Genomic DNA, 56,424 nt, shown 5'->3' on the forward strand with positions numbered 1-56,424 from the left:
GCGGAACAAATCGCGCAGACGCAGGAAGGGAACGAGGCTGTCGCGCAGTGAAATGAAGCTGCGGCCACGCGAGCGCAGATCCTCCTCCAGCGACAGTTCCAGGCATTCCTCGACCGCCGAGAGCGGTATCACGTAGCGGCCGGAGCCGACGCGCACGAGCAAACCGTCGATGATGGCAAGCGTCAGCGGAATGCGCAGAGAGACTTCCGACCCCTCCCCCGGAATGCTCTCGATATCGATGGCGCCGCGCAGTGCCTCCACCGTCTTCTTCACAACGTCCATGCCGACACCGCGGCCGGAGAGGTTGGTGATGGCCGCGGCCGTCGAGAAGCCCGGCGCGAAAATCAACTGCAGCAGCTCGGAGTCCGTCAGCAGCTGGCCGGGGGCAATGAGGCCGGAGGATTCCGCCTTCGCCCTGACCCGCTCGCGGTTGATGCCGCGGCCGTCATCCCTGATGGAGATGATAACCTCGCCGCCGGCCTGACGTGCCGAGAGCGTCACCGTCCCGGCTGCGGCCTTGCCTGCGGACAGGCGATCTTCCGGCGTTTCCAGGCCGTGGTCGATCGAATTGCGCACCAGGTGCACCAGAGGGTCGGCGAGCCGTTCGATAACTGTCTTGTCGACCTCGGTACTTTCGCCTTCCGTCACCAGCTCTATGACCTTGCCTGTCTCGCGGGCGAGATCGTGGACAAGGCGACGGAAACGGGAGAATAGGGTCGCGACGGGCACCATGCGCAGCACCATCATCGTGTCGCGCAGCTCGCCGGATAAGCGCTCGATCTCTTCGGAAACCGACCGAAGCGCGATATCGGTGCTGGCGCTCGCAAGCTGGCTGAGGCGCGATTGCGCGATGACCAGCTCGCCGACGCGATCCATGAGCTCGTCCAGACGTTCGGCCGGGACGCGGACGTTCTCGGCGGCCTTGGCCTGACGCTCGGGCTGAGCGACCGTGGTTTCGCGCTTGACCGGAACAGCTTCCACCGGCCTGAATTCGGAAGAGACGATAGGCTGCGGAGCGGCAACGGCCGGCAACACGGCAACAGTCGCGGAAGCAATATCCTCCGACGTCGGGCTGATCGGGCCCACCGGCGCCGGAATTTCCTGCACATCCAGCTCCATGTCGTCCATGACGAAAATGAAGACATCGTCGATTGCCGAGCGATCCTGATCGCTGGTCAGCACGACCTCCCAGCTGACATAGAGTTCTGTTGGAATGAATTCGCCGAGTGGCGGAATGGCGGCTGTGTTTGCCCTTACGGTGCATTCGCCGAGGTCGCGCAACTCGTCGAGGAGACCGAGCGGATTGGTGCCGTTCGCCATCGCGTTGGACGGGAGGCTGAAGCGGATGCGCCAGGTCGTCGTCTGCCGTGCCGGAGCACCCAGCGGACCTGATGCGGCGATAGCCGGGATCGCCTGATTGGTGGAAGCCTTCTCGCCAACGGCCGCCTGCAGCTGCGCCAGCAGCTTCTGCCCAGTATCGCCATGGTCGGCGTCGGGCTGGTCGACGAGTGCCCGCATGTGGTCCTGTGCGGCGAGAACCGCCGCAACCAGCTCCGCCGTCGCCGGCACCTCGCCTTTTCGGACGCGATCGAAGGCTGTCTCGCAATGGTGAGTAAACGCGGCCAGCGCGTCGAAACCGAACATCGAGCCGGAGCCCTTCAGCGTATGCAGGCCACGGAAGACGGCATCGACCAGGTTCTTGTCATCAAGCCGGTGGGTCAGGTCGAGCAGGCCGGCTTCGATGGCTTCAAGGCACTCCGCGGCCTCCATGCGAAAGACCGCAACAGGGTCCAGCGTGTTCATTTGCCGAGCACCTTCCTGATGATCTTGACCAGATTTTCCGGGTCGAATGGCTTGGTCAGCCAGCCGGTAGCGCCGGCGGCCTTTGCGCGCGCCTTGAGATCGGCATCAGATTCGGTGGTGAGGAAGATGATGGGTACGCCTGTATGCGTCGGAAGCTTGCGCAGTTCCTCGATCATCGTGAGCCCATCCATGACAGGCATGTTGAGATCGGTGACGATGAGATCGAAATGCGCCGCCTTGGCTGCCGCGAGACCCTCGGCGCCATTAACGGCTTCGGTAACAGAGTAGCCCGCGTTGGTCAGCGTGACCTTCGTCGTCAGGCGAATACTCGCGGAATCATCGACAGTCAGAATGCTTGCGCTCACAGTGTCACCTCTTTATGCAACCAGAATTTTGCGTCGTCAGGATTGAACGCCGCGAGAAAGCCCGCACGATCGAGTACCTTCAGCAGATGCCCGCTTGCGGCGGACGCAAGCGCAATCGGCTTGCCGTGCTTTTTGGCCTGGCGACGCGCAGCCTCGATGAGCTGAATGAAGCTCAGATCCGCTTCGGCGCGCTCCGAGATCTCAATGACAAGCCCGTCTTTGTTTTGAATAGCGTCAGAAATACTGGAGTATATATCCAATATATTCCTAATAATCATAACATCAGGAAGAAATATAGAATAGCTATATTGGCCAACCGCACTCAACTCGGTCTCCTTACGCATAGAAATACTTTCAATTTGGCAAGGATTCTCACAGCAGGCTTAACAGCGAGTAAAGCTTGGTTGTACCGACATGCAATTACCGCGAGTCTGGACTCCCTGAATTCTTACCCGACAGAAGTTATAGACTACGTCGCCATTACGCAAAAAAACTGTTATATAACAATAGTTTATCCATAGCACTCAAAGAATAGCGCAGCTGACGCGCGTTATTTTCACGCTCCATTAATCACAACGCAGACGAGTCTGCGGCGTTTACCCAGCATTTCCATACCACCCGTAAAGATAGCGCCGAAATTGCCAATGTTATAAGTAAGGAAGTAACGTGACAAACGGGGCGACATCGGCACTAACCGCATTTCGGGCTTCCGGCTCGGCCATCAGCCAGACATTGGAGTCGGCCAGAATCCAAGTCGAGGAACGCTTCCTCGAGGGCGGCACGGTGCTGCTCTCGGTCATGGATGTGCTCAACCGCCTGTTGAACTCCCTGGACAGCATCACCAAGGCGCTGGACTCCAACGAGGCGAGCGACACAGGTGCCGACCTGCGTTCGACGGTCAACAGCCTCACTGGGCTGCCGAGTGCGGAAAAGGAGCGCCAGGAAGCTCTGACCTCTCTTGCCGCGACCGGCCACTCGCTGCGCAAACATGTCTCCGACATGCAGGAGACGATGCGCTATCTGCGCACATTTGCAGTCACTGTGAAGATCACCGGAGCCGGATTACCGGAGTTCGCCGGCTTTGCCCAGGAGATTCTCGAGCGCATCTATTCCGGCACTGGCGACGTCAACGGGTTTGCCGCCCACCTCGACAGGCTGGAAAAAGAGGTGAAGACGGCACTGGCTTTCGGCGCAACCGTTTCGAAAAGCTACTCCGAGACGGTACCCGAAGTGACGAAAGCCCTGCAGGAGGACGCCGGCAAGATTGCCGCCCACCGCCAGCACCTCGCCGTTGTTGCCCGTGATGTGTCCGCCACCGCCCGCGGCATTCAGAGCAAGGTTGCCTCGACTCTTTCGGCTCTGCAGATCGGTGATATCACCCGCCAGCGCATCGAACACGTGCAGGCCACCTTTGCGCTGCTGGAGGAATTCCTGTCCGGAGAGGAAGGGCGCAAACTGGACACCGATGCGCGCAACCGGCTGGAGAACATCATCCATCATCTGACCGCTGCGCAGATGAACGACATCTGCAGGGATTTTCAGCGCGACTCGCAGAATGTCGTCAAGACGATCGCCAGCTTTGGCAATGACACCCGGGAGATCATGCGGCTTCGTGACCAGATGGGCAGCGGTGGCGAAGGGAACTTCATGCGTGCACTGGAATCAAGTGTTTCCGCCGCCCACGAGATCGTCAAGCAGGTGGACACCGCAACTCAGCAGGCAGACCAGGTCGGCCGCTCCACCCTTGGCACCGCCGCCACTCTTCTGGAAGCGATCGGCAATATCCGCGCCGTCAAGACCGACATTCACTACATGGCACTGAATACCAACCTGCGCTGCAGCCGCCTGGGAGAAGCAGGCAGATCGATCAATGTCGTCACGGCGGAATTGCGCATCTTCGCCGGCAAACTGGACGAATCCGCCGATGCGATCGTCGACGGCCTGCCGGCGCTGGAAGCCGCAGCCGCCAACGTTGCCCCTACAGCCGAAGGAGGCGCCAGCGGTCTCGCCGAAAACCTCACCTCGGCGGTCGGCAACATCCGTTCCGCCGCCGACACGATGGAGGGGGAACTCAAGGTGCTGTCCGAGCACGGCCGCGAAATCGCCGGCAAGATCGACTTGCTGACCGGGAAGCTCGATTTTCAGCGCGATCTAGGGGATGTACTTGCGCGCTGCGCCGACGTGCTTGAAGATATCGCCGGTGCCGAAATCGCCGACATATCGAACCTTGCCGAGATTGTTGCGCCGCTTGATCACAGGATCTTCAAGCTCTACACCATGGTGCAGGAGCGCAATGTCCACCGGGATATCATTCCCTCAACTGGCGAACCCGCTGCACCGGCAGCCGCGGCCACTGCTGCCGCCGAAGAGGAAGATCTCTTCGCAGACGCGCTTTTTTGACTACGGCAGACGACGGAACTTGTTGGCGGCAACGATTGCCGCCCGTTGCTGATCGTCCTCGATACCAAGATAGAAATCCTCCAGCGCCGGGTCCGGCAGGCCGGCGCGACGCGAGAGGACGTACCATTTGGCCGCCTCGATCGGATCGGGCTTCGTCCCGAGCGCATTTATGTAGAGATGCGCCAGCTTGTTCTGGGCGACAACGTTGCCCCGGTTGGCGGCAAGCCTCAGCCACTCGAAGCCTTTGACGAAATCACGCGGGCCATTGGTGCCGTTGACCAGCCAGACGCCCAGATCGACCTGCGCCGTATCGTAGCCGGCGTGCGCGGCGCGGGCCATCCATTCGCGGGCCAGCAGTTTCTTTTCCTGCGGCAGGTCGGCGGCGACGGAATAAATCTCGGCGACGGCGTACTGCGCGTCGGCAATGCCTTGTTCGGCGGATTTTTCATAATAAGGCAAGGCGAGCATCAAACCCTTTTCGCCTGGGTTATCGGCCGTCAGGATCTGCCCCCAGTTGAATTGGGCCGATGAGTTTCCGCCGTCGGCCGCCTTGTGCATATATGCGTCGGCCTTGGCTTTGTCGCGTTTGACAAACCTTCCCTCGATCAGCATCAGCGAATATTTGAACATGGCGGCCGCATCGCCGCCTTCCGCTGCCTTGCCGTACCAGAAGGCAGCGGTTTTCATGTCGCGTTTGACGCCGAGACCATCGGCAAGGAGTTCCGCAACGAGGGTCTGGGCAGCGGGATCGCCAAGCTGCGCGCGTGGCAATGCCTTGTCCATCGCCGTCAGGTAGTAGCCGCGCTGATAAGCGCCGTAGGCCTCGTCGACGGGTCCCTTGTATTCCTTTTCCGGCGGCAGATCAGGCAGCTTCGCACCCATTCTGTCAAAGACGCCGACGCCGGTAGACGGGGTCGTGCCCTCAGCCTGCGGGCGCGCGGTCTTCAATTGCTCCGGTGCGCCCGCAAGCGGGCGCGTCACCACATTGTCTACCGCCTGCGCCAACACGACAGGGGCCATCGCCACCACGGAAGCGGCGGCAAAAATGGCAAAAAGCGGAAAATGGCGGGTCACGATCGGCATGGCCGGGATATCAACCCTCAAACCGTGGCGCTTTTTCGTCCAAAAGTGCGTTGACCTGCGCGACAATCGACGCCGCCTGAGCGGGCTCCGCGAAAACCGCGAGATGCAGCGCGACGAACTCGGCGCCGGTCTCGGCAACCGCTAGAGCCGAAAAAGGATCGGTGCCGCCCATGACGATGCATGGGATCTCGATCATCGACGCCCACCATTCTGCGAGCGCCAGGTTCTTCGGATGTGCGTCCGGCTTGATGTCTCCGCCAAGTTTGCCGAAGAAAATATAGTCCGGCCGCTCTTCGCCGATTTCCAGGGCATGGTGCCTGTCGGCAGCATTGCCGCCGCCGACGATCAGCTTGTCGGCGTATTTATCGATCGCTTCGGAGATTTCCGTTGCCGGCCCGGTCAGATGCAGGCCATCGGCTTTCGTGCGACCGACCACCCGGCTGTCGCCCGCAAGAAGCGCCGCAGCGCCGGCATCCTGAATAATCGGAACCAGCCTCTCGGCATGCTTCTGGAACTCACCGTCGTTCAGCGCGTATTGCGGGACGATCACCGATGCCACGTCGCCGCCTTTCAAGGCGTCGCCGACGATCCTTGCCTGCTCGTCGGCATCGGCAATATCGGGAACGATCAAAACTAGGCGGCAGCGATTTTCGGGTTCGGTCATGAACACTTTCCATTTGCAGCGGTTTTCGCCGTTTCCGGCACCATCCGCACTCGTCTTGAGTGAGTAATTCCGTTAGACGGGGCTGGCAAGGGGAGGACTTCCAAAAGCATGCCAATGGACCCGTCATTTTACTACGCCGCCATTCCTGCAGTTATTCTGGTCGGATTGGCGAAAGGCGGGATGGGCGACGCATTGTCCTTGATGGGGCTGCCTTTCCTTGCCCTGGTCGTCTCGCCAGTCCAGGCGGCTGCCATCCTGCTACCGATCCTCGTCTTCATGGATATGATCTCGCTCCTCATCTGGCGCCGACACGGAAACTGGACGACGCTGAAAATCATGCTGCCGGGCGCTCTCTTCGGCATCGCTGTCGGCTGGGCGACCTCGGCACTCGTACCCGGCAACGTCCTTCGCGTCGTCATCGGTGTCGTCACGGTTCTCTTCTGTCTGCGCTATTTCTGGAGCAATTTCGGCCCGGGCGCGGGAACGGCAACGCCACCGCGCGGCCAGCGGCCGCTTCGAGCCACAATGTGGGGAAGCCTTTCCGGCTACGGCAGCTTTGTTGCCCACGCCGGCGGCGCCCCCTTCCAGATCTATGCGTTGCCGCTGCAGATGCAGCCGCGGGAATACACCGGAACGAGCGTACGCTTCTTCGCCGTCCTCAACGCCGTCAAGCTGGTCCCCTATTTCGCGCTCGGACAACTCGACACGCAGAACCTCGCCACCTCTGCGACGCTCCTGCCATTTGCGCCGCTCGCGACACTTGCAGGTGCATGGTGCGTGCGCCGCATGAAGCCCGTGATCTTCTATCCGTTCATGTACGCGATGGCGCTTGTTGCCGCCGTTCTTATCGCCCGTGAAGGCTTTGGCTTCTAAGTCGTTTGCGGCTTCGTTGCGCTGCACAATTTTCTTGCCGGAATGCTTCGTTTGACGTAGCTTTTCCGCATGTCGAACGTGGACCCCTTCACCGCCATAGCCGACCCGCACCGGCGCTTCCTGCTGGAAGAATTGCGACGCGCGCCGAAGACCGTAAATCAGCTCGCCGAAGGCCTTCCGATCAGCCGTCCCGCCGTTTCGCAACATCTCAAGGCCCTGCTTGATTGCAATCTGGTCTCGGTGACCGCAGATGGCACGAGGCGGATCTACGCGGTCAACAATCGCGGTTTTGACGGCTTGAATATCTGGCTCGACCAGTTCTGGGCCTAACCCATCTCACGATTAAAACGCACCGGCCGGGACTTTTTCGTCACGGCCGGCGCACAATTCCATCAACAAGCACTGGTCTTGTTAAACTATTGTTTATCTTGGATTTTTATTCCTTTTGTCGCCCAAGCCTCGCTTGGCGATCGGTTCATCCTGTCAATGGACAGATGACCTGAGACGCTCAATCTCGTCTTTGATGCGCAGTTTCCTGCGTTTGCATTCGGCCACTTCGTTATCGTCTCTGGAGGGGGATACCATCAGCGAGTGCAACTCCTCCTCTAGAGCAACATGCTTTTTCTGGAGTGACTCAAGATGAGCTTGAACAGTCATTTGACCCTTCCTTCCGCTTGCCTCTCTCCGGCCAACACCGCCGGAGATCCAAGGCGTCAACCCTCCAACTGTGACATATTTTTGAAGGCTTGTCGAAGGCGAAAACAAGGAGACTACGTGGCAAATTCATGGTCGACGGCAACTAGCAGTTACCGCTATTTGGTGATAGGAGCTTGCAAAAATTATCGGCAGACCGGACTGGGTCCGAAGACGATCGTGGGGAATGCATATGCCGGATCAGGAACAGGCTGAAGTCAGGCTCATCGCGGCGCGCCTGCGTCAGGAGCATGAGGACTACGACGTGGCAATCAACGCGATGATTGCCAACGGGTGCGATGCACTCCGCATCCAACGCATGAAAAAGAAGAAGCTGGTTATCAAGGATAAGCTGACAAAGCTCGAGGACCAGATCATCCCCGATATCATCGCCTGAGGAACTTGTCGTGACGATGACAGACCGACCGCCCGTTGCCATCATCATGGGAAGCCAGTCCGACTGGGAGACCATGAAGAACGCCGCCGATACCCTCGAGGCGCTGGAAATTCCCTACGACGCGCGCATCATTTCGGCGCACCGCACGCCCGATCGCCTAGTGAATTTCGCCAAGACTGCACGCGATGAAGGCTTCAAGGTCATCATTGCCGGCGCTGGCGGCGCGGCCCATCTGCCGGGTATGGCGGCAGCTATGACGCCACTTCCCGTCTTCGGCGTTCCGGTCCAATCGAAGGCGTTGTCCGGCCAGGACAGCCTTCTGTCCATCGTTCAGATGCCGGGTGGTATTCCGGTCGGCACATTGGCGATCGGCAAGGCCGGTGCCATCAACGCTGCGCTGCTAGCCGCCGCCGTTCTCGCCTTGTCGGATGAAGAGATCGCCGACCGTCTTGACGAGTGGCGCGAGCGGCAAACCATCTCAGTCGCCGAGTATCCGATGGACGACCTATGACCGTAGCAACGATCGGCATTATCGGCGGAGGTCAACTGGGCCGCATGCTGGCCATGGCTGCCGCGCGGCTGAACTTCCGGACCATCGTCCTGGAGCCACAGCCCGACTGTCCGGCAGCCCAGGTCGCCAGCGTTCAGATTACCGCCGGCTATGATGACCCGGCGGCTCTTGCCGAACTCGCGGCGTCTTGCGATGTCGTCACTTACGAATTCGAGAACGTACCCGTATCCGCAGCCGCAGGCTTGACCAGGAACGTCGCGGTTTATCCCCCGCCGGAAGCACTTGAAGCAGCGCAGGATCGGCTGGTCGAAAAACGCTTCATCAATGATTGCGGAATCCCGACCGCCAGATTCCATGCAGTCGACAGTCAGGCCGATCTCGAAGCCGCGCTGGATGATTTCGGCGGTCAGGGCGTTTTGAAGACGCGCCGTCTCGGCTATGACGGAAAGGGGCAGAAGGTCTTCCGGTCGACCGCCGACAACCGGGCTGGCGTCTATACCGAGCTCGGAGGCGTGCCGATGATCCTAGAGAGCTTCGTCGCCTTCGACAGGGAGATATCGATCATTGCCGCGCGCGGCACCGATGGCGCCATCGCCTGCTACGATCCGGCCGAAAATGTGCATCGCAACGGCATTCTCCACACCTCGACGGTACCGGCCTCGATTACCAGTGCAACGGCTGCTGACGCCCGCAAGTCGGCCGAGAAAATCCTCGCGACGCTCGGCTATGTCGGCGTCGTCGGTATCGAATTCTTCGTGCTGCCCGACGGCAGCCTGATCGCCAATGAAATGGCGCCGCGCGTCCATAATTCCGGTCACTGGACGGAGGCCGCCTGCGTCATTTCCCAGTTCGAGCAGCACATACGCGCCGTCTCCGGCCTACCGCTGGGCAATGTCGATCGCCACTCAGACTGCGTGATGCAGAACCTTATCGGCGACGATATCCTGGTGCTGCCGGAATGGCTGAAGCGCCGCGATACACTCGTTCACCTCTATGGAAAGACGGAATCCCGGCCCGGGAGAAAGATGGGGCACGTTACGACGCTGACAGCAAAATCGCCCGTTTTCCCCTGACAAAACCCGGCTCTGCCACGGGAAAAACACCTTCATGTGGTTGACACAGGAAAGTGGCCGGGTTATCTGCACGCCCAACCTAAGAGCGCGCCCTGAGCGCGCTTTTGAATGTAAAAAGATACGGGCGAATGTGAATTCCCCCAAACATCGCGGATCAAAACAATGAAGATCAAGAATTCGCTCAAGTCGCTCAAGGCTCGTCACCGTGACAACCGCCTGGTTCGCCGCAAGGGCCGCATCTACATCATCAACAAGCTGAACCCACGCTTCAAGGCTCGTCAGGGCTGATATCGCGAGGCCGGATGTCTCGGCAGCGTTTTCGCGCCTGAGATGCTCGGGGGATTGCTGAACTGATTCCGTTAAATTGCTTTGATCTTCTGCGTTGGCGGGCTACTATGCCCGCCATGCGTTTTTTAGCTACGACCTACGCGGCGCTGCCGCTGTCCATTCTTCTCCTCGCTCCCGCCCTGACTGCCGTCGCTCAGGAAAAGGATGTGATTGTCGAGCAGCCAGACGCAAGCCTTTCTCCCAAGCAGCAGCTCGACCGGCTCTATGCGGATCTGAAGCGCGAGCGCGATCCCGACACTGCGAGCACCATCGCCAGCCAAATCCGCTCGGCATGGAACGATTCGGGTAGTGCTACCGTCAATCTGCTGATGCAATGGGCAAACAAGGCGATCGAAGAAAAGCGTACCGCCGCCGCCTTCGACTTCCTCGATCAGGCGATCGTCCTGAAGCCCGACTATGCGGAAAGCTGGAACCGCCGCGCGACTCTTAACTATGCAAACGGCAGTTATCGCAAGTCGATGGCCGACATCGAGCGCGTGCTCGAACTCGAACCACGCCATTTTGGTGCGCTGTCCGGCATGGCAGCCATCCTGGGCGATTCCGGCGACGACCAGCTTGCCCTCAAGGCCTGGGAGCGCTTCCTGGACATCTATCCGGCAAATCGCAGCGCGCAGGAGCAGGTCAATACGCTCTCCGAAAAACTGGCCGGCAGCCGAACCTGAGCCTTGACGGTGAACCAACGAGTGCAATTTCTCGTAAGGCCATGCGTTCGTCCGTAGGTTCATGCCATGCTTGCCCAGGTTTCCGCCCTTCTTGCTCCTTTCGCCGCCGCCATTGGCTACTCGATCTACAAGGCGCGCCAGTTCGAGCAGGCTTATCCCAATATCGGCGAGATGACGGACATCGGCGGCTACAGGATGAACGCAGTGCACGTTCCTCGCCCCGAAACCGCCGACCTCCCCGCGCTGGTCTTCATCCACGGCGCCAGCGGCAATCTCCGCGATCAACTCGGCGCCTTCCGTGAACAATTGGCTGGCCGTGCCGAAATGCTGTTCGTCGATCGTCCGGGCCACGGCTACTCCGAGCGCGGCGGTCCCGAAAACGCGCTGCCCTCCGGCCAGGCCGATGCAATCGCCACGCTGATGGAAAAGCGTGGCATCGAGAAGGCGGTTATTGTCGGCCATTCCTTCGGCGGTGCGATCGCTGCCGCTTTCGGTGTACGACACCCGGAAAGGACCGCTGGTCTGCTCTTCCTCGCCCCGGCGACGCATCCATGGCCGGGTGGCGTCGACTGGTACTATCACGTCGCAGCAGCACCGGTGATCGGCTGGCTCTTCAACCATGCCGTTGTCGTACCGCTCGGTCTCAGGCGACTGGAGCGTGGGACGCTCAACGTTTTTCGGCCCAATCCTCGCCCGACCGATTATGTGGCAAGGACAGGCCCGTCACTGGTGCTGCGCCCGAAAGCCTTCCGGGCCAACGCCACCGACTTCACACGTCTGCTCGACTACGTCAGCGCGCAGTCGCCCTTCTATTCGCGGATCGACGCTCCGACGGTGATTATCACCGGCGACAGCGACGATATCGTCTGGGAGCACCTGCATTCCGAGGGCCTTGCCCGCGACATCGCGGGCGCCGAGCTGATAAGGATCAGCGGTGTCGGCCACAAGCCCGATTATCTTGCAACCGACGTTGCCATTGCCGCCCTCGAAAAGATCGCCGGCAACGAGCGTGACCTGCAGGCGGCGGCTCGTGCTACGGAAGCACGGCTGGCCGCGATGGCAACCGCTCAGACAACGGGAACGGTGCCGCCATCAATGACGTATTCCGCCCCGTGAATGGAAGCTGCGCGGTCTGAAGCAAGGAATGCCGCCAGTTCGGCGACCTCTTCGGGCTTTCCCGGGCGGCCGATAGGAATTCCACCGAGTGACGCCATCAAGGCCTGGCGGGCTCCCTGCGCATCGGTGCCCGTCTGTTGCGCCAACCGATCGATCAGCGCCGTCGCTGCCGTCGTTTCGATGAACCCCGGAGCGATCGTGTTTACCCGCACGCCTTTCGGCCCGACCTCCTTGGAAAGCCCCTTGCTATAGGTTGTCAGCGCCGCCTTTGCCGCCGCATAGGCAAGCGTCGCCTCATGGAGTGGCAACCTACGCTGGATCGACGAGACATGGATGATGACGCCATGTCCACGCTCGATCATGCCGGGCAAAAATGCGCGGTCCAGCCGGACCGGCGCCAGCAGGTTGGCATTAAGGTCTTGCTCCCACAGCGCATCCGTCAGCGCCGCAAAACCGCCGGCCGGCGCTGACGATCCACCGACGTTGTTGATCAGAATGTCGATACCGCCGAAGGCATCGAGAACGCGGCTGACCAAATGCTTCGAGCCTTCCGCAACGCTGATGTCGGCCTGAACGAAAAGCGCCGGCGATTGTCCTTCGGGCAACGGCGAGCGCGCGGTGGTCGCAACGCTGGCACCGCCAGCTGCCAGCCGCCGGGCGATCGCCTCACCCATCCCTTTCGTACCGCCGGTGACCAGCACGCGCTTTCCCGCGAACTCGATGGGATCGACGCTGAACGGCAATAGTGTTGTGAGTGTCTTGGTCATTTGCAGGTCCTCTTTGCTTGTCTGTGGCGGAAGATGCGGATAGACTTGCGAAATGACAAGAACCTACAAAAAAGTATGGTACGCACTAAAAAGTAAGGATATCAAATGACACCGCTTTCTGCTGCAGCAGGCGTCGAGACTGTCTTGAAGATGCTGGAGGGCCGCTGGAAGCTGGTCATCCTTTTCCATCTCTTCGGCGGCAACGTCTTGCGATTTTCCGAGCTCGAACGGGCCATACCCGCCATTTCGCAGAAAATGCTCATTCAACAGCTGCGCCAGATGGAGGCCGATGGCATCGTCAGCCGCATCATTCACCATCAGGTGCCGCCCAAGGTCGAATACTGCCTGACGGAGTGGGGCCAGGCGCTTTGCCCGGCTCTTGATGCCCTGCTCAAGTGGGCGGCCCTGAAAGACGAGAAGATTGCCGCAATTACCGCCTTGCATGCGGCCAAAACCGGGACATATTCGGAAGCATAGTTTATGCATTGGAGGGGGACGTCATGGGCCGGATACGCATTTCAACAATCTCGTTTTTTACCGGTTTTTCCCTTGCGTTCTCGCAACTGGCACCGTCTTTTGCGGCATCGCCTGCCCCTGTCGAAGCCGCACATGGCATGGTCGTCACCGCTCAGCATCTGGCGACCGATGTCGGTGTCGAGATTTTGAAGAACGGTGGCAATGCCGTGGATGCGGCAGTCGCCGTCGGTTATGCGCTGGCCGTCGTCTACCCGTCGGCGGGCAATATCGGCGGTGGCGGCTTCATGACGATCCGTTTGAAGGATGGGAAAACGACGTTCCTCGATTTCCGGGAACGGGCGCCGCTGGCGGCGACCAAGACCATGTATCTAGATGCCAAAGGCGATATCGTGCCGCGCGCCAGCCTGGATGGCTATCTCGCCGTCGGCGTGCCGGGTTCGGTGATGGGGTTCGAAACCGCACGCGAGAAATATGGCACGAAGTCCCGCCAGGATCTGCTGGCACCGGCCATCCGCTATGCCAGGGAGGGCTTCACGCTCGAGCAGGGAGACGCGGCCAGCCTGGCTGGCGGTGCCAAGCGCCTCGCCAGGGACGAGGCCGCCGCCGGGATTTTTCTGAAGCCGGATGGCAAGCCCTTTGCCGCTGGCGAGACGCTGATACAGCCGGAACTCGCGGCCGTGCTCTCTAGCATCGCCGAAAAGGGATCTGACGCCTTCTACAAGGGCTTGCCCGCCGATGCGATCGTCAAGGCGAGCCAGGCCAAGGGCGGCGTGCTGGCCAAGCAGGATTTCGAGCAGTATGCAGTGCGCGAGTTGCAGCCGATCGAGTGCAATTATCGCGGCTATGACATTATCTCGTCGCCCCCGCCCTCTTCCGGCGGCGTCATCATCTGCGAGATACTGAACGTGCTGGAAGGCTATCCACTCTCCTTTCTCGGCTATGGTTCCGCCGAGACGGTGCATCTGATGGTCGAGGCAATGCGCTATGCCTATGTCGATCGCAACGCCGCGCTCGGTGATCCCGATTTCGTGGAAAATCCGATCTCGACGCTGCTGGACAAGAATTACGCGAAAGCCATCCGCTCGAAGATCGACACCTACAAGGCAGGCACGTCGGCGAACCTGAAGCCACTCGGCGCCAGGGAAAGCGTCGAGACCACGCATTATTCGATCATCGACGACGAGGGAAATGCTGTCGCGGTCACCTATACGCTGAATGGATCATTCGGCGCTGGCGTCGTTGCGCCGGGTACAGGCATCCTGCTCAACAACGAGATGGACGACTTCACCTCAAAGCCGGGCGTGCCGAACCTCTATGGCCTCGTCCAGGGCGAGGCGAATGCGATTGCGCCGAAGAAGACACCTCTTTCCTCCATGAGCCCTACGATTGTTATCAAGGATGGCAAGCCGTTCATGGTGATCGGCAGCCCGGGCGGATCGCGCATCATCACGATAACACTCGAGGCGATCATGAATGTGGTCGATTTCGGCATGGATATCAGCCAGGCCGTCAACGCCCCGCGCATCCATCATCAGTGGCAGCCGGACAAGATCTATCTCGAACCCTACACGCTTTCGCCCGACACGATCAGAACGCTGATTGCCATGGGGCACACGCTGGATGATGGCACCGGCCCGCCGCAGTGGGGCCAGGCCGCCGGAATCCTTGTCGGCGGCAAGAGCCTTGCCGATATCGAGAAAGGCGGTGGCGCGCGCTACAACGGCGCCATGGACAGTCGCGCTACCGCGGGTTCCGCACGCGGCTATTAGTGCCGGCGAACCGACAATCATCCTGCCGGCCCACGACCCAGACAATCTGGCACGTCTCGCTGAGCGACGCACCTTTCGGTAGGGCATCACCGGATGCGGGCGCGCACATAGTCGCCCCTGATCGTCACCAGCGGCTTGGCGCCCGGCATACTCGGGGCGAGGCTGTCGACATAGGACGCCTTGGCGGTCACCGTGTAGTCCACCGGCACGTCGTTGCCGAAACCGAGATCGGCGTCGAGCGACTGCGCAGCGATGTCGACTGTTTCATCGCGCTTGACCTGATCATAGCTGAGCCGCACGCGGACTGCGGCACCGAGAATATCAACCGCGGAAGCGTGACCGTCGAGCGTAACGTCCGCAGCCTTGCCGGAAATCCCTACGCTATCGAAGTTTCCGCTCAATTGCGCCCTGACGGCTTGTTGATCGATCCGAATGGCGACGCCCGGCAGGGCGTTGGCCGAAACCTCCGGCGTGCAGTCGGAGAGATCCAGCAACGGCGTCCGCATCACTTCGACCCTGAGCGTCGTCCCGTCGATCCGCATCCTGCTGCGATCGCGGCAACTGCTGAAGAACCAACTGGAATACCAGGACGCAAACCAGCCGTCGCGTCGCGCATTCGTTGCGGCACGATAGGGTTCGCCAGCATTCGCTGAAATGTTGACATCGCTGGCATCGCCAGTGATGACGATCGTGCGAACCGCCGCGATGTCGAGGGCCTTGACGGGCGTTGGTGCGTCGGCAAATGCGGACACCAGCGTCATGAGGAATGCCGGTATGAAAAGGATCAGTGTCATCGGTTTCTCCTTGAACAGGTCGCCATCTCATCGACGACTGATTGCAAGGTGACTTCCGCTCGCGACTGGCGAGACCTCGATCGTGATTTGGGTCGCCCGCGATTGCGATCGAGGTCATTCTCATGCTGATATGAAGCTCGCTCACCGGACAGGCCGTCATGATTTTCGTTCCGATCCCCTTTGTCGTAGCCGCGCTGCTGCTGATCCTGTTTGTACGCATGCTGCGGCAGGGAGAATGGCGGGAACCGGAAAAACATCCCTTCCTGTTGCTGATCGGAGCCTACACCCTGCAATCGATCCTGATCGGCATCCGCTGGGGCTATGACGTCACCGAGATACTGCCAGCCCAGTCCGTCCTCGCCGCACTGATCGCAAGCCTTGCATGGGTCAGCTTCCGTTCGCTTGCCATTGATGGACCGGTCTCCCTGCTCCGTTTCTGGCCGCACCTTTTGCCTGCGGCGCTGATTGTTGCCATGCTGACCTTCTGGCGCGAACCCATCGGCCCGGCGTTGACACTCATCTTCATCGGATACGGAGCGGCGCTCCTGTGGCTTGGCCGCCACGGCCCGGATTCGCTGGTGTCGTCACGCCTCGACGGCGCATTGCTGTCTTACCGCTCCCTGCTGATAACAGCTATCGCACTGATCGCGTCTGCTGCGGCCGACATCGCCATCAACATGGATCTCGCGCAAACTGGCGGCGTTCATTCCGGCGCCATTGTCGCCGTCGGCAACGTCATCACGCTCCTCATCCTCGGCGGTGCAGCCTCCATCGCGAGCGGCAGTCAGTCCCTCGAAACCGCATCCGCAGAGTTGCCGCCTGGATCGGCACCTGTGCCGACCGCGGAAGACAGCGCCATAGCGAAGACGCTCGACGCCCTGATGCAATCGCGTCAGATCTACCGCGATCCCGAACTCAATCTCGGTCGCATCGCCCGCAGGATGAGCCTTCCCGCACGCCGCGTATCGATCGCCGTCAACCGCGTTCACGGCGTCAGCGTCTCGCAATACGTCAATGACTTCCGCATCCGGGCGGCCTGCGAACTTCTAGCGCGAACGGCCGAGCCTGTGACCCGATTAATGTTCGATTGCGGCTTCATCAGCAAATCGAACTTCAATCGCGAGTTCCTGAGACTGACCGGCACCAATCCCACGGAATTCCGACGGCGCAATCCCAATAACTCCGCCATATCAGCGGCTTCGTTACAAGAGACGCCTTTTGTGTCACGGTGACAAAGTCGCCGTTCACAACCAGCCTGCAACGCCCTATGCATGGGCGACACATCACGCGAAAGAGCCCTCATGTCCAGCATTGAAATGATCGTCGCGGCCCGCGCGCGCCTGCGCGGACACGCACGCCGCACACCGCTTCTCTCCTCCCCCTTTCTCAACGAGATCGCCGGGCGCCGGATTTTCGTGAAAGCCGAATGCCTGCAGCACACCGGGTCTTTCAAATTTCGCGGCGGCTGGTCGGCCTTATCGGCACTGGAACCGACAGTCCGCGCGCGCGGCGTTATCGCTTTTTCGTCCGGCAACCATGCCCAGGGGGTGGCCCTTGCCGCAAAGCTTCATGGCGTGCCTTCCGTGATCATCATGCCGTCCGATGCGCCGAAGCTGAAGATCGCCAACACTCGCGCCCTCGGCGCGGAAGTCGTCCTCTACGATCGTGCGACGCAGGACCGCGACGAGATCGGCGCCCAGCTTTCCGGCGAGCGGAAGCTGACGCTGATCAAGCCGTTCGACGAACCACAGGTCATTGCGGGTCAGGGAACGACCGGCCTGGAGATCGCCGAACAGGCCGATGAAGAGGGTGTGAAGTCGGCCGAAGTCCTGGTGCCTTGCGGCGGCGGTGGCCTGACATCCGGCATTGCGCTGGCACTCGAAGCAAGCGCGCCCACGTTCCGCGTGCGGCCCTGCGAACCGGATGGCTTCGACGACGCGACGCGCTCGCTTGCCTCCGGCAAGATCGAACGCAACGCCACGCTGACCGGCTCCATCTGCGACGCGATCATCACGCCGCAGCCGGGCAACATCACGTTCCCGATCATGCAGCGGCTCGTGGGCGCCGGCATCGTCGTCAGCGATGACGACGCGCTGCGCGCCATGGCCCTGGCCTTCACGCGGCTGAAGATCGTTGTCGAGCCCGGTGGGGCAGTGGCACTTGCCGCCGCACTTTTCCACGGCGACCAGGTAGGCGAGGAAAACGTCGTCGTTGTCACGTCAGGCGGCAACGTCGATGCCGACATATTCGCCAAAGCACTTGAGTTGCATGGATAAGGGCGGGTCGAAGCCCGCCTCATACCCTTGGGCGGCTTCAGGCTGCCGTATAACGCTTAGCCGGTGCGGACCGCGAGAGGTTCGGTAGCAGCGCCTGACGGGCGGCCTCATATGACTTGAGCAATTCGGCGTCTTCGAGCGCCGGGATCGTTGCAAACTCGCCCTGATCGAAGCCGGCAAGTGCAGCATCGACCATGTCATCTGCCGACATGACGATCTCCGTGGGAAGGTGCTCGACCGGTGTCCCGGCTATGCCCCAGAATTCGGTCGCAGTCGCGCCCGGCAGGACGACCTGCACCTGGATATTCTTGTCGGCCAGCTCATGCTTGAGCGACTGGCTGAAAGCCAGCACATAGGCTTTGCTGCCGCCATAGACGCCGTTCAGAACCTCCGGCCCGATCGCCACGATCGAGGCGATGTTGATGATCGAGCCGCCGCCGCGTTCCACAAAACCTGGTACCGCCGCATAAGTAAGGCGCGTTAGCGCCGTAACGTTGAGTTCGATCATCTGCTGCATCTTGTCGACGTCCGCTCCAAGCAGTGGCGCTGTACCCCCAAAGCCGGCATTGTTGACCAGAAGCGCAATACTCCGATCGGACTTCAGGATTGCTTCGACACGGCTGAGATCCGCCTTGACCCCGAGATCGGCCGGGACGGTTTCGATCGTGCGGCCGGTTTCCTTGGTTAGCTTGCTCGCAAGCGTCGAGAGCCGCTCCGCATTGCGGGCAACGAGGATAAGATCGTAGCCGCGCTTGGCGAGCCTGTCGGCATAGATCGCGCCGATGCCCGATGATGCGCCCGTGACGAGCGCAGTGCCTTTGGATGCCTGTGTCATTGCTTTGCTCCTTCAAAAGTGCCGGCCCTTGCCGTGCTGGTAAGCAGTTCTACAGGGAATTGCTTGCGTCCTAAATGTCATATATACCACTTTTTAGGACAAACGGAGTCTTGATTTATGCAGCGCATTGCCGTTCTTCTCTTCCCGGGCTTCCAGATGATGAGCCTGGCCGCCGTCTCGGCGTTCGAGTTCACCAACATCCACCTCGACGAACAGGTTTACGAGATCGCGTATCTGTCCGAGCCCGGAGGGCCCATACCCGGATCGTTCGGCATAACCGTCGACACAACGCGGTTTGGTGACCCGGCGTTCGATACGCTTCTGATTTCGGGAGCCCCCGGCATCAAGCTGCCGACGACGGCCGAAGGCGGCTTCATTCGCGCGGCTGTATCCTCGTCCCGACGCGTCGCCTCGATCTGCACTGGCGCCTTTCTTCTGGCCGAAGCCGGGGTGCTGGATGGACGTCGCGCGACGACGCACTGGCTTCTTGCCCACGAACTGCAAGCGCGCTACCCGAAGATAAAAATGGAGGAAGACCGCATCTTCATCATCGATGGATCGGTCTGGACCTCGGCAGGCATGACGGCCGGCGTCGATCTTGCTCTGGCGATGATCGAGAAGGACCATGGCACAGACGTCGCCCGCGCGGTGGCCCGCAAGCTGGTCGTCTATCATCGACGCGCCGGCGGCCAGTCGCAGTTCTCAGCCCTTCTGGAACTGGAGCCGAAGTCGGATCGTATCCAGAAGGCGCTCGCCTACGCCCGCGGAAACCTGAAAAGCGAACTGTCGGTCGATGAGTTGGCAGACGCGGCCAGTCTCAGCCCTCGTCAATTCAGCCGCGCTTTCCGCGCCGAGACAGGGAGATCGCCTGCCAAAGCCGTCGAGAATCTCCGCGTCGAGGCTGCGCGACTAATGATGGAGCAGGGCCGTCACCCGATCGATGTGGTCGCCACGGAGACCGGCTTTGCGGATCGCGAGCGTATGCGCCGCGCGTTTCTCCGCGCCTTCGGCCAACCGCCGCAGGAAATCCGCCGCAATGCCCAACGCGAGCTTCTGGCGTAGCGCCACTCGGCCCCGATGCAAGGCTTTCCCGCTACGGACGACGGCACCTGACGCCCGACAGCAAAAACCCGCCGCCTTCGTCGGGCAGCGGGCTCTCATACAATCAAGCAGACAGCGTTAGATGCCGCTCTGTCCGTCCGAACCGATATAGGCGATGCGGATCATGTTGGTAGCGCCGGGCGTTCCAAGTGGCACGCCGGCGGAAATGATGATCCGGTCGCCCGGCTTGCCGAAGCCTTCGTCGGCGACGATGCGGCAGGCGCGGTTCACCATGTCGTCGAGGTCAGTCGCATCATGGGTGACGACGCAATGCAGGCCCCAGACGATAGCAAGGCGACGCGCAGTCTGGATGACCGGCGACAGCGCCAGGATCGGCACCTGCGGACGCTCGCGCGAGGCGCGCAGGCCGGTGGTGCCGGAGGAGGTGTAACAGACGATGGCCGACAGACGCAGCGTTTCGGCAATCTGGCGTGCGGCGAGCGAAATCGCGTCGGCGCCGGTTGCCTCGGGCTGAGCGCGCTGCGCGTAGATGATACCGGGATAGTGCGGCTCGCGCTCGATGGCGCTGGCAATCGACGCCATGGTCGCGACCGATTCGACCGGATAGTCTCCGGACGCGGATTCAGCCGACAACATGACGGCGTCGGCGCCTTCGAACACGGCAGTCGCCACGTCAGAGACTTCGGCACGCGTCGGAACCGGCGCCGAAATCATCGATTCCAGCATCTGCGTGGCGACGACAACCGGCTTGCCCGAACGGCGGCAGGCACGGATCAGCTGCTTCTGGATACCAGGAACGGATTCGAGCGGCATCTCCACGCCGAGATCGCCACGGGCAACCATCAGTGCATCGGACAGCTCGATGATTTCCTCGATGCGCTCGATTGCCTGGGGCTTTTCGATCTTCGACATGATCCCGACGCGGCCGCGGGCGATCTTGCGCACCTCGGCCAGATCCTCCGGGCGCTGCACGAAGGAAAGTGCCACCCAGTCGACATCGTCGGTGGCCAGCACGGCATCGAGGTCGACGCGATCCTTGTCGGTCAGCACGCCGACAGTGAGCAGCGTATCGGGAAGGCTGACACCCTTGCGGTCGGAGATCTTGGTGCCGGAGATAACGGTGGTGACGATGCTCTTGCCGTCGCATTTGTCGGCACGCAGAGCCAGCTTGCCGTCATCGATCAACAGGCGGTGGCCCGGCTGCACCGATTCCAGGATTTCAGGATGTGGCAGGAAAACGCGGGTTGCGTCGCCCGGAACATCATTGTTGTCGAGGGTAAACGTGTCGCCTGGCTTCAGATCTACCTTGCCTTCGGCAAACTTGCCAACGCGCAGCTTCGGACCCTGAAGGTCGGCGAGAATGCCGATCGGGCGGCCGGAGCGCGCTTCGACGGCACGGATGCGCTTGATCAGCGACCGCATCACGTCATGGCTCGCATGGCTCATGTTGATACGGAAAACATCCGCACCGGCCTGGTGCAACTTCTCGATCATCGATTCCTCGGAGGAGGCAGGTCCGAGGGTGGCGAGGATTTTAACTTTGCGGTTACGCTTCATCAATTCGGGCTTTCTTGCGTGCCTGGGGTATCGGAAAGTTGAACCATCCAGCTACCCTGGCGGCCCGTGTCATATTCCTTGAAACCCATCTTCTGATAGCCACGGGCGTAGCAATCGTTGACACCCGTGATCTTGAACTCGTTCTCCGCCACGCACATCTGCACGTCGCCCGTCCATCGGCCTCCCCGGGCGGCGTCCTCTGCGTAGAGGTAGTAGTATCGCGACTGCAGTTCCCCTTCGATCAGCGTCGCGCAGGTCGTTGCCGGCACCTGCCACCAGCCTTCCGTCATCCAGCCATCCTTGGCTCGATATCCAATCGCCACACCCACCAGATTTTGTGTCCCGTTGCAGACACGAAAATCGGCGCGAGCCACGTCGGCAATGAAGAACGGCGAGAAAGCCGCAAGAACAAAAAGAGCAAAACGGGCTAGCGGCCCGGAACGCGTAAGGAAACTTGGCGCGGTCTGGATCAACACGACTTCCAATTGGCTCCCGGTTATTCGTTGTCGTGCCTTCTTGCGCTGCCTCCCGGCGAAAGTCAACGCAATGCTAATCGATTATATTCCGTATTGCCGGCCGTGCCCGGACCATAGCCGTGATGAATGATGGCCAGCGCGCTTGAACCTCCCACGTGCCCGTGCGATCAGAGACATGCTTGCAAACGTCGATCGGCAATCCCTTCCATGAACGCCTTCAAATCCTTCGAAATCCTAGCCGGAAATCATGACAAAGGCATGGTACTCCTGGGTGACCACGCGATGAATCGGTTGCCAGAGCCATACGGTATGCTCGGACTTCCGGAGAGCGCCTTTTCCCGCCACATCGCCTACGATATCGGCATCGAAGGACTGGTGCGCGCCTTATCAGCCAAACTTGGCGCACCTGCCGTCCTTGGCGGCTTTTCCAGGCTGCTGATCGATCCGAACCGCGGCGAGGACGACCCGACTTTGGTCATGAAGATTTCCGATGGGGCCATCATTCCCGGCAATCACCGGATCACCGACGATGAGTGGAACCACCGCGTCGAGGCCTTTCATCGCCCCTATCACAATGCCGTCAGCGAAACGATTTCGAAGGTGGCGAACGCGACCGGCAAAGCGCCACTCGTGCTGTCGCTGCATTCCTATACCCCGGCGTGGAAAGGCGTGCCGCGTCGGTGGCACGCGGCGGTCCTCTGGGACAGCGACAACCGCGCCGTTGCGCCCCTGCTTGACCTGCTCCGCCGCGACCCCGATCTGATTGTCGGCGACAACGAGCCTTATGATGGCGCGCTGAAGGGCGATACCATGTACCGCCACTGCATGGTCACCGGCATCCCGCATGCATTGCTGGAGGTGCGCCAGGATTTGATCGGCGACAACGCCGGCATAGCCACATGGGCAGACCGGCTCGCGCCGATCTTCGAAACAATGAATGCCGATCCGGCGCTGCACGGCTACAATGTACACGCATCGCGTACCGGCCCCTACGAATGAAGGAGAGCGAGATGACCGCACTCACCAGCGAACAGCAGACCGAATTCGAAGCCGCGGCCTTTCGCCGCCTCGTCCAGCATCTGCGTGACCGGCCGGATGTGCAGAACATCGACCTGATGAACCTCGCCGGCTTTTGCCGGAACTGCCTGTCGAACTGGTACCGAGACGCGGCGCAGGTTAAGGGCGTGGACCTGTCGAAGGACGAATCGCGCGAAATCGTCTACGGGATGCCCTATGAAGAATGGCGAAATCTCCACCAGGCCGAAGCCTCGACTCAGCAAAAAGCTGACTTTGAACTGAACAAGCCGCACAAATAGCCTGGCGCCTACTGAAACGGCTTGACCCCGGCCACGCTTCGCGGCAGTCAACGCCATCCGAATTTCACATCCCCTATCAGGAGAATACGATGTCTGATGCCCACGGCGTTGCCCGCGATCAGCTTCGCGCTTTCATCGAGCGCATTGAACGGTTGGAAGAAGAAAAGAAGACCATCGCCGACGATATCAAGGACGTCTACGGCGAAGCCAAGGGAACCGGCTTCGATACCAAGATTCTCAAGAAGGTAATTGCGCTGCGCAAGAAGGACGAGCAGGAGCGGCTGGAAGAGGAAGCCATCCTCGACACCTACCTCCACGCCCTCGGCATGATCGAGTCTCCGCCGGAAGGCTGATCCTCTCCCTGTCTCTTATATGAAAGCCGCCGATCATTTCGGCGGCTTTTTTGCGGCTCAACGGGCGTTGGCCTTCGGCAACGGGACATGCTAATTTTTCTGAACTGTGTGGCGGTGCGCGATCTATTGCGGCGACTGCCGTCCGCTTTCTATAGGCATCGAATTGCGTTTGCGCAGCAGCACGACCTACACCTAGGTATAGATCGACAACTGAACCTGAACTGTTGACTGTTGACAGAAATCAACCGTGGCAGTCATCTGACATATCGTCGTTCAGAGGCCGGAGTTCAGCAACCGGCGGCCGTTGACGTCTCGACGATATAACAGCGTGCATACGATCAATAGCGCGATATGGCCGTCTCCCGACAGAATTATAGTAGAGGGTGCTGAATGCCTGAACCGTCTCAATCGTCGCAACGCTCCGCCCTCGGCTCGCTGGCGCTTATCGCCGGGGTGGTCGCAGTCGGTGCAGGTGCATTCGCCTACACTGCCGGGTGGTTGTCTCCCGAGCGCCTGACGCCGACCAGACTTGTCAGCGCCCTTGCGCCCGCAGGTGGACCAGTTCTCGGACATCGTCGAAATCACGCCAAGGGCATCTGTTTCACCGGCATGTTCGAATCGAGCGGCAGCGGCGCGCAACTGTCGAAAGCACAAGCCTTCGCGCCCGGACAATACCCGGTTCTCGGGCGCTTCAATCTCGGCACGCCCGAGCCGAATGCGCCGGATGCAACGGTTCGCGTACGCGGTGTGGGATTGCAGATCGCGACGCCGGACGGCCAGATTTGGCGCACCGCGATGATCAACGCGCCCGTCTTTGCGGTTTCGACGCCTGAAGCCTTCTACGAGTTGCTCCACGCAGCCGGCAGCAAGGAGCCGGACGCCATGAAAAACTTTGTAGCCGCGCACCCGGAGTTTGCGCCCTTCGGCGCATGGGCCACGACCGGACCCTGGACCGGAAGCTATGCCGAAGAGCTCTACAACAGCCTCAACGCCTTTATCTTCACCGACAGTTCCGGCGCCAAACACCCCGTTCGGTGGTCCCTGCTTCCGCAGGCCCAGATCGTACCGATCACGAGTGCCGACCTCGCCAAGCTTGGACCCGATCATCTAGAGACGGAAATCGTCGAGCGGGTGAGCAAGGCGCCGCAGCGCTGGAGCTTGGTACTCACCGTCGCCGATCCGTCAGATCAGACATCGGATCCGACCAAGGCATGGCCTCCGGGGCGACGCACCGTCGAGGCGGGCACGCTCGTCGTGCAGAAGATCGAAGCCGAGGCGGACGGCCCCTGTCGCGACATCAATTTCGATCCCACCATCCTGCCGGATGGCATTCAGGTGTCGGACGATCCTTTCCCCGCGGCACGATCTGCAGCCTATGCGAAATCCTATGACCTGCGCACATCGGAAGCCAAAGATTATCCCCGAACGGCAGCGAGCACCCAGCCATGACCGGCAGCCGCACCCATTTCACCCTTATCCAGCGACTGCTGCACTGGCTTATGGCCGCCTGCATCCTGGCGATGCTTTTCATCGGCGTCGGAATGCTCTCGACCGTCATGCCCAAATACGTACCACTGCTGGCCACGCACAAGACGCTGGGCATCGCCATCCTGATCCTTGCGCTGATCCGCCTGGTGGTGCGTTTCGTCTACGGCGCACCTGCGCTTCCCGCCGATCTGCCGGCGCCAATGAGGCTTGCGGCGCACCTGTCTCACTATGCGTTGTATGCACTCATGATCGGCATGCCGTTGATCGGCTGGGCGATGCTGTCGACCGCCGCCTACCCCGTCGTGCTGTACGGTGACATCCGGCTTCCGCCGATCCTGCCGCAAAGCGACAGCCTGCATACGCTCCTGTGGGGCGCGCATTTCTACCTGGCCTTTGCCTTCTTCGCACTTGTCCTGATGCATCTCGCAGCCGCGCTTTTCCATGCGCTGGTTCGGCGCGACGGCGTCTTCCAGGCGATGGCAGGGGGCAGCACGCAGCCACGGCACCCCGCCGAGTAGGACAGGGCTGCGAGCGAAACCCCGGCCGCGGCCGCGAACCGGCGTTCAAGCGGCGGCCGTTTTCCGCTCCGCCACCATATGTGCCATCGCGCCGAGAAGATCGGTTTGCGAGATTAGCCCAAGGACGTGGCGAGCGTCATCGACGACAACGACGGCATGGGTTCGTCCATCGGTCAAAATCGGCAACAGCGCCAACGCCGGCGCATCCGGCCTGGCGGTCGCCGCCGAGGCGATATGACCGGCGAGATGCTCGGCCTCTGCCAATTCCCGAAGCCCGACGGTCCCAACCAGGCGGCCATCGCCGTCCTTGACCGGCAGGGTCCGAACATTGTGCTTCAGCAGCAGCGCGCGAGCCGCTTCCGCCGTTGCCTTCTCACCGACGGCGATCACGTCGCGGGACATGATATCTGCGCAGTTGATGGCGCCATTTGTGCGTAGCGCGGCTTCGACTTCGACCCGCCGCAGCAATCGGCTCAAATCGTCGCGGTCGATATCCAGGCTCTCGTCGAACGCGGCAAGAGCAGCATCGACATCCTCTTCGCGAAATCCGACGCGCATCGCAGGCGGTGGGTCGACGGTATGATGCATGTTGGCGGGCGCGGGCAAAGCCACATGCGGATAGTTGCGCTTCGCAAGCTTGTGAAACACAATACCCAGCGCCAGCAGGATGCAGGAATTCAGCGCAACAGGAACGAACGGGAAAAGCAGGCCCCAGCTTGCCACCGCCGGTCCACCGAGCACTGCGGTCAACGCCGCAGCGCCACCAGGCGGATGGAGGCAGCGCGCGAACGACATGACACCAATCGCCAATGAAACGGCGACGCCCGCCGCAATCATCGGATCATGGATGAACCGGCTGGTAAGGACGCCTATCAGGGCGGAAATGGTGTTTCCGCCGATGATCGGCCAAGGCTGCGCCAGGGGACTTGCAGGCACCGCGAACAGCAGGACTGCGCTCGCACCCATGGGAGCGACCATCATCGGTAGATGCATGCCCTGCCCGAAGAGGTAACCGCAGATCATGCCGGTGAGCGTGATACCGACAAGCGCGGCCAGGCAGGCAAACATCCTTTCGCGAAGCGTCGCTCCCGCGAGGATGGGAACGAACAGGCGAAAGCGGGGACGGCCGCCTTGGTCAGGCGGGATTGAGGGATTGGACATCTAGGCTAACCAGTGTTGAGTGTATCGTAAAACGTGAAAGGGCGACGGCTTTCGAGGCGGCATCAGCCACTCGGAGCGTGACCGCCGCTCCTGCCTGTCGGCGGCATGAGCGCATAGTGGAGTGCATCAAGGCAATCCGACAGGTCGCCTCGTCTGCGAACGAGCAGCGTCTCGACCGGCCCGATCTCATGCGTGATGACATCGGTCGGCCAGCGTAGAAGATCGAAGACCGATCGTGGCATCACCCCAAACGCGTTGCCGGCCACGACGCTCGCCAGAATCGCATGGTACGAGGCGAGTTCCAGTGTCCGCAACGCCCCCGCGTGCCGCGCCCATTCCTCCGCCATCCGCCGATAGGTACATCCCGGCTCCATGGCCGCCAGGCACTGAACGCGCAGGTCAGCCGCGGACAGAACATCCGGATGCCTTGACGGCAGCACGAGCAGGAGTTCCTCCACGCAGATGCGCTGCGCATCGAACTGGCGCAGGTCGAGGTCAGGAAACCGCGACAGGTCGATGCTTCCTTCCGGTGGCCGCGCGATCAATGCGCAGTCGAGATCGAAGGCAAGCACGCCCTGCATCAGTTCTCGCGTTGCGCCCATCGTCAGGTGCAGCGACACTTGCGGCCACCGCGATCCGAGACGCCTCAGCGCGTCGGGAAGCCTGCTGGCAGCCGTACTCTCCATCGTCCCCACGCGAAGCACTCCGGACGCCTGTACCGGGCGCACAGCCTGCCGGGCCTCTGCGGCAAGATCCACAAGCCGATTTGCGTAGGAGAGAAAGATCGTTCCCTCCCTCGTCAGCGACATTTTCTTTCCGTCACGACTGAAGAGGACGGTGCCCAGCTCGTTTTCCAGAAGCTGCACGCGTGTGGTGACGTTCGAGGGCGCGCGTCCAACTGCTTTGGCGGCACGGGTAACGCTGCAATGCTCGGCAACCGCCTGAAAAATCTCAAGTGACAGAGGGTCCATCATATTCACATTCAAAGAACATACCTGCCGGTTTATTCCCTAAATGAGAATGAAAATCAATGCCGCCGCCTTCCGGCGCGACCTTCCGCCGCAGTGCGCCGACGCAGAAAAGCCGCCGGAATCGCTCCGACGGCTTTCGTCATGTCTCAGGTAAATGGCTCAGTTCGACTCGAACTTCCGCACTTCCATGAAGTTTACCGCAGTGCCGCTGAAACGACCCGGATCGATGGATGCAGTCTTGGTGAAGCCATCCGCGTAAACCGAGGTCGGCTGTGCTCGAAGCGTTTGGCTGACGAAGCGCGGTGCCTTGACCGGCTTCGTCACCATTTCCATGCGGGCGTTGGTCAGTGCCCATTTGGAGATGATCTTCTGGGTCAGCTTCGGTTCGGTGCGCACGGTCGCACGGCTTGCATCTGCTTCCGCGGCCTCGTGCTTGGTGGGCCGACCGCCCTTCGCAGGGAGGCCCTGTGCTACGCCGCTCGCATCCGAGCCCTTCGGCGCATCGAACGCATCGCCAAAGCTTGCAGACTTTGTCGCCGGAGCGAGCGCTGCCATCTGAAGTGTCGGCCGCTCTGGAACCTTTTGCGGCATTGCCGCGTTTATGGCTTGTTCGACGCTACTAACCGGCGGCTGAGTGGATGCGACCTGACGGTCAGCATCTATGTTCTGCTGGTTAAGAGCATCAGCGACGGCCGGAGAAAGCGCATCCGCCTCGTCTGCCATTTCGTCGTTGGCTTCAGCATCGGCATCAGCCGCGGCAAGAAGCTTTTCGGCAAGCGCCGGTCTTTCAGCCGGCGTTGGAACCGCTGTGAGACTCCCCGTCCCCACAGTGGGATCTACCGAAGCGACTTCCGCGTCACCCGGAGAGCGGCGCGGACCGAGCAGAGAAGGTACCGGTACGCTGTAGGCGCTGAGATCCGCGAACTGCTGCTGGCCTTGCTGGGTCACAGCAGAGAGCGCGTCCTGCGCGGCATTTCCGGATTGCTGCGCGACAAGGGCGTTAGCCATGTCGCCTGATTGGCTTGTGAACGCCGGACGCACCTGCGGAACCGGCGCATTTACACTTGCGACCTCGGTCGGCTGGGCGGGAGCCTGCTGACCAGGATCAGCGGCGTTCGGCATCTCGGTCGTTTTAGGCGGTGTAGCCTTGGCGATCGCTACGGGTGCTGCACCACTATCATCGGAGTTATCTTCAGCTTCGTCGGCGCCACCGCCGAACAGAGCCTCAAACAGCGTCTTGTGTTTCCTGGTACCGTCAGAGGAAGAGCCACTGTAGGCTCCCGAGCTTGCCATCTGGACCTGGTTCGAGCTCACGCGGCGCTTGTAGTCGGCAACAGCTTGGTCGTAACCCGGCAGCGGCCGACCGTCGGCCGGAATGTGCATGGTGTTGCCGTTGGGGAACAATCTCACCAGTTCATCGCGGCTCATGCGCGGCCAGGCACGCACGCCACCGACATCCATGTGGACGAAGGGCGAACCCGATTTCGGATAGAATCCAACCCCGCCAACCTGCATTTTCATGCCGATTCCGCGCAATGTGGCCAGTTTTACGTCAGGAATGAAGAAATCCATCGCCCTGCCGAGCATGTGCTGGCTCTTCTCGGCGACGCCGGAGTTGCGCGAGCGGCCCTTCAGCATGGAGTTCGTGGCCGGCGAACGGAACCCGCAGACGACGTTGATGTAGTCGCGCGAACCGCTCTGGCGATAAACTTCCCAGATCAGGTCGAAGAGGCGCGGGTCCATTTTCGTCGGCTGGTTCTTTCGCCAGTCGCGAAGAAAGCGGTTCAACTGCTCGAGACCCTTGGGGTCGAACCTGCCGTTGCGCTTATAGGTGATGACGGCTTTTTCGCCGGTGTGGATGAAATAGACTTTGAGGCTGCGCGTTTCGCCAGCTGCCTGCGACGGCGAACTGACGAGGACCGGCGACGACACAGCGACTGCGAGAAGGGCGGCCATAGCCGTCCTAACCACCTTTCCGCAAAGGTCTGCGCACCTGTTGCGCCAATTCGGGCGCGAAGGCTTCGTATTCCAATTCAGATCCGGCAAACTCAATCCCCGTCAGACAGCCGATGGTCCTCATCCCGACCCATGACTGTGAAATGCGGTCACACGATGGCAAAAATGCCACACGCGATCAACCTTTTCTTTACATAGTGAACAGGCCACTAACAAGTGGTTTATGATTGGTAACAAAACATGATTGCCGGATTGTTAATATAGTGTGTCAGGCGGCGTCTTTCTGTGGATTGTCGGGGTCTATGCCGTAATCCTTGAGTTTTCGGTACAACGTCGACCGTCCGATACCCAGTTTTCGCGCCACTTGACTCATCTGGCCCCGATAGAATTTAAGGGCGAATCTGATCAATTCTTCTTCGACATCCGCCAGTTTGCGCACCTCGCCCGAGGGGTTTGTGCTGGAAATTGCGTTGTCGGGCGCTTCGCTGATTCGTGCCACGGCCTCGTCGGCTATGACTTGGTGCGCCGGATACTCTACCGCCGCAAAATCGCTTTGCCGATCTGCACGGGTGTTGTCCGCAACCAGGGCCAGGTGGTCGACAACCTCGTATTCGGGCAGCTGGGCTGCAATCTGCGGGAAGTCCGATTCCGTCAGCTCGGCGCCTTCAGCCAGCACCACCGCGCGGAAGATCGCGTTCTCCAGCTGACGTATGTTGCCGGGCCAGTCGTAGGCGGTCAGCAGTGCAAGGGCCCCCGCGCTCGCCGTCAGGCGATGGCCGTTCTTCTGCTCGCTCGAAAATCGATCGGTGAATACGCGCACCAGATGCGGAATATCCTCCTTGCGCTTGCGCAGCGCCGGGATCGTGATGGGGAACACGTTCAGGCGATAGTATAGATCCTCGCGGAAGTGGCCGTTCTTGACCTCTTCGATCAGATCCTTGTTGGTCGCCGAAATCAGGCGGACATTGACCTTATGCGCAGTGCGCGCCCCGACGGTCTCTATCTCCCCCTGCTGCACTGCGCGCAAAAGCTTCACCTGGACATCGAGCGGCAGGTCGCCGATCTCGTCGAGGAAGATCGTGCCGCCGTCGGCCTCCATGAATTTGCCGATATGCCGCTCAGTGGCGCCGGTGAAGGCACCCTTTTCATGGCCGAAGAGAATGCTCTCGACGAGATTGTGCGGAATGGCGCCGCAGTTGACCGTGACGAACGGTTTGCCGGAGCGATCGCTGCCGGATTGAATGGCACGGGCCACAAGTTCCTTGCCGACTCCGGATTCGCCCTCGAGCACCACGGGAATATTCGACTGTGCTGCGCGCTGGGCGAGGTCGATGACGCGGATCATGGCGGGGCTGGCCGAGACGATATCGTCGAACCCAACGGACCCGGACCGGGAGCGACGACCGGTGCGTGCCTTGATTTCGCGTTGGTCGAGCTTCAAGGCGCTCGCAATCGAGTTGGCGATACGCTCGGGAGACACCGGCTTGACGACGAAGTCGAAAGCGCCGGCGCGCATTGCCTGCACCACCGTCTCGATACCGCCCTGCCCTGTCTGGACGATGACGGGCAGCTGCGTGCCAAATTCGTGCAGGGCCTCGAGAAATTCGAGGCCGGTCATTTCGGGCATCATCAGGTCAAGAACGATGACGTTGTAGAGGCCGCTGCCCCTCTTCACCATTTCCAGACCAATCCGGCCGTTCTCGGCCTGATGGACGACATGCCCGTGACGCTCTATCGCGTTCTTAAGCAGCCTGCGCTGCACAGGGTCGTCCTCGATGACGAGAATCTGCGCTGCACCCTTGAGCTCATTGTAACCGGTCATTGTTGCCTCACTTCATGCGAAACCTGGAGGCACTCTCTCAGAAAGGCTTGAACATCCTGTTTTGAGAAATAATCGCATTTTAACGTTTGTGGCGAACACGAATCCGCCTCGAAACGGTGCTTCCTGACCGTTGAAAACCCCTTGATGACGCGGCTTCAGGCGCATAGACAGTCAGGCCTGTCGCAAAAGAGGAAGAGGAACCCCGCTCATGAAAAACATGCCTGCCGATGCCGGCCTTAATTTCTCGGCAACTGCTGCCGCCTCCGCGACCAATGCAGCGCTCGGCGATCTGCCGACCTGGAAGCTGCAGGATCTTTACCCCTCCGCCACCTCCACCGCGTTTACCAGCGACATGGAAAAAGCCGGAAAACTTGCGATCGCCTTTGAAGACAAGTGGAAGGGCAAGCTAGCCGAAGCCGCGACGAAAACTGGCACAGCAGGCATCGGCCAGGCGTTGAAGGAATACGAAGCCCTGGACGACATCATCGGCCGCCTCGGCTCCTTTGCCGGTCTCACCTATTTCTCCGATACGTCGAGCCCGGCGAACGGCAAGCTCTACGGCGACGTGCAAACGAGGATCACCGATTTCTCGGGGCATCTGCTATTTTTCGCCCTCGAACTCAATCGCATCGACGACGCCGTGATCGACACCTGCATGGCGAACGACCCGGACGCCGGCCACTACCGCCCGTGGCTTGTCGACCTGCGCAAGGACAAGCCCTTCCAACTGGACGACAAGCTGGAACAGCTGTTCCTCGAAAAGTCTATGACGTCGGCCGCCGCTTTCAATCGTCTGTTCGACGAGACGATGGCCGAGTTGCGCTTCGAAGTGGACGGCGAGAAGCTGTCGATCGAAGTGACGCTGAACATGCTGCAGGACCGTGATCCCGAGGTGCGCCGAAAGGGCGCCATGGCGCTTGCGAAGACCTTCAAGGACAATCTGCGCACCTTCACGCTGATTACCAACACGCTCGCCAAGGACAAGGACATCTCTGACCGCTGGCGCGGCTTCGAAGACATCGCCGATAGCCGCCATCTGGCAAACCGCGTCGAACGCGAAGTCGTTGATGCGCTGGCCGCCGCCGTCAAAGGTGCTTATCCCAGGCTCTCGCACCGCTACTACAAGATGAAGGCGAAGTGGCTTGGCATGGAGCAGATGGAGTTCTGGGATCGCAACGCGCCGCTGCCTGAGACATCGAATGCGGTGATACCCTGGAACGAAGCTCGGGAAACCGTGCTGTCGGCCTACGGCAACTTTGCTCCGGAGATGGCAGAGATTGCCAGGCGCTTCTTCGACGAGCAGTGGATCGACGCTCCTGTGCGTCCCGGCAAGGCACCCGGCGCCTTCGCCCACCCGACCGTTCCGTCCGCGCATCCCTACGTGCTCGTCAACTACCTGGGCAAGCCGCGTGACGTGATGACGCTCGCCCACGAGCTCGGCCACGGCGTCCATCAGGTGCTGGCCGGTGGCCAGGGTGCGCTGATGTGCCAGACGCCGCTGACGCTTGCTGAAACCGCTTCGGTCTTCGGCGAGATGTTGACCTTCCGCGAGTTGCTGGACAAGACCAAGGACAAGCGCGAGCGCAAGGCAATGCTCGCCCAGAAGGTCGAGGACATGATCAACACGGTCGCGCGCCAGATCGCCTTCTACGAATTCGAACGAAAGGTTCACACGGCCCGCAAGGCCGGTGAATTGACATCGGACGACATCGGAGAACTCTGGCTCTCCGTCCAGTCGGAAAGCCTCGGACCGGCGATCAGGATCTCCGAGGGCTACGAGACCTACTGGGCCTACATCCCCCACTTCATCCACTCGCCCTTCTATGTCTATGCCTACGCCTTCGGCGATTGCCTGGTGAACTCGCTCTATGCCGTCTACCAGAAGGCCGACAAGGGATTCCAGGACAAGTATTTCGAGCTTCTGAAAGCCGGCGGCACCAAACATCATTCCGAACTCCTGAAACCCTTCGGCCTTGATGCGACCGACCCGTCGTTCTGGAACAAGGGATTGTCGATGATCGAAGGGCTGATCGATGAGCTGGAAGCGCTAGATAGGACCTGAGACGGCGCAAAGGGCTCCTCTCCCCGATCGTGGAGAACCATCGATGACCGTTGCAGCCTCGGCCTAAAAGCTTGGACATGACCGACACAAGGCCCTACGCCCTCTTCCGGGACGACACCACCGGGCAAGTGATGCTCTTTGCCGACCCGGCGGAGATCATCGTTGCCCGGACGCGCGCCGAATTCTCCGCAGGTCTCGCCGGCATGGAAAAGGCAAGGGCCGCGGGCAAATGGCTAGCCGGCTATATGGCCTACGAGGCAGGATACCTGTTCGAGGACAAGCTTTCCGGCTTCGCGACAGAAAGCAGGAAAACACCGCTCCTCTGCTTCGGCGTCTTCGATGGGCCGGAAGCCGGCGACCATCCGCTTGCCCAGCCAGCACAGTGCCTCGCGGATCAGGAATTTCTGACCGCCCCAAAAGCCGGCTGGGATTTTGCGGCGTACCGAACGCGCTTCGACCGCCTGCACTGGCATCTGCGACAGGGTGACTGCTACCAGGCCAATCTCACCATGCCCGTTACCGCGCGCTGGGCCGGCGATCCCCGCTCCGCCTTCTGGGCGCTGATCGAACGCCAGCCGGTGAAATACGGCGCACTCATCGATCTCGGCGGCCCTGTCATCCTCTCGCGCTCGCCCGAGCTATTCTTCCGTACCGATGATGACGGCTGGATCGAGACACATCCGATGAAAGGCACGGCCAGGCGCGGCAACAGCGCCGCCGACGATGCGGCGATCGTCGAGGCGATGCGAAACGACATAAAGACACAGGCGGAAAACCGCATGATCGTCGATCTACTGCGCAACGATATTTCCCGCATCACCGAGGTAGGGACGCTCGATGTCCCCAAGCTGTTCGACATCGAGACCTATCCCACCGTTCATCAGATGGTGAGCCATGTGCGAGCAAGGCTGCTTCCCGGTCTCTCGATCCGCGACATCTTCGCCGCGTTGTTCCCCTGCGGCTCGATCACCGGCGCGCCGAAGATCAGCGCCATGAGCATCCTACACGAGCTGGAAGAAGGCCCGCGCGACGCCTATTGCGGCGCGATCGGCATGATCTCGCCATCCGGCGCCATGCGTTTTTCCGTCGCCATCCGGACCGTAAGCCTCTTTGAAGGCGGAAGCGCGGTCTTCAACGTCGGTGGCGGCATCGTCTTCGATTCCACCGCCGAATCCGAGTACGAGGAATGCCTGCTGAAGGCCCGCTTCGCCATCGGCGAGCAGGAAATCGCCCGGTGACCGACTTTTCGCTGATCGAAACACTGAGATTCGAACCGGGCACCGGCTTCCTGCGCCTGAGATTGCATCTCGCACGCCTTTCGCGCTCCGCACGCCGGATAGGCTTCCCCGAGCCGGTGGCGGCAGCCGCGAAGCTCGGACAGGCCGTTGCCGGTGCGTCGACCGCCCTGCGTGTCCGGCTGACATTCGATCGCGACGGCCGCATCGATGTGACGGCCGCACCCTTCATCCCGCTCGCGCCTGATACCGTCTGGACCGTCCGCATTGCGGAGACCCGCCTGGACTCCAGCGACAAGCTCCTGCGAATGAAGACGACAGTTCGGGGAGCTTATGAAGCTGCACGCGCCGAATTCGCGTCCTCGCAAGCAGACGAAGTCATTATGCTCAACGAGCATGGCGAGGTTTGCGAGGGCACGATCACCTCCGTCTTCGTCGTCGATGCCTCCGGCGTCCTCCGCACTCCGCCGATCTCCTGCGGTCTGCTGGCCGGCGTGCTGCGCACTGAGCTCATCTGCCAGCGAAAGGCGCGCGTCGGTCGTATCGCATTGGAAGACCTGAAGGCCGGCAAGCTCTACGTCGGCAATTCGTTGCGGGGACTGATTCCCGCCACGCTCGCCAGTTAAGCGACGATCTTCAGCCGATCGCGCCCGCTCTGCTTTGCATGGTAAAGCGCCTCGTCAGCCCTGGCATACAGCTCCCGCGCCGTCTCGCCTGCATGCAGCTCGGCAAGGCCGGCCGAGCAGGTGTAGGAAAATGTCGGCGCGGTGCGAATCGGACGCGCACCCCGCACCGTCGTCAGTATCCGGTCGATGATCAGCTCGCCCTGGGATAGCGTGGTATCAGGAAGGATCAGCATGAACTCCTCGCCGCCGATACGACCGAAGCTGTCTCGCCGACGAACGAAGGGATGCACGCGGCGGGCGAAGTCTACGAGCACGTCGTCGCCGGCCTGGTGTCCATACATGTCGTTTATGCGCTTGAAGAAATCGAGATCGATGATGCAGACGCAACCCGTCGCCGCCTCTGCCGATATCTGTCCTTGGACCATGCTCTCCAGCGCCGCCATCATGAACCGGCGGTTGGAAATGCTGGTCAGCTCGTCAGTCTGAGAAGCCCGCAAGGCGAAGTCGCGATCCTGCCTGATGTCGCGTTCGCTTGCCTTCAGATGCGTGATGTCGCTAGCGATACACAGCATCCATCCGTCTTTCTGGACGGTTTCGGTCATCCACAGCCAACGCCCGTCTACCACATCAGTCTCGAACGCACGAAATGGCAACTTTCCGCGGCGCGATTGCGCGGAGACGAGCCACGTTTCAAAGTCGGCCGCCCGAATAATCGTGCCCCTACCCGCCTTGGTATTGCGGCGCATAAGTTCTGCCCAAAAAGGGCACTCGTTCGGCTCTAGCGCAAAGGTGGAGCGGAAGGTCGCGTTTGCATAACGCAGCCGATCGTCCTGATCGAACAGCGCGATCAGAACCGCACTGTCTTCCTGCAACTCCGCAAGTCGCTCCGATATCTGGTTCATCCGATTGTTCCGGGCGTGCTGAATGACAACGATTCGCACGTTGGGGCAGAAACATAAAAAGAAGATGGATGGTTCCGGGGCAATTGAATATTCCCATGTGTCGGAATGCAACGCTCTGAAAGGAAACATCGCAATGTTTATCCTCGCCCTGACCTATATGAAGCCGAATGAGGAAGCTGACAAGTACATGGAATCACATATGGCTTGGGTCAGGGAGGGTTACGCCAAGGGCTGGTTTCTAGCCTCCGGTCGCAAGGTGCCGCGCACTGGCGGCGTGGTTCTGGCCGTCGGAGAGCGTGCCGAAATAGAAGCCTATGTCGCGGCCGACCCCTTCACGATCCATGGCGTGGCTGAGTACGACGTAACCGAGGTCGCCATCACCACAGCGGCGGACGGGTTGGAACTCTTGAAGGGCTGACAGCGGTACAGAACGCTCCGGCGGCTTCCTCGCAGGCCCTGTGCGACAACTGTCCACAAACCTGGCGCTCGTTACATATCGGTCAACCTCGATCATCCCAACGGCTCCGCTGTCCAATCGCTCCGCAATCTGGAGACACGATTCAGACGGCCGCTGGCGCGTGGTCTTCCATTCTCGGAGGTTGACGCGATAGTATTGGCCCATGCACCTGCCGACCTACACACCATATGACGGTTCTGCGAAGCCGTTCACCATTGGCCTGATGCCGCTCGATCTCGCGCGATGGATCGAGCCGGATGCCGATTGGGCGCGCTACATCGACGAAAAGCATGCGCTCATCTGCACGCACCGGGGCGAGGTCTTCGTCGCCGAGGACGACACCGGTGACGCACAGCAGGAAGTCCTCGACCTGTTGCGGGCGCACCTTGCCGAACGCCATCCCCAATTGCGCAGCGACATGATGGCTTCCGATTTTCCGCCGCTGCTCAAAGCCGGCCTGCTCGTGCAGGACGACCTCGTCATCATGCGACGCAAGGCGGATGGCTGGCATCTCGTCGCGGGTTTCGTCGCATTCCCCTCCTCCTGGTCGCTGCGGGAGAAGTTCGGACGGCCGATGCAGGCGATACACGCCGATGTGCCGGGCTTCGGCGAAGGCACGCGCAACGCCGCCATGATCACACGCATATTCGACAGCCTGCAGGTCGCCCAGCCCGTCGAACGCATGAACTGGTCGGTCAACATGACCGACGAACTCTTCCTGCCGCTCGCCAAACACCGCCGCCCGCCGCAGTCCAAGACCTTCACGATTGCCGAACGCTTTGCCCGCGTCGAACGGCAGACGCTGCGCAAGCTCCCCATGTCCGGTGATATCCTCTTCACCATCCGTATCTATGTCGATCCGATTGCCGCCATCCACGACCATCCGCGGGCGGCCGCACTCGCTGAAAACTTTGCGGCGCAGCTCGACGGCCTTGACGAGCGGCAGGCCGCTTACAAGGGGCTGACGCTTCAGAAAGCCGAGCTCTCCGCCCAACTGCGGGCGCTCGCTAACGCTCTTTCGCCGGCCTGATATTTGCCTTCTCGGACTGAACGCTCTTTATTGTGACGCTGTTTTGTGGTTAGAGCCGGGTCACCTTCGCAGTATCTGCGCCATTTCAAATGAATTCTTAGGGCCTCGCGCCCTCGCCGCCTTTCACAGGAGAAAAGAATGACGGAACAGACCCACCCGGTATATGCCGAAATTACCGGCCCGATCGTGATGATCGGCTTTGGCTCCATCGGCCGCGGCACGCTGCCGCTGATCGAGCGCCACTTCAAGTTCGACAAGAGCCGGCTGGTCGTCATCGATCCGCGCGAAGAGCCCTCCGACATGGAGATCCTCAAGAAGCACGGCGTCCGTCACATCAAGGAATACGTGACCAAGGACAATTACAAGGACCTTTTGAAGCCGCTCTTGACCGAAGGCGAAGGCCAGGGCTTCTGCGTCAACCTCTCGGTTGATACCGGCTCGCTCGACCTGATGAAGCTCTGCCGCAAGCTCGACGTCCTCTACATCGACACCGTCGTCGAGCCCTGGCTTGGCTTCTATTTCGACAAGAACATGAAGAACGCCGACCGCACCAACTATGCGCTGCGCGAAACCGTTCGTCATGAAAAGAAGAAGAACCCGGGCGGCGCGACCGCCGTTTCCACCTGCGGCGCAAACCCGGGCATGGTTTCCTGGTTCGTCAAGCAGGCGCTCGTCAACCTCGCCAACGAGATCGGCGTGAAGTTCGATGAGCCGGATCAGCACGACCGCGAAGGTTGGGCCAAGTTGATGAAGAAGGTCGGCGTCAAGGGCATCCACATCGCCGAACGCGACACACAGCGCACCAAGCATCCGAAGCCGCTTGATGTCTTCTGGAACACATGGTCGGTCGAGGGCTTCATTTCCGAGGGCCTGCAGCCAGCCGAACTCGGTTGGGGCACCCATGAAGAATGGATGCCGAAGAACGCAAAGAAGCACAAGAAGGGCAACAAGGCGGCAATCTACCTCGAGCAGCCTGGCGCCAATACCCGCGTCCGCACCTGGTGCCCAACGCCCGGCCCGCAATACGGCTTCCTCGTCACCCACAACGAATCCATCTCGATCGCCGACTTCTTCACGGTGCGCGACAAGGACGGCGAAGTCACCTTCCGCCCGACCTGCCACTATGCCTATCATCCAGCCAATGACGCGGTTCTGTCGCTGCACGAGATGTTCGGCAATGGCGGCACGCCGCAGCCGGTTCACCACGTCCTCGACGAAGACGAACTGGAAGACGGCGTCGACGAACTCGGCGTCCTGCTCTACGGCCACGAAAAGAATGCCTACTGGTATGGTTCGCGCCTGTCTCTCGAAGAGACCCGCCGCATCGCCCCTTACCAGAACGCCACCGGCCTGCAGGTAACCTCCGCGGTTCTCGCCGGCATGGTCTGGGCACTTGAAAATCCGAAGGCCGGCATCGTCGAAGCCGACGAGATCGACTACAAGCGCTGCCTCGAAGTGCAGCTGCCCTACCTCGGTCCGGTCGAAGGTCACTACACCGATTGGACGCCGCTCGACGGTCGCCCGGGCCTTTTCCCGGAAGATATCGACACCAAGGATCCCTGGCAGTTCAAGAACATCCTCGTTCGCTGATCGCCACCCGAGCGCCCTTTGAAAATGCCCGCCGCAAGGCGGGCATTTTTGTAACGCTTGCTGTCTAAATGCCCCCTCGCATTGCTACCGGCCTTGCCTTCCCCGGGGGGGCGCGCCATGTTTTTCACAACCAAACGGATAGTTTTCGGTCCGCATCTCCGGGAGAAGCTCATGAAACTCAAACCCATCCTCGTCGTCGCGATTGCCTCGGCAGCCTTGTCGGCCTGCGTTTCGCCGTCTCCGCGCCCGATCCCAGTCGCTGCGAACCCGGCGCCATCGGGTGTGGAAGGCTCCTGGGCGGATCCGAACGGCATCATCTCGACATTCCAGGCCGGGACATTCACGACCCGCACGACCGACAGCAACCAAATGCTTGCCTCCGGCACCTACACCAACATTTCGCCGTCGCTGGTTGAAATCAACATGACGTCGCTCGTGCGCAAGACGCAGTCCAAGGTCAACTGTGCGCTCGTGACCCAGAGCCAGCTTAACTGCACCTCGGATGCCGGATCGCAATTCACGTTGAACCGACGCATGTAGTACCGTCAAATCCGGTCGGGAAGCTCCCCTTGCGGGAGCTTTTTTCGTTTACCCCTCTTGGAAAGGGTCGATCGCATTACAGCTTTTTCTCTTGCGACCACCGATGCTTGGTGAAACCATCGATGCCGTAGGGACGGCGGAGCGCGCGGGGCCGGGCTTTGCTTATGAAAATCAGGAGAACAGGATGACGAAGTCATTTCAATTCGGTCTGTTGACCGCGTCGATGCTGGCGCTGTCGAGCAGTGCCGCCTTTGCCGATTACGAACTCAATATTCTGCACATCAACGATTTCCACTCGCGCATCGAATCGATCAATAAATTCGATTCCACCTGCTCTGCCGAGGAAGAGGGCAAGAACGAATGCCTCGGCGGCGCCGCGCGGCTGAAAACAGCGATCGACCAGCGCCGGCAGGCGCTCGACGGCAAGAACGTTCTGCTCCTCAATGCCGGCGACAATTTTCAGGGCTCGCTGTTCTACACCACCTACAAGGGTGCGGCCGAAGCCGAATTCCTGAACGACATGAAGTTCGACGTCATGACCGTCGGCAATCACGAATTCGACGACAGCGAGGATGGCCTGGCGACTTTCCTCGACAAGGTGAAATTCCCGGTGATCTCGGCAAACGTGCTGGCCGGTGATGGCTCCAAGCTCGGAGATCGCATCAAGCCTTCGCTGGTACTCGATGTCGGCGGCCAGAAGATCGGCATCGTCGGCGCTGTGACCAACGATACCGAAGAGCTCTCTTCACCCGGCCCGAAGGTAATGATAGCCGATGACGTCCAGACGATCACCGCAGCCGTCGAGGACCTGAAGAAGCAGGGCGTCGACAAGATCATCGCGCTCACCCACGTCGGTTACCCGCGCGATCTCTCGGCGATCGCCAAGATCCCCGACGTCGACGTCGTTGTCGGTGGCCACTCCCACAGCCTGTTGTCGAACACTGATCCAAAGGCCGAAGGCCCCTACCCGACACTGGTGGACAATCCCGGCGGCTACAAGGTGCCGGTCGTGCAGGCCGCCTCCTACAGCAAGTATCTCGGCGATATCGTCGTCACCTTCGACGACAATGGCGTGGTCAAGAGCGCCAAGGGCGACCCGATCCTGATCGATTCCAGCTTCACTCCCGACCCTGCCATCACGGCCCGCGTCGCCGAGCTGGCCAAGCCGATAGAGGAACTGCGCAAGAAGGTCATCGGCTCCAGCGATGCCCCGATACAGGGCGACCGCACTGTCTGCCGTGTCGAGGAATGCTCGATGGGCAACCTCGTTGCCGATGCCATGCTCGATCGAGGCAAGAGCCAGGGCATGACGATCGCCATCCAGAACGGCGGCGGTCTACGCGCCTCCATCGATGGCGGTGACGTAACGCAGGGCGAGGTCATCACCGTACTGCCGTTCCAGAACACGCTTGCCACCTTCCAGCTGACGGGTGCCGATATCCGCAAGGCACTCGAAAACGGTCTTGGCAAAATCGAGGAAGGCGCCGGCCGCTTTCCACAGGTGTCGGGCCTGAAATACAGCTTCGACAAGGCCAAGCCTGCCGGCAGCCGCCTCGTATCGGTCGAGGTGAAGGAGGGCGACGCCTTCGTGCCGCTCGAAGACACGAAGACCTATGGCGTCGTGACCAACAACTTCATGCGCGCCGGTGGTGACGGCTATTCGATCTTCGAGACGGCAGGCAAGAATGCCTATGACTTCGGACCCGACCTGGCCGACGTGACAGCCGAGTATCTGACGGCGCACTCACCCTACAAGCCCTACACCGACGGTCGCGTCACCGAAGTTGCGGCGTCAGGAACGGAAGCCCCGGCTGCATCGGCACCTGCCGCGGCTCCGGCGGCGCCCACGGCCGAAGCTCCCGCGGCACTCGCCCCGAACACGCCGACCAACCACGTCATTGCCGTTGGCGACACGCTCTGGGATCTCGCCAGGCAGTTCTACGGCGACGGCACACTCTGGAAGAAGATTTCCGAAGCAAACGGAACCCCGGCACCTCGCCACCTCACGATTGGCAAGGAACTGCAGATTCCATCGAAGTAAGACAATTTGCCTCGATCCTGAAAGCCGGTCCGGGGTTTCCTGGGCCGGCTTTTGTTCCTATACGATGAACCATTCGTACCGGGCCGCGTATGAGCCGGACAGAGAAGCGAATTGGGGTTTGGATGACGACCGTAGATACTGCGCACCGCCCGGCGGACCACCCGCTTGTGAAATTTGGCAAGGTGGGAGTCCTGCTCGTCAATCTCGGCACGCCGGACGGCACCGACTACACCTCCATGCGCCGCTACCTGAAGGAATTCCTAACCGACAAGCGTGTCATAGAGTGGTCGCGCTGGAAGTGGTATCCGATCCTGTTCGGCATCGTGCTCAACACCCGCCCGGGGAAGGTCGGCAAAGCCTACGAACTGATATGGAACAAGGACAAGGACGAAAGCTACCTGCGCACCTATACGCGCAGCCAGGCCGAACTGATGGCCGAACGCCTGAAGGACCTGCCGAACGTCCAGGTCGACTGGGCGATGCGCTACGGCACCCCGTCGATCGCCTCGCGCATCCAGGCGTTGAAGGACGACGGCTGCGACAGGATCGTGCTGTTCCCGCTCTACCCGCAATATGCCGCCGCCACGACGGCAACCGTCAACGACAAGGCCTTCCAGCATCTGCTGACGATGCGCTGGCAGCCGGCGCTGCGCACCGTGCCCGAGTATCACGACGACGACACCTACATCGAAGCGCTGGCCAACTCGATCACCAAGCATCTGGCGACGCTGGACTGGCAGCCGGAAAAGATCCTCGCCTCCTTCCACGGCATCCCGATGTCCTACTTCAAGAAGGGCGATCCCTATCATTGTCAATGCATGAAGACCGGCCGTCTGCTGCGCGAAAAACTCGGCTTGTCGAAGGACCAGTTCATGATCACCTTTCAATCCCGCTTCGGGCCGGAGGAGTGGCTGCAGCCCTATACCGACAAGACGGTCGAGAAGCTCGCTCAAGAGGGCGTCAAGAAAATCGCCGTACTGAACCCCGGCTTCGTTTCCGACTGTCTGGAGACCTTGGAAGAAATCGCCGAACAGGCCGCCCACTCCTTCCACGAAAACGGCGGCGAGAAGTTCACCCACATCCCTTGCCTCAACGACAGCGAGGACGGCATGCGGGTGCTGGAGACGGTCGTCCGCCGTGAATTGCTCGGCTGGGCTTGACCGTCAAACGCCGCGTCTATTGCCCCACAGCAGTACATGCAGCTGTGGCAGGACCCGCGCTGCGAACCACCGATCATCCGTCACCTTGCCGACCAACCACAGCATCCGCTCCATGATGCCGTCGATATCGATCCGGGCGTCATTGTCATCGGGCGGTGGCGGGGTGTGGTTGCCGGGCTGCAGATAGACCGGCAAGTCCGGATAACGCGCAGAGGCATCGCGCGCGTGGCGTAGTCACGGTCATCGAAGACAACGATCTTCAAGGCAATCTGCGGCCGATCTGCCGCAATGCGCAGACAGTCGTCGAAGGCTTGCCAATCGGTTTCCATGCCGCTCGACGGCGGCTTCGGGCTCAAGACCAGCGTATCGAGATCCGCAAACCAGTCCTTGGTGACGCTGCCCTGCGTTTCCAGTGCGAAGGTGTAGCCCTGCGCATGACCATACGCGATCAGCGGGCCAAGCGGCTGGATTGCCGGATTACCGCCGGAGAGGGAGACGGTGAGTGGCTTGCTGCCCGAAAGCGTTGCGACCTCTTGCCAGATCTCCTCGACCGACATCGGCCGCCACTGATCGCGATAGTCGCTGTCGACGGCATGGAGTGTATCGCACCACGAACAGCGATAATCGCAGCCTCCGGTCCGGACGAAGACGGTGGGCAGGCCGATCAGCACGCCCTCGCCCTGGATCGTCGGCCCGAAGATCTCGCTGACGCGGATCGGCGCATCGCGAGCGCTCATGGCCGGTATTCCGCCCAGGTCTTCGGCGTCTCGCTGACCCGCACCGCCGATGTCTCGGGCATCAGCGCCTTGCACCAGTCGTAAAAGTGCTTGGCGAGGTACTCGGAGGTCACCCGCTCATGCCCCAGCACCTCGTTCAGATGTCGGTGGTCGAAGCGATCGTCGATATAGCGCTTCAGCGGCGCCAGCTCGTGATAGTCGCGCACGAAACCGTCTCCATTGAGTTCGGCGGCGGCAAGCTCGACCACGACGATGTAGTTGTGTCCGTGCAGCCGCGCGCACTGGTGATCGGGAGGCAGATGCGTCAACTGGTGCGAGGCGGAAAAATGGAATTCCTTGGTGATGCGAAACACTATTTCACCTCCTGCGCCGAGAACCCGCTCGTCGCAGCCACCCAGAAATCGGCATCGTCGTACTCGGTCGGATCCTCGACGCGCGCAAGATGGAATGCCTCGCGCCTTTCGACGCAGGTTCCGCACCGACCGCAGTGGCGAAGCCCACCCTTGTAGCACGACCATGTCTCGTCAAACGGCGTTCCGTTCTTCACCCCATCGGTGACGATATCGGCCTTCGAGCCGTTCACATAGGGCGCGTGGAGCGAGACGCTCGCATAACCATCGAGCGCCTCGTTCTGCATCGTCTGGAATGCATCGATGAAGCCCGGCCGGCAGTCTGGGTAAATGAAGTGGTCGCCGCCGTGCACCGCAACTGCAACCGCATCGGCTTTTTGCGCGGCGGCAAGCCCGAAGGCGATGGCGAGCATGATGGCGTTGCGGTTCGGAACCACGGTCGCCTTCATTGTGTCCTCGGCATAGTGGCCGTCAGGAACGTCGATGTCGTCCGTGAGCGCCGAGCCGGTGAGATGACTGCCGATCGGGCGGATGTCGATGATCTGGTGCGCGACGCCAAGCCGCGTGGCGCAGGCTGCTGCAAAGTCCAGCTCCTTGCGGTGCCGTTGGCCGTAGTCGAAGGAGAGAAGGCCGATGAGTTGTTTTTCCGCTGCCACCTTGTGGGCAAGCGAAATGGAGTCCAATCCGCCGGAGCAGATGACGATAGTCTTCATATCAAGGATCCCTTGTTTTGACCGGGTGGGCTGCGACCGGATGCAGGCTCCTTCTAGGACAAAGAGCCTCCGTTGTGAAGAACCACCTGAAACCCCATATTTGAGGGGTGATCCCTTGGCACGGCCACCTCAGAGCGTGGCATTTGAAATAGTCTCGGCTAAGGTGCAGTCATTCGATTCGATTGGGAGGTAGTTGATGGTACTGGGTGGCTTCGACATCATGGTCATCGCTTTGGTGGTCTTCGTCATCTTGGTGCTTTTTGCCGGCATCAAGACAGTGCCGCAGGGCTATCAGTACACGGTGGAGCGCTTCGGCCGTTACACCCGCACGCTGGAGCCCGGCCTCAACATCATCACCCCCTTCATCGAGCGCGTCGGCGCGCGCATGAACGTAATGGAACAGGTTCTGAACGTCCCTACCCAGGAGGTCATCACCAAGGACAATGCCTCGGTTTCCGCCGATGCCGTTTCCTTCTACCAGATCCTCAACGCCGCCCAGGCTGCCTATCAGGTTTCCAACCTTGAGAATGCTATTCTCAACCTGACTATGACCAACATCCGCTCGGTCATGGGATCGATGGACCTCGACGAGTTGCTTTCCAACCGCGATGCGATCAACGATCGGCTTTTGCGCGTCGTCGACGATGCCGTCCAGCCCTGGGGCATCAAGGTCACCCGCGTCGAGATCAAGGATATCCAGCCGCCGCGCGACCTAGTTGACGCCATGGCCCGGCAGATGAAGGCCGAGCGCGAAAAGCGCGCCCAGGTCCTGGAAGCCGAAGGCTCCAGAAACGCCCAGATCCTGCGCGCCGAAGGCTCCAAGCAGTCGGCCATCCTGCAGGCGGAAGGCCAGCGCGAAGCCGCTTTCCGCAACGCCGAAGCCCGCGAGCGTCTGGCCGAAGCCGAAGCCAAGGCAACCAAGATGGTTTCAGAAGCGATTGCCGCCGGCGACGTGCAGGCGATCAACTACTTCGTGGCGCAGAAATACACCGAGGCGCTCACGGCCATCGGCTCGGCCAACAACTCCAAGGTCGTATTGATGCCGATTGAGGCTTCGGCCATTCTCGGCTCCCTGAGCGGAATTGGCGCCATTGCCAAGGAAGTCTTCGGTGACGGCACCAACCCACCGACGCCGCCCGCTCAGCGCCAGGTCACGACGCGCACCACGCCGCCGGTCAATCCCTTCAACCAGAATCCGGAGCGCTGACCCATGCTCGCCGCCATTGCATCAGAGCTGGGGCCGTGGAGCTGGTGGGTTGTCGGTCTCGTCCTGCTCGCCGCCGAGATGATTGCTCCAGGTTTTTTCCTGGTCTGGATCGGCCTTGCCGCGATCGCCGTCGGCGCGCTGTCGCTGCTTTTCTGGGATAGCGCCTTCTGGGCCTGGCAGCTGCAGGCAATCCTGTTCGCGGCTTTTGCGGTAGCCGCAACCTTCGTCGGCCGCAAGCTCACCCGCCAGCACGCAGAGACTGACCAGCCATTCCTCAACCGGCGCGGCGAGAGCCTCGTGGGACGCACGGCCACGCTCGCCGAGCCGATCAGCGAAGGCCGCGGCCGCATTCGCCTCGACGATACCCAGTGGAAGGTCAGCGGACCGGACCTGCCGGTCGGCGCAAGGGTAAAGGTGATTGCCAGCAATGGCCGCGACCTGACGGTCGAGGAGGCCTGATCAGGCCACGCCGATCCGCAGCAGATCGTGAAAGTGAACGAGCCCTATCGGCCGATTGTCATCGTCGATAACGATCAATGCGCCGATGCTGTGCTTGTCGAGCAACGCCATCGCCGCGGTGGCAAGAACCGCTGCCTTCACCGTCTTCGGCGTCCGCGTCATGATGTCATCGACGCTCAGCTCCGACAGGTTGCGTGTCAGATTCCGCGCGAGATCCCCCTCGGTGACAATTCCGCAGAGGCGTCCGTCACCATCCGTTATGCCGACACAGCCGAAGTGTTTTCGCGATAGCGTGGCGATCGCTTCCGGCAATGGGGTACCTTCCGGCACCAGCGGCACGCGCTCTCCCGTGTGCATGACGTCGGCAACGTGGCTGAGGCTCGCGCCGAGTTTGCCGCCCGGATGGAAAACGTGAAAATCGCCCGCGGTAAAGCCACGCGCCTCGAGCAGCGCTATCGCCAGCGCATCACCCATTGCTAGCTGCATCAGCGTCGACGTGGTTGGCGCCAGTCCGTGTGGACAGGCTTCTTCCTCGTTCGGCATCAGCAGGACGACATCTGAAGCCAGTGCGAGCGAGGATTTTTCGGACGATGTCAGCGCGATGAGAGGGATGGAAAAACGGCGCGTATAGGCGATGATGTTGCGAAGTTCGGCGCTCTCGCCGCCCTTGGAAAGGGCCAACACCACGTCGCCCTTGCCGACCATGCCGAGATCGCCGTGATTGGCTTCGGCGGCATGCATGAAGAACGCCGGTGTTCCCGTAGAAGCAAGGGTCGCCGCGATCTTTACCCCGATATGCCCGCTCTTGCCGACGCCGGTGACGATCACACGGCCTGCAATGCCGCCGGCGACTTCCACTGCCCGCGTGAATGGCGCCGCCAAAGCGCCTTCCAGGGCCTTTTCCATCGCCTCGAGTGCCCGCCGCTCAGTGCCGATCGTGCGCTTGGCCGAATCGAGCACCCCATTTTCAACGAGATCTACCGCTCTTCTGTTCATGGCAATGCGTTAGCGGTTTTCATCGGCCAAGTCCATCGCCTGATGACTGCCATGCAGCATGCGTCTCGGCAACGAATGGTTAACCACGAGGCTTTACGTTCGGGTAACGACTTCGAAGCATGCCGGGCACCAATTCATGCGCCATTGGAAATACACGAGCAGTCTCACGCCGCTCCGCGCGGCGAGCGTTGCCGTGCGCCTGACGCTGGCCGGCGGCGTGTTATTTCCGCATTCCACGTTCGCACAATCGGCGCAGGTGGTTGTACCGGCCGGCCAGGCCACCCAGCCCTCGTCGACGACGGCACCACCAATTGCAGGCGACCCGGGCACTGATGACACCCCCCTGCCGGGTGCCTCAGAACCGGCTGCCGAAACCGCCCAGGGTACGAACGCCCTCAAGCTGCCTGCCGATCAGCAGCCAAGCGACGAAACGACCGGGGCAATACTCGACGAAGACATCATGCGCCTGAATACGCGCGAGGCCCCGCTCGACGAACGGCTGCCTGCGCGAAAACCCGAAACAAACATCGCCACCGAAGAGACGCCAGGCATCCGCGTCGGCACCTTCGTCCTCCGCCCGACGGTAACACAGAGCATCAATACCGAGACGCAGCGGGACGGTGACACCAAGCAAACCCGTGGCTTCCTCGAAACAGACATGCTGGCGACCCTGACGTCCGATTGGGCCTTGCATCAGCTCACGGTCGCCACGGAGGGCGCTTGGCAGGAGAACATCAGCGGCGAAGGCGAGGAGCAGCCCGACTTCAGGATCGGCGGGGATCTCAGGCTCGACCTGCCGCAGGATACGACAGCCCACATCACTGGTGGCTACCATTTCTATCGAGAGGATACCGACGACCCGGACGCCATCCTGGACGCCGAAAAGCAATCCGACGTACAGGAATTCAACGCTGGCGCCTCGATCCAGCGCGACTTCGGCATCCTGCGCGGCACGACCGGCATCGACTTGACGCGTTCCATCTATTCCGATGCCACGCTGCCGGATGGAACGCAGGTCTCTATGAGTGATCGTAACCAGACGAGCGGTACAATTCGCGGCCGCATCGGCTACGAACTTTCCCCGGCCCTCATCCCCTTCATCGAAGCGAACGTCGGCAAGACGGTCTACGACGATACGGTGGACGTCGCAGGCTACCGTCGCTCCGGCAACTCCTACGGCGGCATCGCGGGCGTCGAGGTGGATATGGGCGAGAAACTTCGCGGTGAAGTCGGGCTCGGTTACGAGATCGCGACGTTCGACGACGAACGCCTGTCCGATATCGACACGGTCGTCGTCGACGCGCGCCTGCGCTGGTCGCCGCTCAGGGGAACGGACGTCGACGTCGGGCTCCAGACCAGCATTCAGCCGTCGACGACAGCAGGCGATTCCGGCTACGTTTCGCATGCATTGGCGACGGCGTTGACACACCAGTTGCGCGACAATCTGGTTGGGGCGTTCCTTGGCGGCATTACGCTGCGCGACTATCCTTCGGACAGCACGGCCAACGATGAAACGGTCTATGCGACCAGTGCCGCCCTGACCTGGAACATCAACCGATACCTCGATCTGACGAGCACGGTCGGCTACGAATTCACCTCCAGAAAAGCCAACGCCGACTCGCAGCAATGGCGAGCCGGCGTCGGCCTCAAGCTAAAGCGTTAGCTTTTTTTATCCAAGCGTCTTGACCAGCGCCTTGAAGCCTTCCTCGACGGTCGGGCGAATGTCCGCCCGCTCGAGCGCGAAGGCGACGTTGGCGAGGATGAAGCCATCCTTGGCGCCGCAGTCGTAAGTCGTGCCCTGGAAGTGATAGCCAGCGAATGCCTGGTCCTTCAGCAGCTTCAGCATGCCGTCGGTCAGCTGGATCTCGTTGCCGGCACCACGCTCCTGCGTCTCCAAAATCTTGAAGACCTCGGGCTGCAGGATGTAGCGGCCGTTGATGAAGAAGTTCGAAGGCGCCGTACCCTTGGCAGGCTTTTCCACCATGTCGGTAATGTGGAAGCCGTCGCCGATCGCATCACCGACGCCGACGATGCCGTATTTGTGGGCTTGGTCGGGCGCACACTCTTCGACTGCCACGATGTTGCCGCCGCTCTGGGCATAGAGATCGATCATGCCCTTCATGCAGCCCTTGGTGTCGCTCTTCATGATCATGTCGGGAAGCAGCAGGGCGAACGGCTCGTTGCCGATGATCTCGCGCGCACACCAGACGGCGTGGCCGAGACCGAGCGGTTCCTGCTGGCGCGTGAAGCTGACCGTACCAGCCTTGGGAAGCTGGCCCGCGAGCAGCGTCATTTCGGCCTTCTTGCTGCGCTCGCGCAGCGTTTGCTCGAGCTCGAAATGGATATCGAAGTAATCTTCGATGATGTGTTTGTTACGGCCGGTGACGAAAACGAAGTGCTCGATACCCGCTTCCAGCGCTTCATCGACGACATACTGGATGATCGGCTTGTCGACGACCGTCAGCATTTCCTTCGGCACTGCCTTGGTGGCCGGGAGAAAGCGAGTGCCGAGGCCGGCAACCGGAAATACAGCTTTACGAACTTTTTTATGCTCTGCCACACAATCCTCCTGCGATGATTTCACCGCTTGAAATAAAAGGCAATTTTGATTGGACTAGATGAGATTTGCTACCGTTTTACAAATGGTGACTGCGGTCTTCCGTCATGGTAAAGAATTTGTTGACTCCGTTCGACTAGTCTCAGGTTCGAGCGGAATTGTGCGCTCGGCTGTGCCTGAAACGAAAGGACGGATGACCGCCGATGACTCAAAATCACAGATACTCCCTTCGTGGTCTTGCTCTAGCATTCTTCATGACCGCGTCTGCCGGTCTGGCCCCCCTTGATGCGAAGGCAGATCAGCGCTTCCAGAACTGGATCGCGGACTTTTATCAAACAGCCGCTCAAAGTGGCATCAGCAAGGCAACCTATCGCAAAGCGTTCGCGGGCGTAACCGATCCGGATCCCACTGTTCTTGAAAAAGCAGCCTATCAACCTGAATTCACGACCAAAATTTGGGACTACGTAGATTCTCGTGTAAATCCATATACAGTCCAGATCGGCCGGCAAATGGCCGCAAAACACGCCTCGACTCTGAACGCGGTCGAACGCCGCTTCGGCGTCGACAAATCGATTCTACTTGCGATCTGGTCGATGGAATCAAATTATGGAGCGGTTCTTGCGAAGGACGATCGCCTCCACTACGTGCCACGCGCCCTCGCCACGCTTGCCTACGCGGACGAGCGCCGCGCGAAATTCGCCAGGAAGCAATTGATCGCCGCATTGAAGATCCTGCAGAACGGCGACATCTCTCCGGACGGCATGACCGGCTCCTGGGCAGGCGCCATGGGCCATACGCAGTTCATCCCGACAAGCTATCTGCTTTACGCAATCGATGCCGACGGCAACGGCCATCGTGACATCTGGAACTCCGTGCCCGACGCGCTGGCGACATCGGCCAATCTGTTGATGAAAAACGGCTGGGACAAAGGCAAGACCTGGGGTTACGAGGTTGCCGTGCCCGCAAGCGCGCTGAAGCAGGTGGGCAAGACCCACACATTGGCGCAATGGGCGGCACTCGGCCTGGCACGGCCGAATGGCAAGGGCTTCAGGGACACCGGCAGCAAGGCCGTGCTGAAGATGCCCGCCGGCCGCGATGGCCCTGGCTTCCTGATGACCAGCAACTTCTTCACCATCAAGAACTACAATGCCTCCGACAGCTACGCCATCGCCGTCGGGTTGCTTGCCGATGAGATCGCAGGCTACGGCGGCATGAAGCAACGCTGGCCGCGTCCCGATGGAACACTCGACGTCAAGGAGAAGTTCGAACTGCAGAACCGGCTGAAGACGCTCGGCTACTATGACGGCGAGGTCGACGGCAATTTCGGGAGCGGCTCCAAGGCGGCGATCGCCGCGGTTCAGGAACGCATGGGGTTGCAGCAGGATGGCCAGCCATCACGGCCGCTGCTGAATGCCCTTCGAAAGTAGACGGAATAAATCCGCGACATAGTTTTAGGGTGTGGACGTGAGTTCCTGCTCTGTGCGAGAATGCAGGCGGATTGAGGTTGCTGACAATGCGTAAACGAGTAAGCCGGGCAACAGTTCGCTGGGGTGCGCTCGGCGCAGCCGCTCTGATGTTGTCCTTCGGCGTCCTGCCCCCAGTGCCGGTCGCCGAAGCTCAGGAGCGTTATTATCAGCGCCGTTCGATTCTCGATTTCTTCTTTGGCCGCCGCTATATCGATGCGTACCCGCCCGCACCGGGTCGGTACGCAGCGCCGCCTGCGACTGCTCCGAGAAAGAAGAAGGCATCCCCCAAGGTGATGGCCGCGCCCCGCCCCGCAGCCCCCCCTGTCGTGGAAGAGAAGACTGTCGAGAAGCTCGACAATGCCCAGAAGATCCTGGTCGTCGGCGACTTTTTTGCAGGCGGGCTTGGGGTTGGAATGGAGGCGGCATTTCAGAATTCGCCGGGCATCGTCATCGAGACGCACAGCAACGTAGCCTCGGGACTCGTCCGCGACGACTATTATGACTGGCCATCGCAACTGACGAAATTCATGGACGAGGCCAAGCCGGCCATGGTCGTCGTCATGCTCGGCGCCAACGATCGCCAGCAGATGGTCACCGATAGCGGCAAGGAGAAATTCCGGACCGATGGCTGGTATGCCGAGTACCAACGCCGCGTCGTCGACTTCGGCAAACAGGTCACCAGCCGCAAGATACCGCTACTCTGGGTGGGCCTCCCGGCCTTCGATTCGCCGGCGATGACCGCGGATGCCGTGCAGATGAACCAGCTCTACCGGAAGCAGCTCGAAAGCATCGGCGGCGAATTCGTCGATATCTGGGACGGCTTCGTCAACGAGAATGGCGAGTTCATCGTCACCGGCTCGGATGTCAACGGCCAGCAGGTGCGCTTGCGCACCTCCGACGGCATCAACCTGACCGACGCAGGCCGCCGCAAGCTCGCCTTCTATGTCGAAAAACCGGCACGGCGCATCCTCGGCACCCAGGCGAGCCCGGACCTCGTCCGCCTCGACAGCAACGCGCCTGCCATGGATCTGTCTTCGAACCCGATTGGCCGCACCGAACCGATCAGCCTTTCCGACCCCAATCTTGACGGTGGCGGCGAATTGCTTGGCGGCAGGGCATTGCCCGCCAGTATGGCTAAATCGCCCCGCGACCTGCTTGTCCAGGACGGCGAGATGGCACCGCCCCCGGCTGGCCGGATCGATGATTACCGGCTGCCTCCAACCAAATCCGCGGCCGAAGTCTCGGCAAAATGAAAAGGGCCGCTCGATGCGGCCCCTCGATTCGTCGGTCGGTGGGTTCGTCCTAGCGTGGCAGAACCGTAGTACCCATGAGCGCCTCATCGATCGCGCGGGCAGCCTGGCGGCCCTCGCGGATCGCCCAGACGACCAGCGACTGGCCGCGGCGAACGTCGCCCGCCGTCCAGAACTTGTCGACCGAGGTCTTGTAGTCGCGGTCGTTGGCAACGACGTTGGTCGAGCCGCGGCGGTCGGTGTTGAGCGTCAGCTTGCCGTCGAGTTCCTTCAGAACGCTGTCCTTGAACGGACCGCTGAAACCGATGGCAATGAAGGCTAGATCGGCCTTGATGATAAACTCCGTGCCGGGAACCGGCTTGCGGCGCTCGTCGACTTCGCAGCACTTGACGCCAGTCAAGACGCCGTCTTCGCCGACGAATTCGAGCGTCGCGACCTGGAACTCGCGAACGGCCCCTTCGGCCTGCGAGGACGAGGTGCGCATCTTCGTCGCCCAGAACGGCCAGACGGCGAGCTTGTCTTCCTTCTCCGGCGGCTGTGGGCGGATGTCGAGCTGCGTGACCTTCACCGCGCCTTGGCGGAACGCCGTGCCGACGCAATCAGACGCGGTATCTCCGCCACCGACGACGACCACATGCTTGGCGCCGGCCAGGATCGGATCGGACGCCCAGCCGACGCTGTCGATGTTTTCACGGCCGAGGCGCTTGTTCTGCTGCACGAGGTACGGCATCGCATCGTGGACGCCTGCAAATTCGATGCCCGGAATGCCCGCTTCGCGCGGCGTTTCGGAGCCGCCGCAATAGAGAACTGCGTCATGATCGGCGAGCAGCTGCTCGACCTTGACGTCGACGCCGACATTGACACCGCAGTGGAAGGTGACACCCTCGCCGCTCATCTGCTCGACCCGGCGATCGATGAAGTTCTTCTCCATCTTGAAATCGGGAATGCCGTAACGCAGCAACCCGCCCGGCTTGCTCTCGCGCTCGTAGACATGAACGTCGTGGCCGGCGCGGCCCAGCTGCTGGGCGGCCGCCATGCCGGCAGGGCCGGAACCGATGATCGCCACCTTCTTGCCGGTATGGACCGTGGCCGGCTGCGGCCGGATGAAGCCGAGCTCGTAGGCCTTGTCGGCAATTGCCTGTTCGACCGTCTTGATCGCGACAGGCGCGTCTTCGAGGTTCAGCGTGCACGCTTCCTCGCAGGGCGCCGGGCAGACGCGGCCGGTGAACTCCGGGAAGTTGTTGGTCGAATGCAGGTTCTGGATCGCCGCTTCCCAATTGTTGTTGTAGACGAGGTCGTTCCAGTCCGGGATCTGGTTGTGCACCGGGCAGCCGGTCGGGCCATGGCAATAGGGGATGCCACAGTCCATGCAGCGCGCGGCCTGTTTCTGCACTTCCGGGTCCGACATCGGGATCGTGAATTCGCGGAAATGCCGGATACGATCCGACGCCGGCTGATATTTTGCTACCTGCCGGTCGATTTCCAGAAACCCTGTTACCTTACCCATACTGCTGTCTTCCCTTACACTCATGACCGCCTCACCGCAGCCAGTTGTCTATCGTCAATCCCGGTGCCCGGGGCAAGTTGCTTGACCGTCATTGGAACATATCCCGTGAAAGCTATCCGTGCGATTGGGACGACATTGGCCGTCGGCGATCGTCACGGGTCATTGAGATATTTCGGTTTCCGTCACACGCTGGCGGCATGTGACGGATCTGTCGGCACGTTTTATTCGGCGGCAATCCCCATCCGGCTCCGCTCCATTTCCTCGAGCGCACGCCGGTATTCGACCGGCATGACCTTGCGGAACTTCGGGCGGTATTCGACCCAGTTGTCCAGGATCTGCCTGGCACGGGTCGAGTCGGTGTAGTGCAGATGGTTGGAGATCAGCTGGTAGAGGCGCTCCTCGTCGTGGCGCGTCATGTCGCCGGAGACATCGACGCGTCCCTTGTGCGCGAGGTCGCCGCCGTGATGGTGCAGCTTCTCCAGCATGTCGTCCTCTTCCGGAACCGGCTCGAGCTCGACCATGGCCATGTTGCAACGCTTGGCGAAATCGCCGCTCTCGTCGAGAACGTAGGCCACGCCGCCCGACATGCCGGCCGCGAAGTTGCGGCCTGTTTCACCGAGGACCACCACCACGCCGCCCGTCATGTATTCGCAACCGTGGTCACCCACGCCTTCGACAATGGCAATGGCGCCGGAGTTGCGCACCGCGAACCGCTCGCCCGCAACTCCGCGGAAGTAGCACTCGCCTTCAGTCGCGCCGTATAGAACGGTGTTGCCGACGATGATGGAGTCTTCAGCCACGATCTTCGAATTCTCGGGCGGACGCACGATGATCTTGCCGCCCGAAAGGCCCTTGCCGACATAGTCGTTGCCGTCACCGATCAGGTTGAAGGTGACGCCGCGTGCGAGGAATGCTGCGAACGATTGCCCCGCCGTGCCGCGAAGCGTCACGTTGATCGTGTCCTCTTTCAGGCCACGATGGTTGTAGCGCTTGGCAACCTCGCCGGAAAGCATGGCACCCGCCGAACGATCGACGTTCTTGATATCGACCTCGAACGACACAGGCGTCTTCGACGTCAGCGCCGGCATCGCCTGCTCGATCATCTTGCGGTCGAGAATGTCGTCGATCGGGTGCTTCTGGCGCGTCGTCCAGTAGGTCGCTTCCTTCGGCGCATCCACCTTGTGGAAGATGCGGCTGAAATCGAGACCCTCGGACTTCCAGTGCGCCAGCATCTCGTCCTTCTCGAGCAGCTCCGAAGCGCCGATGATGTCATCGAGCCGCGTGAACCCAAGCGAGGCGAGGATCTCGCGTACTTCGTTGGCGACGAAGAAGAAGTAGTTGACGACGTGCTCGGGCGTACCCTTGAAACGCTTGCGCAGGACCGGGTCCTGCGTGGCGACGCCCACAGGACAGGTGTTCAGATGGCATTTGCGCATCATGATGCAGCCGGCCGCAATCAAGGGTGCGGTCGCGAAGCCGAACTCGTCGGCGCCGAGAAGCGCGCCGATGATGACGTCGCGGCCGGTTTTCAGGCCTCCATCCACCTGCAGCGCGATACGCGAGCGAAGACCGTTCAGCACCAGCGTCTGCTGGGTTTCGGCAAGGCCGATTTCCCACGGCGAACCGGCATGCTTCAGCGAGGTCAGCGGTGATGCGCCGGTGCCGCCGTCGAAGCCGGAGACCGTGATGTGATCGGCGCGCGCCTTGGCGACGCCAGCGGCAACCGTGCCCACGCCGACTTCCGAGACGAGCTTGACCGAAACATCCGACGTCGGGTTGACGTTCTTCAGGTCGTAGATCAGCTGCGCCAGATCCTCGATCGAATAGATGTCGTGATGCGGCGGCGGCGAAATCAGGCCGACGCCCGGTGTCGAGTGGCGGGTCTTGGCAACCGTCGCGTCGACCTTGTGGCCGGGCAGCTGGCCGCCTTCGCCGGGCTTGGCACCCTGCGCA

General features: G+C 61.0%; 55 protein-coding genes and 1 pseudogene (2 of these 56 cut by a window edge). 33 read left to right on the plus strand and 23 right to left on the minus strand.

Annotated elements, in window-relative coordinates:
* The 3 genes in view from ASC90_RS21900 to ASC90_RS21910 are tightly spaced (each overlapping or abutting the next) and all read right to left on the minus strand, a layout consistent with a single transcriptional unit that may run on beyond the window.
* A protein-coding gene (locus ASC90_RS21900; RefSeq protein WP_056545248.1) for a chemotaxis protein CheA crosses the window boundary here: on the minus strand, positions 1-1,803 show its 5' portion. It extends 255 nt beyond the left edge of the window; 1,803 of the gene's 2,058 nt are visible here — the first part of the coding sequence; it begins with the start codon at positions 1,801-1,803; its stop codon lies off the left edge, out of view.
* Entirely contained in the window at positions 1,800-2,168 is a 369-nt protein-coding gene (locus tag ASC90_RS21905) for a response regulator (protein ID WP_056545250.1), read from the minus strand. Before ASC90_RS21905 ends, ASC90_RS21900 begins: the two co-directional genes overlap by 4 nt.
* Positions 2,165-2,512 carry an STAS domain-containing protein gene (locus ASC90_RS21910; RefSeq protein ID WP_056545252.1) on the minus strand — a complete coding sequence of 116 codons (348 nt, stop codon included), beginning with the start codon at positions 2,510-2,512 and terminating at the stop codon, positions 2,165-2,167. Before ASC90_RS21910 ends, ASC90_RS21905 begins: the two co-directional genes overlap by 4 nt.
* A gap of 322 nt (positions 2,513-2,834) precedes the next feature.
* Here ASC90_RS21910 and ASC90_RS21915 point away from each other — a divergent pair, with 322 nt between their 5' ends.
* Positions 2,835-4,568, plus strand: coding sequence for a hypothetical protein (locus tag ASC90_RS21915; protein WP_056545255.1), 1,734 nt, complete (start codon positions 2,835-2,837; stop codon positions 4,566-4,568).
* Here ASC90_RS21915 and ASC90_RS21920 read toward each other — a convergent pair whose 3' ends face one another.
* Both ASC90_RS21920 and ASC90_RS21925 read right to left on the minus strand, forming a co-directional pair.
* Complete coding sequence (locus tag ASC90_RS21920) at positions 4,569-5,651, minus strand: tetratricopeptide repeat protein (RefSeq protein WP_056545256.1); 1,083 nt, start codon at positions 5,649-5,651, stop codon at positions 4,569-4,571. It abuts the gene before it with no gap.
* Between the two features lie 10 nt (positions 5,652-5,661).
* Positions 5,662-6,315 (minus strand): thiamine phosphate synthase, encoded by a 654-nt coding sequence (locus ASC90_RS21925; RefSeq protein WP_056545259.1) that lies wholly within the window; start codon positions 6,313-6,315, stop codon positions 5,662-5,664.
* A 108-nt stretch (positions 6,316-6,423) separates the two neighbouring features.
* Here ASC90_RS21925 and ASC90_RS21930 point away from each other — a divergent pair, with 108 nt between their 5' ends.
* Together ASC90_RS21930 and ASC90_RS21935 are read left to right on the plus strand one after the other, a co-directional pair.
* The gene (locus tag ASC90_RS21930) at positions 6,424-7,188 is read left to right on the plus strand and encodes a sulfite exporter TauE/SafE family protein (RefSeq protein ID WP_056545261.1); all 765 of its coding nucleotides are present in this window, start codon (positions 6,424-6,426) and stop codon (positions 7,186-7,188) included.
* A 69-nt stretch (positions 7,189-7,257) separates the two neighbouring features.
* Positions 7,258-7,518 carry a metalloregulator ArsR/SmtB family transcription factor gene (locus ASC90_RS21935; RefSeq protein ID WP_056545263.1) on the plus strand — a complete coding sequence of 87 codons (261 nt, stop codon included), beginning with the start codon at positions 7,258-7,260 and terminating at the stop codon, positions 7,516-7,518.
* Between the two features lie 153 nt (positions 7,519-7,671).
* On the opposite strand, the gene ASC90_RS28485 is transcribed toward ASC90_RS21935, so the two are convergent.
* The gene (locus ASC90_RS28485; protein WP_082520017.1) at positions 7,672-7,845 is read right to left on the minus strand and encodes a DUF465 domain-containing protein; all 174 of its coding nucleotides are present in this window, start codon (positions 7,843-7,845) and stop codon (positions 7,672-7,674) included.
* A gap of 229 nt (positions 7,846-8,074) precedes the next feature.
* Here ASC90_RS28485 and ASC90_RS21940 point away from each other — a divergent pair, with 229 nt between their 5' ends.
* The 6 genes from ASC90_RS21940 to ASC90_RS21965 all read left to right on the plus strand — a co-directional run bounded on the left by ASC90_RS21940 (position 8,075) and on the right by ASC90_RS21965 (position 11,988).
* Positions 8,075-8,278: a DUF465 domain-containing protein gene (locus ASC90_RS21940; RefSeq protein ID WP_056545264.1), complete on the plus strand. Its 204-nt coding sequence runs from the start codon at positions 8,075-8,077 to the stop codon at positions 8,276-8,278.
* Positions 8,279-8,294: 16 nt separating this feature from the next.
* Positions 8,295-8,789, plus strand: a complete 495-nt coding sequence (purE, locus tag ASC90_RS21945) for a 5-(carboxyamino)imidazole ribonucleotide mutase (RefSeq protein ID WP_056545757.1) — start codon at positions 8,295-8,297, stop codon at positions 8,787-8,789.
* A complete protein-coding gene (locus ASC90_RS21950; protein ID WP_056545266.1) occupies positions 8,786-9,862 on the plus strand; it encodes a 5-(carboxyamino)imidazole ribonucleotide synthase in 1,077 nt (358 codons plus the stop codon). Before purE ends, ASC90_RS21950 begins: the two co-directional genes overlap by 4 nt.
* 162 nt (positions 9,863-10,024) lie before the next feature.
* Entirely contained in the window at positions 10,025-10,150 is a 126-nt protein-coding gene (ykgO, locus tag ASC90_RS21955) for a type B 50S ribosomal protein L36 (protein ID WP_003566454.1), read from the plus strand.
* A gap of 107 nt (positions 10,151-10,257) precedes the next feature.
* Positions 10,258-10,872 (plus strand): hypothetical protein, encoded by a 615-nt coding sequence (locus ASC90_RS21960; RefSeq protein WP_056545268.1) that lies wholly within the window; start codon positions 10,258-10,260, stop codon positions 10,870-10,872.
* 66 nt (positions 10,873-10,938) lie between these two features.
* Positions 10,939-11,988, plus strand: a complete 1,050-nt coding sequence (locus tag ASC90_RS21965; RefSeq protein ID WP_056545271.1) for an alpha/beta hydrolase — start codon at positions 10,939-10,941, stop codon at positions 11,986-11,988.
* Here the strand turns inward: ASC90_RS21965 and ASC90_RS21970 are convergent.
* Complete coding sequence (locus ASC90_RS21970; protein WP_056545273.1) at positions 11,940-12,755, minus strand: SDR family oxidoreductase; 816 nt, start codon at positions 12,753-12,755, stop codon at positions 11,940-11,942. The genes ASC90_RS21965 and ASC90_RS21970 overlap by 49 nt on opposite strands.
* 105 nt (positions 12,756-12,860) lie before the next feature.
* Here ASC90_RS21970 and ASC90_RS21975 point away from each other — a divergent pair, with 105 nt between their 5' ends.
* Positions 12,861-13,232, plus strand: coding sequence for a helix-turn-helix domain-containing protein (locus tag ASC90_RS21975; RefSeq protein WP_056545277.1), 372 nt, complete (start codon positions 12,861-12,863; stop codon positions 13,230-13,232).
* Positions 13,233-13,255: 23 nt separating this feature from the next.
* On the plus strand, positions 13,256-15,001 hold the full coding sequence (gene ggt / locus ASC90_RS21980; RefSeq protein ID WP_056545279.1) for a gamma-glutamyltransferase: 1,746 nt from the start codon (positions 13,256-13,258) through the stop codon (positions 14,999-15,001).
* A gap of 86 nt (positions 15,002-15,087) precedes the next feature.
* Here the strand turns inward: ggt and ASC90_RS21985 are convergent, their stop codons facing one another.
* On the minus strand, positions 15,088-15,795 hold the full coding sequence (locus ASC90_RS21985) for a hypothetical protein (RefSeq protein ID WP_056545281.1): 708 nt from the start codon (positions 15,793-15,795) through the stop codon (positions 15,088-15,090).
* A 158-nt stretch (positions 15,796-15,953) separates the two neighbouring features.
* Between ASC90_RS21985 and ASC90_RS21990 the strand changes: the two genes are divergently transcribed.
* Both ASC90_RS21990 and ASC90_RS21995 read left to right on the plus strand, forming a co-directional pair.
* Entirely contained in the window at positions 15,954-17,027 is a 1,074-nt protein-coding gene (locus ASC90_RS21990) for an AraC family transcriptional regulator (protein ID WP_056545283.1), read from the plus strand.
* A 69-nt stretch (positions 17,028-17,096) separates the two neighbouring features.
* On the plus strand, positions 17,097-18,071 hold the full coding sequence (locus ASC90_RS21995) for a threonine/serine dehydratase (protein ID WP_056545285.1): 975 nt from the start codon (positions 17,097-17,099) through the stop codon (positions 18,069-18,071).
* 37 nt (positions 18,072-18,108) lie between these two features.
* On the opposite strand, the gene ASC90_RS22000 is transcribed toward ASC90_RS21995, so the two are convergent.
* Positions 18,109-18,906: an SDR family oxidoreductase gene (locus ASC90_RS22000; RefSeq protein ID WP_056545287.1), complete on the minus strand. Its 798-nt coding sequence runs from the start codon at positions 18,904-18,906 to the stop codon at positions 18,109-18,111.
* A 117-nt stretch (positions 18,907-19,023) separates the two neighbouring features.
* Between ASC90_RS22000 and ASC90_RS22005 the strand changes: the two genes are divergently transcribed.
* Positions 19,024-19,968, plus strand: coding sequence for a GlxA family transcriptional regulator (locus ASC90_RS22005; protein ID WP_056545289.1), 945 nt, complete (start codon positions 19,024-19,026; stop codon positions 19,966-19,968).
* Between the two features lie 117 nt (positions 19,969-20,085).
* Here the strand turns inward: ASC90_RS22005 and pyk are convergent, their stop codons facing one another.
* Together pyk and ASC90_RS22015 are read right to left on the minus strand one after the other, a co-directional pair.
* Positions 20,086-21,525, minus strand: coding sequence for a pyruvate kinase (gene pyk, locus ASC90_RS22010; RefSeq protein WP_056545291.1), 1,440 nt, complete (start codon positions 21,523-21,525; stop codon positions 20,086-20,088).
* Positions 21,525-22,010, minus strand: coding sequence for a DUF1036 domain-containing protein (locus tag ASC90_RS22015; protein WP_007802470.1), 486 nt, complete (start codon positions 22,008-22,010; stop codon positions 21,525-21,527). Before ASC90_RS22015 ends, pyk begins: the two co-directional genes overlap by 1 nt.
* Positions 22,011-22,208: 198 nt before the next feature.
* On the opposite strand from ASC90_RS22015, the gene ASC90_RS22020 reads away from it, so the two are divergent.
* The 5 genes from ASC90_RS22020 (at position 22,209) to ASC90_RS22040 (ending at position 25,676) form a co-directional block, all read left to right on the plus strand.
* Complete coding sequence (locus ASC90_RS22020) at positions 22,209-23,000, plus strand: N-formylglutamate amidohydrolase (RefSeq protein WP_056545293.1); 792 nt, start codon at positions 22,209-22,211, stop codon at positions 22,998-23,000.
* An 11-nt stretch (positions 23,001-23,011) separates the two neighbouring features.
* On the plus strand, positions 23,012-23,317 hold the full coding sequence (locus ASC90_RS22025; RefSeq protein WP_056545297.1) for a DUF1244 domain-containing protein: 306 nt from the start codon (positions 23,012-23,014) through the stop codon (positions 23,315-23,317).
* Between the two features lie 89 nt (positions 23,318-23,406).
* On the plus strand, positions 23,407-23,670 hold the full coding sequence (locus tag ASC90_RS22030; RefSeq protein ID WP_056545298.1) for a DUF2312 domain-containing protein: 264 nt from the start codon (positions 23,407-23,409) through the stop codon (positions 23,668-23,670).
* 390 nt (positions 23,671-24,060) lie between these two features.
* Positions 24,061-25,119, plus strand: coding sequence for a catalase family peroxidase (locus ASC90_RS22035; protein ID WP_056545300.1), 1,059 nt, complete (start codon positions 24,061-24,063; stop codon positions 25,117-25,119).
* Entirely contained in the window at positions 25,116-25,676 is a 561-nt protein-coding gene (locus tag ASC90_RS22040) for a cytochrome b (protein ID WP_056545301.1), read from the plus strand. The genes ASC90_RS22035 and ASC90_RS22040 overlap by 4 nt, the downstream gene beginning before the upstream one ends.
* Positions 25,677-25,721: 45 nt before the next feature.
* Here the strand turns inward: ASC90_RS22040 and ASC90_RS22045 are convergent, their stop codons facing one another.
* The 4 genes from ASC90_RS22045 to ASC90_RS22060 form a co-directional block, all read right to left on the minus strand.
* The gene (locus ASC90_RS22045) at positions 25,722-26,837 is read right to left on the minus strand and encodes an HPP family protein (protein ID WP_056545304.1); all 1,116 of its coding nucleotides are present in this window, start codon (positions 26,835-26,837) and stop codon (positions 25,722-25,724) included.
* A gap of 62 nt (positions 26,838-26,899) precedes the next feature.
* Positions 26,900-27,808: a LysR family transcriptional regulator gene (locus tag ASC90_RS22050; protein WP_056545760.1), complete on the minus strand. Its 909-nt coding sequence runs from the start codon at positions 27,806-27,808 to the stop codon at positions 26,900-26,902.
* A gap of 159 nt (positions 27,809-27,967) precedes the next feature.
* The gene (locus tag ASC90_RS22055; protein ID WP_056545309.1) at positions 27,968-29,854 is read right to left on the minus strand and encodes a DUF882 domain-containing protein; all 1,887 of its coding nucleotides are present in this window, start codon (positions 29,852-29,854) and stop codon (positions 27,968-27,970) included.
* A gap of 178 nt (positions 29,855-30,032) precedes the next feature.
* Entirely contained in the window at positions 30,033-31,586 is a 1,554-nt protein-coding gene (locus ASC90_RS22060) for a sigma-54 dependent transcriptional regulator (protein ID WP_056545311.1), read from the minus strand.
* Between the two features lie 217 nt (positions 31,587-31,803).
* Here ASC90_RS22060 and ASC90_RS22065 point away from each other — a divergent pair, with 217 nt between their 5' ends.
* The 3 genes from ASC90_RS22065 to ASC90_RS22075 all read left to right on the plus strand — a co-directional run bounded on the left by ASC90_RS22065 (position 31,804) and on the right by ASC90_RS22075 (position 35,509).
* The gene (locus ASC90_RS22065) at positions 31,804-33,648 is read left to right on the plus strand and encodes a M3 family oligoendopeptidase (protein ID WP_244480437.1); all 1,845 of its coding nucleotides are present in this window, start codon (positions 31,804-31,806) and stop codon (positions 33,646-33,648) included.
* A 77-nt stretch (positions 33,649-33,725) separates the two neighbouring features.
* Positions 33,726-34,886, plus strand: coding sequence for an aminodeoxychorismate synthase component I (locus ASC90_RS22070; RefSeq protein WP_056545762.1), 1,161 nt, complete (start codon positions 33,726-33,728; stop codon positions 34,884-34,886).
* Complete coding sequence (locus tag ASC90_RS22075) at positions 34,883-35,509, plus strand: aminotransferase class IV family protein (RefSeq protein ID WP_056545316.1); 627 nt, start codon at positions 34,883-34,885, stop codon at positions 35,507-35,509. The genes ASC90_RS22070 and ASC90_RS22075 overlap by 4 nt, the downstream gene beginning before the upstream one ends.
* Here the strand turns inward: ASC90_RS22075 and ASC90_RS22080 are convergent.
* Complete coding sequence (locus ASC90_RS22080; protein ID WP_056545319.1) at positions 35,506-36,411, minus strand: sensor domain-containing diguanylate cyclase; 906 nt, start codon at positions 36,409-36,411, stop codon at positions 35,506-35,508. The genes ASC90_RS22075 and ASC90_RS22080 overlap by 4 nt on opposite strands.
* A 133-nt stretch (positions 36,412-36,544) precedes the next feature.
* Here ASC90_RS22080 and ASC90_RS22085 point away from each other — a divergent pair, with 133 nt between their 5' ends.
* The 6 genes from ASC90_RS22085 (at position 36,545) to hemH (ending at position 43,229) form a co-directional block, all read left to right on the plus strand.
* Positions 36,545-36,829 carry a YciI family protein gene (locus tag ASC90_RS22085; RefSeq protein WP_056545765.1) on the plus strand — a complete coding sequence of 95 codons (285 nt, stop codon included), beginning with the start codon at positions 36,545-36,547 and terminating at the stop codon, positions 36,827-36,829.
* Between the two features lie 202 nt (positions 36,830-37,031).
* The gene (locus tag ASC90_RS22090; RefSeq protein ID WP_056545320.1) at positions 37,032-37,898 is read left to right on the plus strand and encodes a DUF3445 domain-containing protein; all 867 of its coding nucleotides are present in this window, start codon (positions 37,032-37,034) and stop codon (positions 37,896-37,898) included.
* A 138-nt stretch (positions 37,899-38,036) separates the two neighbouring features.
* Positions 38,037-39,488, plus strand: a complete 1,452-nt coding sequence (locus tag ASC90_RS22095; protein WP_056545323.1) for a homospermidine synthase — start codon at positions 38,037-38,039, stop codon at positions 39,486-39,488.
* Between the two features lie 171 nt (positions 39,489-39,659).
* The gene (gene omp10, locus ASC90_RS22100; RefSeq protein WP_056545325.1) at positions 39,660-40,028 is read left to right on the plus strand and encodes an outer membrane lipoprotein Omp10; all 369 of its coding nucleotides are present in this window, start codon (positions 39,660-39,662) and stop codon (positions 40,026-40,028) included.
* 184 nt (positions 40,029-40,212) lie between these two features.
* Positions 40,213-42,069 carry a bifunctional UDP-sugar hydrolase/5'-nucleotidase gene (locus ASC90_RS22105; protein ID WP_056545768.1) on the plus strand — a complete coding sequence of 619 codons (1,857 nt, stop codon included), beginning with the start codon at positions 40,213-40,215 and terminating at the stop codon, positions 42,067-42,069.
* Between the two features lie 122 nt (positions 42,070-42,191).
* Positions 42,192-43,229 carry a ferrochelatase gene (gene hemH / locus ASC90_RS22110; RefSeq protein WP_056545326.1) on the plus strand — a complete coding sequence of 346 codons (1,038 nt, stop codon included), beginning with the start codon at positions 42,192-42,194 and terminating at the stop codon, positions 43,227-43,229.
* A 3-nt stretch (positions 43,230-43,232) separates the two neighbouring features.
* Here hemH and queE read toward each other — a convergent pair.
* The 3 genes and pseudogenes from queE to queC form a co-directional block, all read right to left on the minus strand.
* Positions 43,233-43,966, minus strand: a pseudogene (gene queE / locus ASC90_RS22115) (7-carboxy-7-deazaguanine synthase QueE).
* Complete coding sequence (gene queD / locus ASC90_RS22120) at positions 43,963-44,319, minus strand: 6-carboxytetrahydropterin synthase QueD (protein ID WP_056545329.1); 357 nt, start codon at positions 44,317-44,319, stop codon at positions 43,963-43,965. The pseudogene queE and the gene queD overlap by 4 nt, the downstream one beginning before the upstream one ends.
* Positions 44,319-45,029: a 7-cyano-7-deazaguanine synthase QueC gene (gene queC / locus ASC90_RS22125; RefSeq protein WP_056545330.1), complete on the minus strand. Its 711-nt coding sequence runs from the start codon at positions 45,027-45,029 to the stop codon at positions 44,319-44,321. The genes queD and queC overlap by 1 nt, the downstream gene beginning before the upstream one ends.
* A gap of 196 nt (positions 45,030-45,225) precedes the next feature.
* Between queC and ASC90_RS22130 the strand changes: the two genes are divergently transcribed.
* A complete protein-coding gene (locus tag ASC90_RS22130) occupies positions 45,226-46,236 on the plus strand; it encodes an SPFH domain-containing protein (RefSeq protein WP_056545333.1) in 1,011 nt (336 codons plus the stop codon).
* 3 nt (positions 46,237-46,239) lie between these two features.
* A complete protein-coding gene (locus ASC90_RS22135; protein ID WP_056545334.1) occupies positions 46,240-46,695 on the plus strand; it encodes an NfeD family protein in 456 nt (151 codons plus the stop codon).
* Here the strand turns inward: ASC90_RS22135 and ASC90_RS22140 are convergent, their stop codons facing one another.
* Entirely contained in the window at positions 46,696-47,691 is a 996-nt protein-coding gene (locus tag ASC90_RS22140; protein WP_056545336.1) for a KpsF/GutQ family sugar-phosphate isomerase, read from the minus strand.
* A gap of 136 nt (positions 47,692-47,827) precedes the next feature.
* Here ASC90_RS22140 and ASC90_RS22145 point away from each other — a divergent pair, with 136 nt between their 5' ends.
* Complete coding sequence (locus ASC90_RS22145; RefSeq protein ID WP_056545338.1) at positions 47,828-49,354, plus strand: outer membrane beta-barrel protein; 1,527 nt, start codon at positions 47,828-47,830, stop codon at positions 49,352-49,354.
* Between the two features lie 6 nt (positions 49,355-49,360).
* Here ASC90_RS22145 and galU read toward each other — a convergent pair whose 3' ends face one another.
* Positions 49,361-50,251, minus strand: coding sequence for a UTP--glucose-1-phosphate uridylyltransferase GalU (gene galU, locus ASC90_RS22150; protein WP_056545341.1), 891 nt, complete (start codon positions 50,249-50,251; stop codon positions 49,361-49,363).
* Positions 50,252-50,451: 200 nt separating this feature from the next.
* On the opposite strand from galU, the gene ASC90_RS22155 reads away from it, so the two are divergent.
* Positions 50,452-51,675 carry a lytic murein transglycosylase gene (locus ASC90_RS22155; RefSeq protein ID WP_056545343.1) on the plus strand — a complete coding sequence of 408 codons (1,224 nt, stop codon included), beginning with the start codon at positions 50,452-50,454 and terminating at the stop codon, positions 51,673-51,675.
* 86 nt (positions 51,676-51,761) lie between these two features.
* A complete protein-coding gene (locus ASC90_RS22160; protein ID WP_056545344.1) occupies positions 51,762-52,967 on the plus strand; it encodes a DUF459 domain-containing protein in 1,206 nt (401 codons plus the stop codon).
* A gap of 49 nt (positions 52,968-53,016) precedes the next feature.
* Here the strand turns inward: ASC90_RS22160 and ASC90_RS22165 are convergent, their stop codons facing one another.
* Both ASC90_RS22165 and gltB read right to left on the minus strand, forming a co-directional pair.
* Complete coding sequence (locus tag ASC90_RS22165; protein WP_056545346.1) at positions 53,017-54,471, minus strand: glutamate synthase subunit beta; 1,455 nt, start codon at positions 54,469-54,471, stop codon at positions 53,017-53,019.
* Between the two features lie 221 nt (positions 54,472-54,692).
* Positions 54,693-56,424: the end of a glutamate synthase large subunit gene (gene gltB, locus ASC90_RS22170; protein ID WP_056545349.1), read on the minus strand. 2,996 nt of this gene lie beyond the right edge of the window; only the last 1,732 of its 4,728 coding nucleotides appear in the window; the start codon falls outside the window, past its right edge — the gene reads right to left on this strand; the stop codon is at positions 54,693-54,695.

Origin of the sequence: Rhizobium sp. Root1220, assembly GCF_001426265.1 — a bacterium.
In the GTDB taxonomy this organism is placed as follows: domain Bacteria; phylum Pseudomonadota; class Alphaproteobacteria; order Rhizobiales; family Rhizobiaceae; genus Rhizobium.

Coding starts and splice junctions, on each gene's coding strand:
- ASC90_RS22160 (WP_056545344.1), top strand. CDS start 51,762: ATGCGTAAACGAGTAAGCCGGGCAACAGTTCGCTGGGGTGCGCTCGGC.
- ASC90_RS22140 (WP_056545336.1), bottom strand. CDS start 47,691: ATGAACAGAAGAGCGGTAGATCTCGTTGAAAATGGGGTGCTCGATTCG.
- ykgO (WP_003566454.1), top strand. CDS start 10,025: ATGAAGATCAAGAATTCGCTCAAGTCGCTCAAGGCTCGTCACCGTGAC.
- ASC90_RS22000 (WP_056545287.1), bottom strand. CDS start 18,906: ATGACACAGGCATCCAAAGGCACTGCGCTCGTCACGGGCGCATCATCG.
- queC (WP_056545330.1), bottom strand. CDS start 45,029: ATGAAGACTATCGTCATCTGCTCCGGCGGATTGGACTCCATTTCGCTT.
- ASC90_RS22085 (WP_056545765.1), top strand. CDS start 36,545: ATGTTTATCCTCGCCCTGACCTATATGAAGCCGAATGAGGAAGCTGAC.
- ASC90_RS22005 (WP_056545289.1), top strand. CDS start 19,024: ATGCAGCGCATTGCCGTTCTTCTCTTCCCGGGCTTCCAGATGATGAGC.
- pyk (WP_056545291.1), bottom strand. CDS start 21,525: ATGAAGCGTAACCGCAAAGTTAAAATCCTCGCCACCCTCGGACCTGCC.
- ASC90_RS21995 (WP_056545285.1), top strand. CDS start 17,097: ATGTCCAGCATTGAAATGATCGTCGCGGCCCGCGCGCGCCTGCGCGGA.
- ASC90_RS22050 (WP_056545760.1), bottom strand. CDS start 27,808: ATGGACCCTCTGTCACTTGAGATTTTTCAGGCGGTTGCCGAGCATTGC.
- ASC90_RS21960 (WP_056545268.1), top strand. CDS start 10,258: ATGCCCGCCATGCGTTTTTTAGCTACGACCTACGCGGCGCTGCCGCTG.
- ASC90_RS21975 (WP_056545277.1), top strand. CDS start 12,861: ATGACACCGCTTTCTGCTGCAGCAGGCGTCGAGACTGTCTTGAAGATG.
- hemH (WP_056545326.1), top strand. CDS start 42,192: ATGACGACCGTAGATACTGCGCACCGCCCGGCGGACCACCCGCTTGTG.
- ASC90_RS21990 (WP_056545283.1), top strand. CDS start 15,954: ATGATTTTCGTTCCGATCCCCTTTGTCGTAGCCGCGCTGCTGCTGATC.
- ASC90_RS28485 (WP_082520017.1), bottom strand. CDS start 7,845: ATGACTGTTCAAGCTCATCTTGAGTCACTCCAGAAAAAGCATGTTGCT.
- ASC90_RS22035 (WP_056545300.1), top strand. CDS start 24,061: ATGCCTGAACCGTCTCAATCGTCGCAACGCTCCGCCCTCGGCTCGCTG.
- purE (WP_056545757.1), top strand. CDS start 8,295: ATGACAGACCGACCGCCCGTTGCCATCATCATGGGAAGCCAGTCCGAC.
- omp10 (WP_056545325.1), top strand. CDS start 39,660: ATGAAACTCAAACCCATCCTCGTCGTCGCGATTGCCTCGGCAGCCTTG.
- ASC90_RS22070 (WP_056545762.1), top strand. CDS start 33,726: ATGACCGACACAAGGCCCTACGCCCTCTTCCGGGACGACACCACCGGG.
- ASC90_RS21910 (WP_056545252.1), bottom strand. CDS start 2,512: ATGCGTAAGGAGACCGAGTTGAGTGCGGTTGGCCAATATAGCTATTCT.
- ASC90_RS22080 (WP_056545319.1), bottom strand. CDS start 36,411: ATGAACCAGATATCGGAGCGACTTGCGGAGTTGCAGGAAGACAGTGCG.
- ASC90_RS21950 (WP_056545266.1), top strand. CDS start 8,786: ATGACCGTAGCAACGATCGGCATTATCGGCGGAGGTCAACTGGGCCGC.
- ASC90_RS22090 (WP_056545320.1), top strand. CDS start 37,032: ATGCACCTGCCGACCTACACACCATATGACGGTTCTGCGAAGCCGTTC.
- ASC90_RS21925 (WP_056545259.1), bottom strand. CDS start 6,315: ATGACCGAACCCGAAAATCGCTGCCGCCTAGTTTTGATCGTTCCCGAT.
- ggt (WP_056545279.1), top strand. CDS start 13,256: ATGGGCCGGATACGCATTTCAACAATCTCGTTTTTTACCGGTTTTTCC.
- ASC90_RS22040 (WP_056545301.1), top strand. CDS start 25,116: ATGACCGGCAGCCGCACCCATTTCACCCTTATCCAGCGACTGCTGCAC.
- ASC90_RS22145 (WP_056545338.1), top strand. CDS start 47,828: ATGCGCCATTGGAAATACACGAGCAGTCTCACGCCGCTCCGCGCGGCG.
- ASC90_RS21965 (WP_056545271.1), top strand. CDS start 10,939: ATGCTTGCCCAGGTTTCCGCCCTTCTTGCTCCTTTCGCCGCCGCCATT.
- ASC90_RS21920 (WP_056545256.1), bottom strand. CDS start 5,651: ATGCCGATCGTGACCCGCCATTTTCCGCTTTTTGCCATTTTTGCCGCC.
- ASC90_RS21940 (WP_056545264.1), top strand. CDS start 8,075: ATGCCGGATCAGGAACAGGCTGAAGTCAGGCTCATCGCGGCGCGCCTG.
- ASC90_RS22095 (WP_056545323.1), top strand. CDS start 38,037: ATGACGGAACAGACCCACCCGGTATATGCCGAAATTACCGGCCCGATC.
- ASC90_RS22130 (WP_056545333.1), top strand. CDS start 45,226: ATGGTACTGGGTGGCTTCGACATCATGGTCATCGCTTTGGTGGTCTTC.
- ASC90_RS22060 (WP_056545311.1), bottom strand. CDS start 31,586: ATGACCGGTTACAATGAGCTCAAGGGTGCAGCGCAGATTCTCGTCATC.
- ASC90_RS22030 (WP_056545298.1), top strand. CDS start 23,407: ATGTCTGATGCCCACGGCGTTGCCCGCGATCAGCTTCGCGCTTTCATC.
- ASC90_RS22135 (WP_056545334.1), top strand. CDS start 46,240: ATGCTCGCCGCCATTGCATCAGAGCTGGGGCCGTGGAGCTGGTGGGTT.
- ASC90_RS22025 (WP_056545297.1), top strand. CDS start 23,012: ATGACCGCACTCACCAGCGAACAGCAGACCGAATTCGAAGCCGCGGCC.
- ASC90_RS22020 (WP_056545293.1), top strand. CDS start 22,209: ATGAACGCCTTCAAATCCTTCGAAATCCTAGCCGGAAATCATGACAAA.
- ASC90_RS22045 (WP_056545304.1), bottom strand. CDS start 26,837: ATGTCCAATCCCTCAATCCCGCCTGACCAAGGCGGCCGTCCCCGCTTT.
- ASC90_RS21985 (WP_056545281.1), bottom strand. CDS start 15,795: ATGACACTGATCCTTTTCATACCGGCATTCCTCATGACGCTGGTGTCC.
- ASC90_RS21970 (WP_056545273.1), bottom strand. CDS start 12,755: ATGACCAAGACACTCACAACACTATTGCCGTTCAGCGTCGATCCCATC.
- ASC90_RS22065 (WP_244480437.1), top strand. CDS start 31,804: ATGCCTGCCGATGCCGGCCTTAATTTCTCGGCAACTGCTGCCGCCTCC.
- ASC90_RS21935 (WP_056545263.1), top strand. CDS start 7,258: ATGTCGAACGTGGACCCCTTCACCGCCATAGCCGACCCGCACCGGCGC.
- ASC90_RS22105 (WP_056545768.1), top strand. CDS start 40,213: ATGACGAAGTCATTTCAATTCGGTCTGTTGACCGCGTCGATGCTGGCG.
- ASC90_RS21930 (WP_056545261.1), top strand. CDS start 6,424: ATGCCAATGGACCCGTCATTTTACTACGCCGCCATTCCTGCAGTTATT.
- ASC90_RS22165 (WP_056545346.1), bottom strand. CDS start 54,471: ATGGGTAAGGTAACAGGGTTTCTGGAAATCGACCGGCAGGTAGCAAAA.
- ASC90_RS22155 (WP_056545343.1), top strand. CDS start 50,452: ATGACTCAAAATCACAGATACTCCCTTCGTGGTCTTGCTCTAGCATTC.